At 67.4% G+C, this 57,671-nt stretch carries 51 protein-coding genes (1 of these 51 running past the window's edge); 35 read left to right on the forward strand and 16 right to left on the reverse strand.

The window, feature by feature from the left end:
• Nucleotides 1-145: 145 nt before the first annotated feature.
• Genes AC1DGD_RS17965 through AC1DGD_RS17975 form a run of 3 tightly spaced genes read right to left on the reverse strand, consistent with a single transcriptional unit; the run spans nt 146 to nt 2,458 of the window.
• Nucleotides 146-865 (reverse strand): hypothetical protein, encoded by a 720-nt coding sequence (locus AC1DGD_RS17965; protein ID WP_476857718.1) that lies wholly within the window; start codon nt 863-865, stop codon nt 146-148.
• Entirely contained in the window at nt 858-1,661 is an 804-nt protein-coding gene (locus AC1DGD_RS17970) for an alpha/beta hydrolase (protein WP_476857719.1), read from the reverse strand. Before AC1DGD_RS17970 ends, AC1DGD_RS17965 begins: the two co-directional genes overlap by 8 nt.
• On the reverse strand, nt 1,658-2,458 hold the full coding sequence (locus AC1DGD_RS17975; RefSeq protein ID WP_476857720.1) for an alpha/beta hydrolase: 801 nt from the start codon (nt 2,456-2,458) through the stop codon (nt 1,658-1,660). The genes AC1DGD_RS17970 and AC1DGD_RS17975 overlap by 4 nt, the downstream gene beginning before the upstream one ends.
• 112 nt (nt 2,459-2,570) lie before the next feature.
• Between AC1DGD_RS17975 and AC1DGD_RS17980 the strand changes: the two genes are divergently transcribed.
• Entirely contained in the window at nt 2,571-3,413 is an 843-nt protein-coding gene (locus AC1DGD_RS17980; protein WP_223916608.1) for a lysophospholipid acyltransferase family protein, read from the forward strand.
• Between the two features lie 84 nt (nt 3,414-3,497).
• A complete protein-coding gene (locus tag AC1DGD_RS17985; RefSeq protein WP_243179595.1) occupies nt 3,498-4,892 on the forward strand; it encodes a class II 3-deoxy-7-phosphoheptulonate synthase in 1,395 nt (464 codons plus the stop codon).
• A 145-nt stretch (nt 4,893-5,037) separates the two neighbouring features.
• On the opposite strand, the gene AC1DGD_RS17990 is transcribed toward AC1DGD_RS17985, so the two are convergent.
• Both AC1DGD_RS17990 and AC1DGD_RS17995 read right to left on the reverse strand, forming a co-directional pair.
• Nucleotides 5,038-7,194, reverse strand: coding sequence for a Stk1 family PASTA domain-containing Ser/Thr kinase (locus tag AC1DGD_RS17990; RefSeq protein WP_476857721.1), 2,157 nt, complete (start codon nt 7,192-7,194; stop codon nt 5,038-5,040).
• Between the two features lie 121 nt (nt 7,195-7,315).
• Entirely contained in the window at nt 7,316-8,710 is a 1,395-nt protein-coding gene (locus AC1DGD_RS17995) for a LysM peptidoglycan-binding domain-containing protein (protein WP_476857722.1), read from the reverse strand.
• A 308-nt stretch (nt 8,711-9,018) separates the two neighbouring features.
• On the opposite strand from AC1DGD_RS17995, the gene AC1DGD_RS18000 reads away from it, so the two are divergent.
• On the forward strand, nt 9,019-9,372 hold the full coding sequence (locus AC1DGD_RS18000) for an Rv2175c family DNA-binding protein (protein WP_026266238.1): 354 nt from the start codon (nt 9,019-9,021) through the stop codon (nt 9,370-9,372).
• Between the two features lie 136 nt (nt 9,373-9,508).
• Here the strand turns inward: AC1DGD_RS18000 and AC1DGD_RS18005 are convergent, their stop codons facing one another.
• On the reverse strand, nt 9,509-10,603 hold the full coding sequence (locus AC1DGD_RS18005) for a polyprenyl synthetase family protein (protein WP_476857723.1): 1,095 nt from the start codon (nt 10,601-10,603) through the stop codon (nt 9,509-9,511).
• Nucleotides 10,600-11,127 (reverse strand): RodZ family helix-turn-helix domain-containing protein, encoded by a 528-nt coding sequence (locus AC1DGD_RS18010; protein ID WP_028275890.1) that lies wholly within the window; start codon nt 11,125-11,127, stop codon nt 10,600-10,602. Before AC1DGD_RS18010 ends, AC1DGD_RS18005 begins: the two co-directional genes overlap by 4 nt.
• A 115-nt stretch (nt 11,128-11,242) precedes the next feature.
• On the opposite strand from AC1DGD_RS18010, the gene dinB reads away from it, so the two are divergent.
• The 23 genes from dinB to dnaE all read left to right on the forward strand — a co-directional run bounded on the left by dinB (nt 11,243) and on the right by dnaE (nt 39,492).
• Nucleotides 11,243-12,499 carry a DNA polymerase IV gene (dinB, locus tag AC1DGD_RS18015; RefSeq protein ID WP_476857724.1) on the forward strand — a complete coding sequence of 419 codons (1,257 nt, stop codon included), beginning with the start codon at nt 11,243-11,245 and terminating at the stop codon, nt 12,497-12,499.
• A 294-nt stretch (nt 12,500-12,793) separates the two neighbouring features.
• The gene (locus AC1DGD_RS18020; RefSeq protein ID WP_028275888.1) at nt 12,794-13,165 is read left to right on the forward strand and encodes a DUF3040 domain-containing protein; all 372 of its coding nucleotides are present in this window, start codon (nt 12,794-12,796) and stop codon (nt 13,163-13,165) included.
• Between the two features lie 435 nt (nt 13,166-13,600).
• Nucleotides 13,601-14,029: a division/cell wall cluster transcriptional repressor MraZ gene (gene mraZ / locus AC1DGD_RS18025; RefSeq protein WP_028275887.1), complete on the forward strand. Its 429-nt coding sequence runs from the start codon at nt 13,601-13,603 to the stop codon at nt 14,027-14,029.
• A 218-nt stretch (nt 14,030-14,247) separates the two neighbouring features.
• Nucleotides 14,248-15,246: a 16S rRNA (cytosine(1402)-N(4))-methyltransferase RsmH gene (gene rsmH / locus AC1DGD_RS18030; RefSeq protein ID WP_476857725.1), complete on the forward strand. Its 999-nt coding sequence runs from the start codon at nt 14,248-14,250 to the stop codon at nt 15,244-15,246.
• A complete protein-coding gene (gene ftsL, locus AC1DGD_RS18035) occupies nt 15,243-15,929 on the forward strand; it encodes a cell division protein FtsL (RefSeq protein WP_476857726.1) in 687 nt (228 codons plus the stop codon). Before rsmH ends, ftsL begins: the two co-directional genes overlap by 4 nt.
• 41 nt (nt 15,930-15,970) lie before the next feature.
• Nucleotides 15,971-17,773 (forward strand): peptidoglycan D,D-transpeptidase FtsI family protein, encoded by a 1,803-nt coding sequence (locus AC1DGD_RS18040; protein WP_476850415.1) that lies wholly within the window; start codon nt 15,971-15,973, stop codon nt 17,771-17,773.
• Nucleotides 17,774-17,953: 180 nt separating this feature from the next.
• The gene (locus AC1DGD_RS18045) at nt 17,954-19,627 is read left to right on the forward strand and encodes a UDP-N-acetylmuramoyl-L-alanyl-D-glutamate--2,6-diaminopimelate ligase (RefSeq protein ID WP_476857727.1); all 1,674 of its coding nucleotides are present in this window, start codon (nt 17,954-17,956) and stop codon (nt 19,625-19,627) included.
• A gap of 6 nt (nt 19,628-19,633) precedes the next feature.
• Nucleotides 19,634-21,211, forward strand: a complete 1,578-nt coding sequence (locus tag AC1DGD_RS18050; protein WP_476857728.1) for a UDP-N-acetylmuramoyl-tripeptide--D-alanyl-D-alanine ligase — start codon at nt 19,634-19,636, stop codon at nt 21,209-21,211.
• On the forward strand, nt 21,208-22,317 hold the full coding sequence (gene mraY, locus AC1DGD_RS18055; RefSeq protein WP_028275881.1) for a phospho-N-acetylmuramoyl-pentapeptide-transferase: 1,110 nt from the start codon (nt 21,208-21,210) through the stop codon (nt 22,315-22,317). The genes AC1DGD_RS18050 and mraY overlap by 4 nt, the downstream gene beginning before the upstream one ends.
• Nucleotides 22,299-23,900 carry a UDP-N-acetylmuramoyl-L-alanine--D-glutamate ligase gene (murD, locus tag AC1DGD_RS18060; protein WP_476857729.1) on the forward strand — a complete coding sequence of 534 codons (1,602 nt, stop codon included), beginning with the start codon at nt 22,299-22,301 and terminating at the stop codon, nt 23,898-23,900. Before mraY ends, murD begins: the two co-directional genes overlap by 19 nt.
• 2 nt (nt 23,901-23,902) lie before the next feature.
• Nucleotides 23,903-25,447: a putative lipid II flippase FtsW gene (ftsW, locus tag AC1DGD_RS18065; protein ID WP_476857730.1), complete on the forward strand. Its 1,545-nt coding sequence runs from the start codon at nt 23,903-23,905 to the stop codon at nt 25,445-25,447.
• A gap of 10 nt (nt 25,448-25,457) precedes the next feature.
• A complete protein-coding gene (locus tag AC1DGD_RS18070; RefSeq protein ID WP_476857731.1) occupies nt 25,458-26,645 on the forward strand; it encodes a UDP-N-acetylglucosamine--N-acetylmuramyl-(pentapeptide) pyrophosphoryl-undecaprenol N-acetylglucosamine transferase in 1,188 nt (395 codons plus the stop codon).
• A 4-nt stretch (nt 26,646-26,649) separates the two neighbouring features.
• Nucleotides 26,650-28,050, forward strand: a complete 1,401-nt coding sequence (murC, locus tag AC1DGD_RS18075; RefSeq protein WP_476857732.1) for a UDP-N-acetylmuramate--L-alanine ligase — start codon at nt 26,650-26,652, stop codon at nt 28,048-28,050.
• Nucleotides 28,043-28,981, forward strand: a complete 939-nt coding sequence (locus tag AC1DGD_RS18080; RefSeq protein ID WP_476857733.1) for a cell division protein FtsQ/DivIB — start codon at nt 28,043-28,045, stop codon at nt 28,979-28,981. Before murC ends, AC1DGD_RS18080 begins: the two co-directional genes overlap by 8 nt.
• Nucleotides 28,982-29,235: 254 nt before the next feature.
• On the forward strand, nt 29,236-30,453 hold the full coding sequence (gene ftsZ / locus AC1DGD_RS18085; RefSeq protein ID WP_476857734.1) for a cell division protein FtsZ: 1,218 nt from the start codon (nt 29,236-29,238) through the stop codon (nt 30,451-30,453).
• A gap of 114 nt (nt 30,454-30,567) precedes the next feature.
• Nucleotides 30,568-31,344, forward strand: a complete 777-nt coding sequence (locus AC1DGD_RS18090) for a purine nucleoside phosphorylase YfiH/LACC1 family protein (RefSeq protein WP_476857735.1) — start codon at nt 30,568-30,570, stop codon at nt 31,342-31,344.
• Complete coding sequence (locus AC1DGD_RS18095) at nt 31,337-32,155, forward strand: YggS family pyridoxal phosphate-dependent enzyme (protein ID WP_476857736.1); 819 nt, start codon at nt 31,337-31,339, stop codon at nt 32,153-32,155. The genes AC1DGD_RS18090 and AC1DGD_RS18095 overlap by 8 nt, the downstream gene beginning before the upstream one ends.
• Nucleotides 32,156-32,242: 87 nt before the next feature.
• Nucleotides 32,243-32,773 (forward strand): cell division protein SepF, encoded by a 531-nt coding sequence (locus AC1DGD_RS18100; protein WP_230008814.1) that lies wholly within the window; start codon nt 32,243-32,245, stop codon nt 32,771-32,773.
• 137 nt (nt 32,774-32,910) lie between these two features.
• Complete coding sequence (locus AC1DGD_RS18105; protein ID WP_230008815.1) at nt 32,911-33,219, forward strand: YggT family protein; 309 nt, start codon at nt 32,911-32,913, stop codon at nt 33,217-33,219.
• Between the two features lie 164 nt (nt 33,220-33,383).
• On the forward strand, nt 33,384-34,079 hold the full coding sequence (locus tag AC1DGD_RS18110) for a DivIVA domain-containing protein (RefSeq protein WP_028275874.1): 696 nt from the start codon (nt 33,384-33,386) through the stop codon (nt 34,077-34,079).
• 152 nt (nt 34,080-34,231) lie between these two features.
• Entirely contained in the window at nt 34,232-34,810 is a 579-nt protein-coding gene (gene lspA, locus AC1DGD_RS18115) for a signal peptidase II (protein ID WP_223916639.1), read from the forward strand.
• Nucleotides 34,811-34,847: 37 nt separating this feature from the next.
• A complete protein-coding gene (locus tag AC1DGD_RS18120; protein WP_028275872.1) occupies nt 34,848-35,816 on the forward strand; it encodes an RluA family pseudouridine synthase in 969 nt (322 codons plus the stop codon).
• Nucleotides 35,817-35,934: 118 nt separating this feature from the next.
• Nucleotides 35,935-39,492, forward strand: a complete 3,558-nt coding sequence (gene dnaE / locus AC1DGD_RS18125) for a DNA polymerase III subunit alpha (protein ID WP_476850425.1) — start codon at nt 35,935-35,937, stop codon at nt 39,490-39,492.
• Between the two features lie 95 nt (nt 39,493-39,587).
• Here dnaE and AC1DGD_RS18130 read toward each other — a convergent pair whose 3' ends face one another.
• The 4 genes from AC1DGD_RS18130 to AC1DGD_RS18145 form a co-directional block, all read right to left on the reverse strand.
• Entirely contained in the window at nt 39,588-40,445 is an 858-nt protein-coding gene (locus AC1DGD_RS18130; protein ID WP_476857737.1) for an anti-sigma factor, read from the reverse strand.
• Nucleotides 40,432-41,004 carry an RNA polymerase sigma factor gene (locus tag AC1DGD_RS18135; protein ID WP_476857738.1) on the reverse strand — a complete coding sequence of 191 codons (573 nt, stop codon included), beginning with the start codon at nt 41,002-41,004 and terminating at the stop codon, nt 40,432-40,434. Before AC1DGD_RS18135 ends, AC1DGD_RS18130 begins: the two co-directional genes overlap by 14 nt.
• 182 nt (nt 41,005-41,186) lie before the next feature.
• Nucleotides 41,187-41,903 (reverse strand): DUF4397 domain-containing protein, encoded by a 717-nt coding sequence (locus tag AC1DGD_RS18140; RefSeq protein ID WP_476857739.1) that lies wholly within the window; start codon nt 41,901-41,903, stop codon nt 41,187-41,189.
• Between the two features lie 140 nt (nt 41,904-42,043).
• The gene (locus tag AC1DGD_RS18145; protein WP_018772361.1) at nt 42,044-42,502 is read right to left on the reverse strand and encodes a flavin reductase family protein; all 459 of its coding nucleotides are present in this window, start codon (nt 42,500-42,502) and stop codon (nt 42,044-42,046) included.
• A gap of 195 nt (nt 42,503-42,697) precedes the next feature.
• Between AC1DGD_RS18145 and AC1DGD_RS18150 the strand changes: the two genes are divergently transcribed.
• From AC1DGD_RS18150 to nrdR, 3 genes are all read left to right on the forward strand, one after another.
• A complete protein-coding gene (locus tag AC1DGD_RS18150; protein WP_476857740.1) occupies nt 42,698-43,276 on the forward strand; it encodes a hypothetical protein in 579 nt (192 codons plus the stop codon).
• 29 nt (nt 43,277-43,305) lie between these two features.
• A complete protein-coding gene (hisD, locus tag AC1DGD_RS18155) occupies nt 43,306-44,658 on the forward strand; it encodes a histidinol dehydrogenase (protein WP_476850476.1) in 1,353 nt (450 codons plus the stop codon).
• A 103-nt stretch (nt 44,659-44,761) separates the two neighbouring features.
• A complete protein-coding gene (gene nrdR, locus AC1DGD_RS18160; protein WP_028275865.1) occupies nt 44,762-45,265 on the forward strand; it encodes a transcriptional regulator NrdR in 504 nt (167 codons plus the stop codon).
• A 196-nt stretch (nt 45,266-45,461) separates the two neighbouring features.
• Here the strand turns inward: nrdR and ppgK are convergent, their stop codons facing one another.
• Nucleotides 45,462-46,265 carry a polyphosphate--glucose phosphotransferase gene (ppgK, locus tag AC1DGD_RS18165; RefSeq protein WP_223916650.1) on the reverse strand — a complete coding sequence of 268 codons (804 nt, stop codon included), beginning with the start codon at nt 46,263-46,265 and terminating at the stop codon, nt 45,462-45,464.
• A gap of 98 nt (nt 46,266-46,363) precedes the next feature.
• A complete protein-coding gene (map, locus tag AC1DGD_RS18170) occupies nt 46,364-47,242 on the reverse strand; it encodes a type I methionyl aminopeptidase (RefSeq protein ID WP_476850429.1) in 879 nt (292 codons plus the stop codon).
• A gap of 117 nt (nt 47,243-47,359) precedes the next feature.
• Here map and AC1DGD_RS18175 point away from each other — a divergent pair, with 117 nt between their 5' ends.
• Together AC1DGD_RS18175 and AC1DGD_RS18180 are read left to right on the forward strand one after the other, a co-directional pair.
• Entirely contained in the window at nt 47,360-47,524 is a 165-nt protein-coding gene (locus AC1DGD_RS18175) for an SPOR domain-containing protein (protein WP_116767494.1), read from the forward strand.
• A gap of 144 nt (nt 47,525-47,668) precedes the next feature.
• Nucleotides 47,669-49,714, forward strand: a complete 2,046-nt coding sequence (locus AC1DGD_RS18180) for a phage holin family protein (RefSeq protein WP_476850430.1) — start codon at nt 47,669-47,671, stop codon at nt 49,712-49,714.
• 50 nt (nt 49,715-49,764) lie between these two features.
• On the opposite strand, the gene AC1DGD_RS18185 is transcribed toward AC1DGD_RS18180, so the two are convergent.
• The 3 genes from AC1DGD_RS18185 to panB form a co-directional block, all read right to left on the reverse strand.
• The gene (locus tag AC1DGD_RS18185) at nt 49,765-50,523 is read right to left on the reverse strand and encodes an MBL fold metallo-hydrolase (protein ID WP_476857741.1); all 759 of its coding nucleotides are present in this window, start codon (nt 50,521-50,523) and stop codon (nt 49,765-49,767) included.
• A gap of 23 nt (nt 50,524-50,546) precedes the next feature.
• Nucleotides 50,547-50,936 (reverse strand): SHOCT domain-containing protein, encoded by a 390-nt coding sequence (locus AC1DGD_RS18190; protein WP_028275861.1) that lies wholly within the window; start codon nt 50,934-50,936, stop codon nt 50,547-50,549.
• A 205-nt stretch (nt 50,937-51,141) separates the two neighbouring features.
• Nucleotides 51,142-52,107 carry a 3-methyl-2-oxobutanoate hydroxymethyltransferase gene (gene panB, locus AC1DGD_RS18195; protein WP_476857742.1) on the reverse strand — a complete coding sequence of 322 codons (966 nt, stop codon included), beginning with the start codon at nt 52,105-52,107 and terminating at the stop codon, nt 51,142-51,144.
• A gap of 262 nt (nt 52,108-52,369) precedes the next feature.
• On the opposite strand from panB, the gene glnA reads away from it, so the two are divergent.
• The 4 genes from glnA to AC1DGD_RS18215 all read left to right on the forward strand — a co-directional run.
• On the forward strand, nt 52,370-53,710 hold the full coding sequence (glnA, locus tag AC1DGD_RS18200; protein ID WP_028275859.1) for a type I glutamate--ammonia ligase: 1,341 nt from the start codon (nt 52,370-52,372) through the stop codon (nt 53,708-53,710).
• 9 nt (nt 53,711-53,719) lie between these two features.
• Nucleotides 53,720-56,731, forward strand: coding sequence for a bifunctional [glutamine synthetase] adenylyltransferase/[glutamine synthetase]-adenylyl-L-tyrosine phosphorylase (locus AC1DGD_RS18205; RefSeq protein ID WP_476850433.1), 3,012 nt, complete (start codon nt 53,720-53,722; stop codon nt 56,729-56,731).
• A gap of 72 nt (nt 56,732-56,803) precedes the next feature.
• The gene (locus AC1DGD_RS18210) at nt 56,804-57,220 is read left to right on the forward strand and encodes a VOC family protein (protein ID WP_026266248.1); all 417 of its coding nucleotides are present in this window, start codon (nt 56,804-56,806) and stop codon (nt 57,218-57,220) included.
• A 48-nt stretch (nt 57,221-57,268) separates the two neighbouring features.
• Nucleotides 57,269-57,671, forward strand: partial view of a GNAT family N-acetyltransferase gene (locus tag AC1DGD_RS18215; RefSeq protein ID WP_476850434.1) — the 5' portion only. The gene runs 113 nt beyond the window's last position; the window shows 403 of its 516 coding nt (coding positions 1-403); its start codon is at nt 57,269-57,271; the stop codon falls past the right edge of the window.

The raw sequence follows: 57,671 nt of genomic DNA on the forward strand, positions 1-57,671 counted from the left end.
GCATTAGCGTGAGACATTGAGGACCTCCTGGTCGCTGCAGCGGTTGTCTAAGCAACTCCACTGTGCAACCGGAGGTCCTCACCTTTAGGTCAACGACTCCAGCGAGTCATTACATTCACCGAACCAACGTCCCTGGGCAGTACAACTAGATGCGCGCCCCGTCGTCGTGCTCGTCCTTCTCGCCCGGCAGCTTCATGATCAGGAACACCACGGAGGCCGCGAACGCGGCCACCATGCCCACGATCGCCAGCGTCGGGGCTGACCGCCAGAACATCGCCGAGAACACGAGCGCAATCGGGCCGCCCACCGCTCCAATCCAGGCAAGGACGGTCATCGGATCTGCACCGGCCAGGCTGGGCGGCTCCTCCGGGACGAACACGCCATCGTCGTCGTCGGCCTCGTAGTCCCGGGGGCCGGATGCGGTGTCCGGTGCCTCACTGCTGCCCGGGGCCGGGTTCCCCGGGGCGGAGGCGAGCCGCTCCCTGGCGGAAAGTTCGATCGGCGCGACGCCGGCGAGGCCCAGCGGGTCGAAATCGCTGAACAACCTGTTCGCGCCGGTGCCAGCACCGGAGCCAGCGCCGGAGCCAGTGCCGGTGCCGCCGGCGCTGTTGGTTTCGCCGGCCGGGCCGTCAGTTCCCCCAACTGCCTCGTTCCCGCCTGCCCCGACCCCTTCCAGCCTGGCGACGAGATCCAGCCACACGGCGTCGTCATCGGCAAGCGGTTCGTCCGCGGCGGCCGGGTCCTGCGCCTCAGGGGGCGGGGTGGTGCCCGGACGCTGGAGGCCGGATGCGTCAGCGCCAGGCGACCGGGCGTCGTCGGGGTCAGGGGTCTCGGGGTCAGGGACGTCGGGGTCCGGTTTAGTCATTGGCCGTGTCCTTCCGGCTGGCGCGGGCGGCGCCCGGACCGGCTGCGGCTGCAACGGACCGGACAAATTCGGCCGTGCCACGGAAGATCTCGGGCGCGTCGTTGTCCATGGTAGCGACGTGGTAGCTGTTTTCCAGCCGGACCACCTCAAGCGGGGCGTTGGTCAACCCGCGGCGCAGGGCCTCCATGCTGGATTCGGACACCACGTGGTCCACTGTGGAACGGTAGACCCGGACCGGAGCCGTGACGCGGGGCAGCAGCCGCACGGTGTCCTTGAACATCTTGTTGAGCTCGTGCGCGGCGGCCACCGGGGTGCGCGGGTAGGCGCACTCATCCATGCCCGGTTTGAGGATGTCATTGGCGATCGCCGGGGTGCTCTTGAGGACAAACTTCAAGACGCCCGCCAGCGGGGCGCGGGGATCATCGATGACCAGGCCGGGGTTGACCACCACCACCCCCGCTACGGGGCGGGTGGCCGCGATCCGCAACGCGAGGGCGCCGCCCATGGACAGCCCCGCCACGACCACGACGTCGCATTCTTCCGCAAGCTCCAGGTAGGCCGCGTCCAAGGCAGCATGCCAGTCCTGCCACCGGGTCTTGGCCAGCTCCTGCCAGCTCGTTCCGTGCCCCGGCAGCAGGGGCAGCCGGACGGCGAACCCGGCACCGGCCAGGGACAACGCCCAGTCCCGCACACCGTGCGGGCTGCCGGTGAAGCCGTGCGAGACCACGACCCCGGTCCGGGGGATGGTTCCGGTGAACGGGCTGCTGAACGGCGAATGGTCCGGGAGGATGCTCATGGGGACTCCGAGGGGGCGCGGGGCGGCGAAATGGCGTGGGCGTGCTGCAGGAAGAAACGCACTGATTCTTCAAAGAGTAGCGGCGCATCGGCGTCCAGGGTGGCAACGTGCCCGCTCTTCGGGAGGGGAACCACCGTTAGCTCCCGGGACCCGAGCCGCCTGCGCAGCAGCGCCAGGGACGACGGCGGGACCACCGCGTCGGTGTCCGACTTGAACACCAGGGCCGGGGCGGAGACGGACGGCAGGTCCCGGAGGGTCGCGGCGAACAGCCGGCGCAACTGGTGGACGGCGGCCAGCGGCGTCAGGGAGTAGTCACCGTCGTCGGTGGTGGCCGCCGTGGAATTCTCCTCCTGGACGGGCGTGGTGGTGTGCTGGAAGTACTTGAGCAGTCCCACGATCCGGACCCTGCGGTCATAGAAGCTCAGGCCGGGGTTGACGGCGGCCACGCCGGCCACGCTGTGGCGGGCCGCGGTACGCAGGGCGATCGTGCCGCCCATGGACAGTCCCGCGACATAGCAGTCATCAGTCCGGGCGGCCAGGTCCAGGTAGGCCGTTTCAAAGCTCCTGTACCAGTCCTGCCAGCCCTGCCGGGCGAGATCCCGCCAGTGGGTGCCGTGCCCGGGCAGTAGCGGTACCGAGACGGCGAAGCCCTGGGCGGCGAGGTGGCGGGCCCACGGCAGGACGCTGAGCGGGCTGCCTGTGAAGCCGTGGCAGATGGCCACACCGGTCCGGGCGTTGGGGCCGTGGCCCGGGTAGCTGAAAGCGGCGGGCGCAGGGGGAGTGCTGCTTTCAGTCATGAGCCCATCGTGTCACCCCTAGCGCCAAAACTCACTAGAGTAAGGTGTCCATTGAAGCCTGGCCGGACCCGGTTCGGGCCGCAGGCCAGACGCCTTCCGGAGAGGTCACCGAGTGTTTTATTGGTTCATGAAGACGTTTGTCCTGGGGCCGGTGCTCAGGCTGCTGTTCCGGCCCTGGGTCAAGGGCCTTGACAACGTCCCTGCCGAGGGCGCCGCGATCCTTGCCTCGAACCACCTCTCCTTCTCGGATTCCATCTTCATGCCGGTCATGGTGCCGCGGCCGGTCGCGTTCCTGGCGAAATCCGAATACTTCACCGGCACCGGGATCAAGGGCAGGCTGACCGCAGCGTTCTTCCGGCTCACCAACCAGCTCCCCATGGACCGGTCCGGGGGCGCCGCGTCCGCGCAGTCGCTGAACGCCGGGATGGACGTGCTCAAGAAGGGTTCCCTGCTGGGCATCTACCCCGAGGGGACCCGCAGCCCCGACGGGCGCCTCTACCGCGGCAAGGTGGGGGTTGCGCGCCTTGCGCTGCAGGCCCGCGTCCCGGTCATCCCGGTGGCAATGATCGGAACGGACAAGGTCCAGCCGATCGGCAAGCGCGTGCCCAACATCCGCCGCATCGGCATGATCTTTGGCGAACCGCTCGACTTCAGCCGCTACTACGGGATGGAGGATGACCGGCTGATCCAGCGTTCAGTGACTGACGAGATCATGTACGAACTCATGCGCCTCTCCGGCCAGGAATACGTGGATGAGTACGCCGCCGTCGTGAAGCTCCGCCTGGCGGGCAAAGCGCAGGACGCGGCCCCGGACAAAACCCCTGCGGGCCCTGACGCGGTGCAGGATGCGGCCGCCGGCAATACCCCGAACGAAGCCCCAAACACGGCCCCACCGGAAACCCCGAATGAAGCCGCTGCCGGGGATGCGGGGCCGGAGGTTCCCGGCCCCTCATGAGCGGGCCGCGGGTGCCATATGACGGCAGCCGGGCTGTCAATGACAGGCAGGGCCCCCGAACCTTGATGGGGCAACTATCCTTAGATAGTGACCGAGCTATCTGAGAAACCAGTTTCCCCGCTGACCAGCACCGCCCAGAGCGGAGCCGCCAACTATCCCGGACTGGACAACTGGCGGGAGCTCCCGGCCTCGCAGCAGCCCACCTGGTCGGACCCGGCTGTGTTCGAGGCGTCTGTCAAGGAACTTTCCGTCCTCCCGCCCCTCGTGTTCGCCGGCGAAGTGGACATTCTTCGCGAACGGCTCGCCGCCGCCGCGCAGGGCAAGGCGTTCCTGCTCCAGGGCGGCGACTGCGCCGAGACCTTCGAAGCCGCGACGGCGGACAAGATCAGCGCCCGCGTCCGGACCATCCTGCAGATGGCCGTTGTCCTGACCTACGGCGCGGCCATGCCCGTCATCAAGATGGGCCGCATGGCTGGCCAGTTCGCCAAGCCCCGCTCCTCCAACGATGAAACGCGCGAGGGCGTCACCCTGCCGGCCTACCGGGGCGACATCGTCAACGGCTACGATTTCACGCCCGAGTCCCGCGCCCACGACGCCGGCCGGATGCTCAAGGCCTACCACACCTCCGCTTCGACGCTGAACCTGATCCGCGCCTTCACCCAGGGCGGTTTCGCGGACCTGCGCCTGGTGCACCAGTGGAACAAGGGCTTCACCGAGAACCCGGCCCACGCCCGCTACGAGTCCCTGGCCCGGGACATCGACCGCGCCATCAAGTTCATGGCCTCCTGCGGTGCCGACTTCGAGGCCCTGAAGCGGGTGGAATTCTACGCGAGCCACGAGGCCCTGCTGCTGGACTACGAGCGCGCCCTGACCCGCATCGACTCGCGCACGGGGCTGCCCTACGACACCTCCGCGCACTTCCTCTGGATCGGGGAGCGGACCCGCGAGCTGGACCACGCACACGTTGACTTCCTCTCCCGCGTCCGCAACCCGATCGGCGTCAAGCTCGGCCCGTCGACCAGCGGCGACGACGCCCTGCGCCTGATCGACAAGCTGGATCCGAACCGGGAGCCCGGCCGGCTCACCTTCATCACCCGCATGGGTGCGGGCAACATCCGCGAGAAGCTGCCGGCGATCGTCGAGCGCGTCACCGCCTCCGGGGCCCAGGTCCTTTGGGTCACCGACCCCATGCACGGGAACACGGTCACCTCGCCCAACGGCTACAAGACCCGCAATTTCGACGACGTCATTGACGAAGTGCGCGGATTCTTCGAAGTCCACCACGCGCTCGGCACCGTTCCCGGCGGCCTGCACGTGGAGATGACGGGGGACGACGTCGCCGAGTGCCTCGGCGGAGCCGACCCGATCGACCAGGAAGCCTTCCTGGACCGCTACGAGTCGGTCTGCGATCCGCGCCTGAACCACATGCAGTCGCTCGAGATGGCGTTCCTGGTGGCCGGAGCGCTCTCCAAGCGCTGACGCACTGATCGGCAGAATGCGTCTGGCAGAACGCATTCCGGCAGAACGTTTCCCACAGAACGCATTCTGAGAAAAAGCTCCGCCCGGCTACAGCAGCCGGGCGGAGCTTTCTTGTGTAATGGCAGAGGCCGGAGCGGGGTGCCGGTCAGACGACGGTGAGCGTGACGGTCGAGCCTTCCGGGGCCTTCGTGTCCACCGGATTCTGGTCCCGGACCGTGCCGAAGAAACCGCCGAGGATGTTATCGACCTGGACTTTGAAGCCGAGTTTCTCAAGGGCTTCCTGGGCCTCCGAGGCCTGCTTGCCGATGAAGCTGGGGACCTCGACGAGCTTCGGGCCCTTCGAGATGGTCAAGGTGACGGTGCCGCCCTTGGTCAGGTTGCCGGAGGCCGGGTCCTGCGCCAGCACCGCGCCCTCGGGGACATTCCTGTCGTTGACTGCTTCCGGGGCCACCACGGCCTTCAGGCCGGCGGCTTCCAGGGCCTTAACAGCGGCGTCCTGCGCCTGCCCGCGGACATCCGGGACCGGGATGGGCTGCGGGCCCTTCGAGACAGTCAGGCCCACGGGCGTCCCGTGCCTGACCGGGTTGCCGCTGCGCGGAGCCTGGGCAAGGACGGTTCCGGCAGGCGCCTTCTCGTCGAAGGTCTCGGTAATCGGGCCCAAAGCCATCTGGGCGCCGTTGAGCGTGGTCTTGGCCTCGTCCAGGCTCTTGCCGGCCAGTTCCGGCAGCGGGAACAGCTCCGGGCCCTTGGACACGGCCAGCGACACGGGCTGGAACTTGCGGATGACCTCCCCGGCGGTCGGCTCCGAGCCGACCACGAGCCCGGGCGAGACGTCGTCGTCGAAGACATCCTTCACGGTGGATTGGAAGCCGGCGGTGCGGAGCAGGTCCTGGGCCTCGGCAACTGTCTTGTTCGCCACCGGGGGAATCGTTCCCGGCGACCCCGGACCCATGCCGAAGAACCAGCCGGCGACGGCGGCGAGCAGCGCCGCGACGACGAGCAGGACGATCCACAGCAAGCCGCGGCGCCGGGGGTTGCCCTCGTGCAGGGTCCTGGTGGGCGTGGCGGCGGCTCGCTGGCGCGCCTTCTCCTCGTCCCGGTCCAGTTTGCGCTGGGCGCGTTTGCTGGGGGCAACCGCGCCCTCCGCCGGGCCGTCATACCCGGCGCCGTCGTAGGCCGCCTCGTCCGGGGTGGACAACGGTCCGTAGGCCGGACGTCGCGGGGCACCGGACATCACGGTGGTCGGGTTGCCGCTGGTGCGGGAAATCATCTCGGTGGGCCGGGCGAGGCTGCCGTATACCTCAGTCTGCAATTCCGTGGGCATTCCGGTGGGCGGAAGCACGTGGGCCGTTTCCTGCGCGTCCGACGCCGGACCGGTACCGCCTGGCGGCCGGGTTGGCGGTGCTGCCACGGCCGGCAGGGTGCTGCGAGCCGCCGGCGGCTGGAGGTCGAGTTCGGCGTCGCTGAGGTTGGTCCTGATGTGCCGGAGCTCGGACAACAGGGCGCTGCCGTCGACGGGGCGCTTGTCCGGGTCCCGGTCCGTGCACCACTGGACGAGTTCGTCGATCTCCGCGGCCAGCCCGGGCACCTCCAGCGAGGGCGCTGCGACGGTGGAATTGACGTGCTGGTAGGCGACCTGGATGGGCACGTCGCCTTCGAACGGCTGCCGGCCCGTGATCATTTCGTAGAGCATGATCCCGACGGAATAGATGTCGCTGCGGGCATCTGCCTGTTTGCCCAGGACAAGTTCGGGGGAGATGTAGGCGACGGTCCCGATCAGGGCGCCCGTGCTGGTGGACGTCGAGATAGCGCGTGCCAGGCCGAAGTCGCCGAGCTTGATCCGCCCGTCGTCGGCGATCAGGACGTTTTCGGGCTTGATGTCCCGGTGGATCATTCCGGCGGCGTGCGCGGCGCCGAGGCCTTCGACGACCGGATCGATCAGCGCCAGGGCCAGCCGCGGCGACAGGGCGCCCTTGTCATTGAGGACATCCCGCAGCGTGTGGCCCTTGATGAATTCCATGACCAGATAGGCGAGCCGGCCGTCCTCGCCCTGGTCCAGGACGCCCACGACGTGTGGGTGGGAGAGCCGGGCGGCAGCCTTGGCTTCGCGGCCCAGCCGATCGAGGAACTGCGGGTCGTCGGCCAGGTGGGGATGGAGCACCTTCAGCGCGACATCACGCTCAAGGCGCTGGTCCGTGGCGAGGTACACGGTGGACATCCCGCCGCGGGCAAGCCTGGATTGAACCTGGTAGCGGTTGTCCACCAGGTTCCCTACGAGAGCATCCGACACGTATTCCTGCACCTTACAATCGTAGTCGCTGGACAGAAACGGGCCCGAATCAACATGCGATCCGGGCCCGTAGCGTCACGCTCCGCCGAAAGGGAGCCTGTGCTGGAGTCTGTAGTTGGCCGAGCGGCCGGGTTTAGCCGAACAGCTGCCGGTTGGCCTTGATGGCGGCGACGTAGCCCTTGGTGTCCTCGAACATGCCGTTCTGGCTCACCGAGTACTGGCCCTGGTAGTAGCCGGCGATTGCGGTGTCCACATCCGGGCTCGTGCGGACCAACTGGCGGATGATCGCGATGCCTGCCGTGGCGTTGTCGTAGGGATCGAGCAGGTTCAGCTGGCGGCCCACCAGATCGGAGGCCCATTCGCCGGAGGATGGGATGACCTGCATGGTGCCGATCGCATTGGCCGGTGACACCGCACGCTGGTCGAAGCCGGATTCCTGGAAGGCAAAAGCCAGTGCAAGGCTGGCGTCCACGCCCATGCGCCGGGCCGTGTCCGCCACGATCGACTTCATCTGCTGGCGGGTGGGCACCGGAGAGGCATTGAGCAGCGCCTTGTTCTGGTTGGCCGAGCTGACCACCGCGGCCGGGTAGCTGAACCCGAGGAACGTGCTGGGCACGAGGGGCGTGGTGGTGGCAGGCGTGCTCGATGCCGGTGCGATGGTCGACGCGCCGGGGATGACGAGCTTCTGGCCGGGGTAGATGATGCTCGACATTGTCAGCCGGTTGGCCGACAGGACGTCCGAGAGCCTGACACCGTTGCGGGCCGCGATGCCGGAGAGGGTGTCGCCGGCCTTGATGGTGTAGGAGCCGGAACTGGCGGGCGCGGGCGCCGACGGCTTGGGTGCGGCGGCCGTCACGGGTGCGGAGGGGGCCGGCGTGCTGGAACCGCCGCCGACCTTGACCTTCTGGCCGGGATAGATCACGGAGCTCATGCCGAGCCCGTTCCACTTGAAGATCTCGGAAAGGCCAACGCCGTGGCGGGTGGCGATGGCGCTCAGGGTGTCGCCGGACTTGACGACGTACACGCTGCCGCCGCCCGAGGCGGGCGTTGTCGGCGCCGATTTCGCCGGTGCGGACGGTTTGGGCGCTGCCGGCGCCGGCGTCGAGCCCGTGAGCTTGATCTTCTGCCCCGGGTAGATGATGGTGTTCGCCTGCAGGTTGTTCAGCTTGAGCACGGCAAACGTGTCCAGGCCGTAGCGGCCGGCAATGGCACTGATGGTGTCGCCGCGGGCGATCGTGTAGACGGCCGGAGCGGCCGTCTGCGCGGGCCGCAAGGCGCTCGGCAGCGTCACCGGGACGGAGGCGGCCGGGATCACTGCCGCCTTCAGGGATGTCGCCGCGTCAGCCTTCGCCTGGGCACGCATGGCGGCCGCGAGCGTTGCCGGGACCGAGCGCACCCGCGATTCGGCTGCGGCAGGCTGGGCGATCGCCAGGGAGGAAAGCACGACGGCGGGAAGCGCCGCCGTCGTCGCCGCGATGAGCGGCAGGCTGCGCCCCGGACGGAGCTGTGGCGAACGTGAGGTTGTCATTGGAAAGATCCTCTTCTCAGCGGCAACGCTGCGGTCAGGCCGGTAGAACTGGTGTTACCAGTGTGACAAAAGTTATTTCTGTTATAAATGTGATCTATGTGAATCTCTCATGAATTGGCAATTAGCACAAGAACCGTTTGACATTCCGCAAACCCGTTTCCGGTGGAGTGTCGCCCGAAAGTCGTTCCAGGGGAGTCCCCCGGTGAAGCCGGGCGGCATTCCGGCGCGGCGGGACCGGCCATGGCCGCAGCGTGAATTCTGCGGATGCCGACTAGGCGGCGGGGCACCGGCCGTGGCAATCTTTATGCGTGAGTAATGTAGAAAGCCTCGTGGGCGAATGGCTGCCCCTGCCCGATGTCGCACAGCTTCTGAACGTATCTATCACCAAGGTCCATGCATTGCTGGACGAGCGTGCGCTGGCGGCCGTGAGAATCGGCGACCGGCGCATCCGGTCCGTGCCTGCGGCTTTCATCCAGGACGGGCATGCGGTGGAGAGCCTGAAAGGCACCATTGTTGTTCTCTCAGACGCCGGATACTCGGATGAGGAACTGATCAACTGGCTCTTTACGCCGGACGATTCCCTCCGCGGCCGGCCCATTGACGCCCTGCGGGAAGGGCGCAAGACCGAAATTCGCCGCAGGGCGCAATCACTGGCCTGGTAAAAGCAGACCGGCAGCAACTGCGCCGGCAGCATCCCCCGGACGTGCCATGACGGGCCGTGCACAGCGCAAGCGCCGTGCACGGCCCGCCGCGTTTCCAGGCACCGTTTAAAAAGGCATTGCTGCCGTGAGGGCCGGGTTAAGCGGCGCGGCTCACCGTGGCTTCTGCCAGCCTGCGGAGCGCGGTTTTGGGCAGCTCCTGAAGCGGCAGCAGGTCCAGGGCGGCGAAGGCGGCCTTGCCGAACTCCTCGATGAGCACTTCCGTGGCCTGGAGTGCGCCGCAGTCCACGATGATCCGCCGGATCTCCTCGATGTCCGCATCGCCGAGATCGGGGCTGCCCAGCTTGGCGTCGATGAACTCTGATTCGGCCGCGGAGGCCTGGTCCAGGGCGAAGGCCACCAGGACCGTGCGCTTGCCCTCACGGAGATCGTCCCCGGCAGGTTTGCCGGTGGTGACGGGGTCACCGAAGACGCCAAGGACATCGTCCCGCAGTTGGAACGCCTCACCGAGCGGCAGCGCGAACGCGGAATAGCCGCGCAGCAGCTCGTCGCCGGCGCCGGCCAGGGCGCCGCCGAGGGCGAGCGGGTGTTCGGTGGAGTATTTGGCCGACTTGAACCGGATGATGGACTGGGCCCGGCTGACGGCCCCGGCGCGGTCCCGCCGGGGCCCGGCGACCTCTTCCAGGATGTCGAGGTACTGCCCGGCCATGACTTCTGCACGCATGAGGTTGAAGATCAGCCGTGCCGGGCTGCCGGAGGCGGCACGGTGTCCGATCTCCGTGAACGATTCCTCGCTGAAGGACAGGCAGAGATCCCCGGTCAGGATCGCTGCCGCGTGGCCGAACCGCTCGCTGTCCAGCGCCCAGCCCTGGGCCTCGTGCAGTTCAATGAACCTGCGGTGGACGCTGGGTCCGCCCCGGCGGGTGTCCGAGCGGTCAATGATGTCATCGTGGATCAGGGCCGCGGCCTGGAACAGCTCCAGGGCCGAGCCGGCGGTGACCACCTCGGCGGCGCCGGCTTCTCCGCCGGCSCCGCGCCACCCCCAGTAGCACATGAGCGCCCGCAGGCGCTTTCCGCCCGTGACCAGGTTTGAGATCGAGCCCATGAGCGGATCGATGTCCTGGGAGATCGAGGCCATGATGGCCTGTCGGCTGGTCAGGAACTCGGTGAGCTTGCCGGTGACGGCGGCCACGTAATCCGCCTGCTCGAGCCGCAGCTGTTCGGCGAGACTCACTTGACGGACTCGGCAGCGACGTTCGCACCGATCGTGAACGTGGACACCCCTGTTGTCTGCATGACGGAGATGTTCACGGTTTCGTTGTCCCCGCGCAGGAAGTCCTTGGAAGGCAGGGCACCGACGGTTTCCCCGGGTACGGGCTTGAATCCCTGCGCCTGCAGCCCCTTGGCGTAGAAAGCCAGGACATCGGCGGCCGGGGCGGTGATGCTGCCGACCAGTGCCGCGGTTGCCGGCACCGTGGTTTTGTCGAAGCTGCTGGAGACGACCTGGGCTCCTGGCATCAGCGGCAGGAGTTTCTGCGGGAAGCCGGGTACGAGGGCGCCGACCGTGGCTGACGTGCCGGGCTCCGCGGAAGGGCTGGGGGGAGCCGTGGTGGAGGACTGCGCAGAGGCGTCCGGGGTCGACGCCGGCGACGCCGCCGGGCTCCCGGTGCCGGCAGGCGTGCATGCGGCCAAGGCCAATAGCGCGCCAGCCGCCGCGATGGCGGCTGCGGCACGTTTGCGCTGTCCAAATACCTTCACAGGGACTTTCCTCCTGGGGTTGAAGCGGAATCAGCCTCCAGTTTAGTCAGTCCCCGGGCATAGGATTGAAGACGTGGGGCCGGACGCAGAGAATCAGCAGGGAGCGCAGAGGAATATGCACCCCAACGGGCCCTCGAATGCGCAGCCCCAGATCCAGCCTGCCGGCAGCCTGGGCGGGGACTCACTGCTGGAACTGCGGCGCAGCAGCATCATGCACGTGGACATGGACGCCTTCTTTGTCTCCGTGGAGTTGCGCAGCCGGCCCGAGCTGAAGGGAAAGCCCGTGATTGTGGGCTACCCGGCGGACCGCTCCGTGGTGCTCTCCGCGTCCTATGAGGCCCGCGCCTTCGGCGTCAGATCGGCGATGCCCATGGTGGTGGCGGCGCGCATGTGCCCCTCGGCTGTCATCATCGAGCCCCGCCACAAGCTGTACTACGAAGTGTCCGGCCAGATCATGGCAATCTTTGGTTCCATCACCGACCTCGTCGAGCCGCTCAGCGTGGATGAGGCGTTCCTGGACGTCGGGGGAGCCATCCGGAGGCTCGGGCCGCCACGGGAGATTGGCGAACTCATCCGGGCCCGTGTGTTCCGGGAGCTGGGCATTACGGCATCAGTGGGCATCGCCGCCAGCAAGTTTGTGGCCAAGATCGCGTCCACCCGCTGCAAACCGGACGGGCTGCTGCTGATCCGGCCGGAGGAAACCGTCCCCTACCTGCACAGCCTTCCCGTCAGTGCGCTCTGGGGAGTCGGCGGCAAGACCGTGGAGGTGCTGGCCCGACGGGGCATCAGGACGGTGGCGGACGTCGCAGCGTCGCCGCTGCCCTCGCTGCGCAAGCTGCTGGGCGCATCGGGGGAGCATGTCTACCGGCTCGCCTGGGGCATCGATCCGCGGCCCGTGACGCCGGTCCGCCTGGAAAAGAGCATTGGTGCCGAGGAGACGTTCGCCACTGACACCGCGGATGACGCGCTGCTTCACAGGGAGCTGCTGCGCCTTTCGCACCGGACGGCGGAGCGCCTCCGCAGTGCCGGCATGCACGCCCGCACCGTGGCGCTCAAGCTGCGCTACGCCGACTTTTCCACTATTACCCGCAGCCGCACCGTGAGCACACCGATCGACAGCGCCCAACTCCTGTACGCGGTGGCAGTGCAGCTCCTGGAATCTGTGGGTCAGCGGCCCATGACGGTCCGGCTGGTCGGCATCCGCGCCGAGCAGCTGGAAGAGGCCGCCGATGCCCCGCTTCAGCTCAGTCTTGACCGCCGGGACGACAACTGGCGGGCCGCCGAACAAGCCCTCGATGCTGTCACCCGGAAGTTCGGCAACAAGTCCGTCCTTCCGGCCCGGCTCCTGGATTCCGGGGGCGCCCTTGAGTGAACCCGGCCGGAACCCCGTCGGGCCGCCCGTTCCCAAGGGTTCCGGCGGCGAAAGGGCCTTAAGACTGTCTTTCAGAACAGGCCGCAACAATCTATCCTTATTAATACCTAGGTTTAGGACTACTGGATCGACCGTTAGGGCGACCTGGCCAGCTAAGACCGGCGCGGGAGAGCTGATTTGACCCCCTTTTCACCAATGGCGGTGACGGGGGAACCACTTCGGAATCCCGGGCGTTAGGGAATTAGGGCAATGGCCACGTCATGCCCGGACGTTGGCAGACTTGAGGAGGTCGTGATGCCGCTCTCGGAACACGAACAGAAGTTGCTGGAGCAACTTGAGAAGCAGCTGCATGAGGACGACCCAAAGTTTGCAAGCTCAATGGGATCGGTCCCCGGACGCTCATGGTCCACCCGCCACCTTGTCATCGGCGTGCTCGCGACTCTCGCGGGCGTGCTGCTGTTATTGGTCGGGGTGTCGATGCAGAACATCTTTGTCGGGGTCCTCGGCTTTGTTGTGATGGGCGCCGGCGTCTATTTCGCCACGATGCGCAGTTCTGCGGTCGGCAAGGCCAGGGCAGCCGGCGGACGCAAGCAGGGCAAGCCCAGGAGTTCGTTCATGAGCAACCTCGAGCAGCGCTGGGACGAACGGCACGGGGGCGAGTCCTAAACCGCTCAGTGACGGCCCCGTAAAGTCCTCCACTTCCCGCCACCGGTCCGCCGGGGAGCGGCGCGAGACCCGCTTCGGCGGGTCTTTCGCCATTTAACGCGGTTATTTCCGGCGCCTTTGCTGCAGCGTTGCCGGAATTTGGCTTCGATGGCGCCGCAAAAGGGACAACCGCACCGAATTATTCGCTCCCGCGCCGGTACGCCCCGTCAATCGGTGCGGGGCGGGAGGGAAGCAGGCAAAAATCGCTCCACTTTCCCCCACCAGTCCCGATTGCCTGCAAATGCTGGGAAGAAGGGGGATAAACATCCGCAGAATTGTCTAAACATCCCGGGCGTGTCGTTGACTGTGGAGCGATGTGGAGTAATGTGGAGGACGTAAGAGGGTAGTGGCAGCACAGGGGACGTTGGACTTCCTAAAACAGACAGGCGGTGGGCCGTGTTTCTCGGCACACATTCGCCGCGTCTGGATGAAAAAGGTCGAATTATCCTCCCCGCGAAGTTCCGAGAGGAACTTGCCAGCGGGCTGGTTCTCACAAGGGGCCAGGAGCGTTGCATCTACGTCTTCAGTGAGGCGGAATTCGGCCGGGTTCACGAGCAGATGCGGGAGGCTCCAATTTCCTCCAAGCAGGCACGTGACTACATCCGTGTTTTCCTCTCTGGAGCCTCGGACGAGGTACCTGACAAGCAGGGGCGCGTGACGATTCCGCCGGCGCTCCGGGAGTATGCAGGTCTTGGCCGGGAACTCGCCGTCATTGGCGCAGGATCCCGGGCAGAGATCTGGGACGCCCAAGCCTGGAATGAGTACCTGGCCGAAAAGGAAACCGCCTTCTCGGAAACAGACGACGCCATCCCGGGGATTCTCTGAACCCCCACTGATCCACCAGCAAACAACGTTCCTTGATCGAGATCTCCAGCCGCCCATCCGGTTGTTGTCCTGGCTCACTTCCCCGGAGCCAGGCCGGCGCAGGATAGGCGCGGATGGGGATCTGGACCAAGGAACGTTGCGTAAGAGCAGTACCAAGCAACTAGCAAAGCGCAACTAGCAAAGCTCAAAACAAACAAGGCCAACGAAAGGACGAAGGCATGACGGATCCCGACCAGGCGAAGCCGACGTCCGAACGCCATGTACCGGTCCTCAAGGACCGGTGCATCAATTTGTTGGCCCCCGGCATCGAGGCCGCACGGAGCCGCGGCGAGACCCCCGTGGTGATCGACGCCACGCTCGGCATGGGCGGACACTCGGAGGCCCTCCTGCAGCGCTTCCCGGACCTTCACCTGATCGGCATCGACCGCGACGAGGAAGCCCTGGCACTGGCGGGGTCCAGGCTGGCGCCCTTCGAGAACCGGACCGACCTCGTTCACGCCGTCTACGACGAAATCCCGGACGTCCTCGAAGACCTGGGCTTCACCGAAGTCCACGGAGTGCTCATGGACCTCGGCGTATCGTCCCTCCAGCTGGACGAGCGGGAACGCGGCTTCGCCTACTCCTTCGATGCGCCCCTGGACATGCGGATGGACACCAGCCGGGGCCAGACGGCCGCCGATGTCGTCAATAACTACAGCGAAGAAGAACTCGTCCGGATCATCCGGAAGTGGGGCGAAGAGAAGTTCGCCGGCCGCATCGCGAACAGGATCGTGGCCGCGCGCGCCGAAAAGCCCTTCACCACCACCGGCGAACTGGTCGACCAGATCCGGGCCGTGGTGCCCGCCGGTGCCGCCAAATCCGGCGGCCACCCCGCGAAGCGCACTTTCCAGGCGCTCCGGATCGAGGTCAACGAGGAACTGGACGTCCTCGAGCGCGCCATCCCGGCAGCGATCGAGGCCATCGCCCTCGGCGGCCGTGTGGTGGTCATGTCCTACCACTCCCTGGAAGACAAGATCGTCAAGGGCTTCTTCCAGGCCGGATCGAAGTCGTCGGCGCCGCTCGGCTTCCCGGTCGAGCTCGAAGAGCACAAAGCCGAACTCAAAACCCTGACAAAGGGCACCGAGGTACCCACCGCCGCTGAAATCGCCGAAAACCCCCGCGCAGCTTCCGCCCGGCTGCGCGCCGTCGAACGCATCAAAGCCAGGAGAGCCGCATGAGCACCGCCGCCGTCAACAGCTACCCCGTTGCCCAGGGCGCCACTGCCCGTGCCCTGCCCGGCCTCCGCCCCGGCCTTGACCAGCCCCGCAAGGCACGCACCCCGCTGTCGGTGGTCCGCTCCGTGCCGCGCAAGCGCCGCGCACCGTTCGTGGTGCTCTGCTTCGGGCTCCTGGCGATTGCCCTCATGGCCGTGCTGGTCCTGAACATCTCCGTCTCCTCAGCCCAGTACCAGCTGGTCCAGCTCCGCAGTGAACAGACCACGCTGACCAAGCAGAACCAGGACCTCACCCAGCAGGTGCAGAACTTCGACGCCCCGCAGAACCTGGCGGCCAAGGCCACGGAGCTGGGTATGGTGGCTTCGGTCGCCAAGGGCCAGATCGACCTCTCCACCCTCAATGTCACCGGCAAGGCCAAGCCGGCCGTCAAGGGTGATGCCCCGGGCGCCGTCATCGCCGCACCGGCCGTCGCCGGGCAGCTCACGGTTGTCCCGCCGGCCACGGAGAACGAGCCTCTCGCCCAGCGCAAGGCGGCGGACACCAAGCCGGCAGACACCAAACCGGCGGACACAGACAAGGCGCCGGCAGCTGTGAAGCCCGCACCCGCACCGAGACCCGCCGCCCCCGCCGTGGAACTCCACGGCGGCTCGGTTCCCGCCCCCGCACAGAAGACGCCGGGGCAGTAACGTTCACTGACCACCAGCAAGGCAAGCAGCAAGGACTCACCGTGGCGAAGAACTCCGGCAGGGCAAGCAAGGCGAAAGCCCCAAACCCCACCCGGCGGCTCCGCGTGGGGCTTGGCATCATGCTGGCGCTCCTGCTGGTGGTCGGCGGCAAGCTGTTCATGGTCCAGGGCCTGGACATCGGGGGACTGGCTGAGGCCGCCCTCAACAACAGGCTCACGCCCACCGTGCTGCCCGCGGAGCGCGGCAGCATCCTCGATTCCTCCGGCGCGGTCCTGGCCAGCAGCGTCATCCGCTACAACGTCGTTGTGGACCAGACAGTCAACACCAAGACCGAAACCTTCCGCCGGTTCGAGACCATCAACGGCAAGGACGAGCTCGTCAAGGTCACCCGGGACCAGGGCATCTCCGAACTCGCCGCCGTGCTCGGCATGGACCGCGGCACCCTCCGCGATGCCCTGACCGGAACCCAGCGCTACTACATCGTGGCCAAGGACCTGAAACCGGACGTCGAGGACAAGGTCTCCAAGCTGCAGATTCCCGGCATCGTCACCGAAGGCACCAGCAAGAGGGTCTACCCCAACGGCTCCGTGGCCGGCGGAATTGTGGGTTTCCTCAAGGACGGCAGCACCGGACAGGCGGGCCTTGAGCAGACCCAGGACGAGGTACTCAAAGGCACACCGGGCAAGCGGCTCTTTGAAATCGGCGCCGACGGACTGCGCATCCCGGTCGGCGTGGACCAATTGACGCCGGCGGTGAACGGCAAGGACATCAAACTCACGCTGAATTCGGACCTGCAGTACTTCTCCCAACAGGCGATCCAAAGCCAGAAGGACAAGCTCAGCGCCGAGTGGGGCGTGATTGTTGTCCAGGACGTCAAGACGGGCAACATCGTGGCCATGGCCGATACCGACTCCCCGGATCCGAACGACCCCGGCAAGGTTGCCGCCGAGGACCGCGGGGTCCGGGCCGTCACCGCCGCCTACGAGCCCGGCTCGGTGGAGAAGATGATCACGGCCGCAGCTGCGATTCAGGAAGGGAAGTCCAGCCCGCTGGACAGGTTCACCATTCCACCGACCTACACAGTGGACGGCCAGACCTTCAGTGACGCGTTCGAACACGGCACCGAGCAGCGGACGCTGGCGGGCATTGTCGGCTATTCCATGAACACCGGCACAGTCATGGTGGGCCAGCGGCTGAGCAAGGAACAGCGCTATGACTGGCTGCGGAAGTTCGGCATCGGCGATGCCCCCGACATCGGTCTGCCGGCCGAATCCAAGGGCATCCTGACCCCGGCCGACCAGTGGGACGGGCGCCAGCAATACACAGTGCTCTTCGGCCAGGGCGTCGCCCAAACCACCCTCCAGACTGTCCGGGCCTACCAGAGCATCGCCAACGACGGCGTGATGCTCCAGCCCCGGCTGATCGACAGCTACATCAACCCGGACGGTGCCGAGGAAAAAGTCCCGGCCAAAGCCCCGCAGCAGGTCGTCTCCAAGGAAACCGCCAAACAGGTCCGCGACATCCTTGAGAGCGCCGTAACCGAGGGCGAGATCAAAGAGGCTGCAATCGACGGGTACCGGGTGGGCGCCAAGACCGGCACATCCGAATCGCCCTGCGACGACGGCAAATCAGGGTTCTGCGGCTATACAGCCTCCATCATCGGAATGGCGCCCATGGACGATCCGCGGTTTATTGTTGAGGTGGTCCTGCAACGGCCCAAGGGAAGCATCTTCGGAATCACCAACGGACCGGTGTTCCGTTCGGTGATGAGCCAGACGCTGCGCACATTCAACGTCCAGCCCTCCACCGGCGAACCCGCGCGGCTGCCGCAGTACGCCAAGTAGCGCCTGTTCCACCTGGCACCCGGAAGTCACCAGCCGACGCCACACCCATTGCCTGCGCGCCGGAACATTTCCGCGTGCGCAGGTCCCGATCTACCAGTGCCCGATTCATTCAGTGCCCGATTTTTTTCAGTGCCCGATTAGTTCAGTGCCCGATCCACTAGCACCACAACGGAGATCCACTTGTCAGAGCTCACCGACCCCGATGCTTCCGCGCCGTCCGGCCATGACTCCACCCAGGGCTTCCGGCCCACTGCGGTTGCCGCAGTGCCGCTGGCAGACATTGGCGCGGCAATCGGCATCGCCGTTCCCGGTGCATCCGGCTCCGTCCAGGTCACCGGGATCTCCCTGAACTCCCGGTCGGTCCGCCCGGGAGACCTGTACGTGGCCCTGCCGGGCGCCACACGGCACGGGGCCGACTTCGTGTCCCAGGCCGTCGACGCCGGCGCCGTGGCGGTCCTGACAGACGACGCCGGGGCGCGCCTGCTGGCCCTGGGCCATGACATCGCCGTTCCGGTCCTGCTGGCCCACGAGCCGCGCAGCGTGGTCGGCCAGCTGTCCGCGCTCATCTACCAGAGCAGGCCCGACGGCGCCGGGGCACCGGCCCTCTTCGGGGTGACAGGCACTAACGGCAAGACCACCACCACCTATTTCATCAATGCCCTGCTGCGGGCGCTGGGTAAGCGGACCGGGCTGATCGGGACGATTGAGATCCTGGCCGGCGGGGAGCCGATCCCGAGCCTGCTGACCACTCCCGAATCCACGGATGTGCACGCACTGTTGGCGCTCATGCGCGAACGCGGGCTCGATGCCGCCTCCATGGAGGTTTCCTCGCACGCCGTGTCCTTCCACCGTGTCGACGCCGTGGTGTTCGACGTCGCCGGCTTCACGAACCTCACCCAGGATCACCTGGACCTGCACGGGACCATGGAGGAATACTTCCAGACCAAAGCCCGGCTGTTTTCGCCGGAACGCGCCCGCGCCGCCGTCGTGACCATCGATGATGACTGGGGCCGCAAGCTTGCGGCCACCGCCGAAATCCCGGTCACGACCCTGGCCACGGCCGGGACCGACGGCGCCGGGCCGGCTGACGCCGACCGGACCACGGACCGAACCGCGGACTGGACTGTGGTCCGGACTGCTCCGCGGGGCCTCGGCTCCGACTTCGTCCTCCGGCACCGCGACGGCGCCGAGCTGCGCGTCCACACGGGCCTGCCGGGCGGCTTCAACGTCGCCAATGCCGCGCTGGCCACGGTGATGGTCCTCGCCGGCGGCCACGAGCCGGCCGCGGTGCAGGCCGCCCTCGACGCCGCGGATCCCTTCACCGTTGCCGTGCCGGGCCGGATGCAGCTCGTGTCCACGGCCCCGGCCGCCGTGGTGGACTTCGCGCACAACCCCGACGCACTGGCCCGTGCCCTCGAAGCCGTCCGGTCCCCGGAACCCGGATCCAGAGTGATCATCGTTTTCGGCGCCACCGGACAGCGGGACCAGGGCAAACGCCCCGCGATGGGTGCCATCGCGGCGCGGCTGGCGGACACCGTGATTGTCAGCGACGACGATCCCCACGACGAGGACGCGGCGGCCATCCGCGCGGACGTCCTTGCCGGGGCCCTCGCGGCCAAGGACGACGAAGGCCTGGACTGCACAGTCCTGGAGGTCTTCCCGCGCGACGCCGCCATCCTGAAGGCCGTAGAGCTCGCCGGAGCCGGGGACACCATCCTCGTGGCCGGGCGCGGTCACGAGGTCTGGCAGGAAGTCAAGGGAATCAACCTGGCACTGGATGACCGGGTGGAGCTTCGGAACGCCTTGACAGCACGGGGATTCACCGTTCTCGAAGACCACCGGATAGAGTCCTAAACCGAGATGATTGCATTTACAGCGGCGGAAATCGCCGACATAACCGACGGCCGGCTCGCCGCGGAACCGGGAATTACCCCCGCCTCCGTGGTGACCGACTCCCGCGAGGCCACGGCGGGTTCCCTCTATGTGGCCAAACCGGGGGAGAACGCCGACGGACACGACTTCGTCGGCGCAGCCTTTGACCGGGGCGCCGTATTGGCGCTCGTTGAGCGCGAAGTGGCCGACGCCGCCGGAACGGACTATCCCGCCGTCGTCGTTGAGGACACTGTCCTCGCCATGGGCGCGCTGGCCGCCGAAGCCGTCCGCCGGATCCGCACCAGCCGCGCCGCGGCCGGCGCCGCTTTCACCGTGGTCGGCATCACCGGCTCCGCCGGCAAAACCACCACGAAGGACCTGCTCGCCGGAATCTTCGCGGCCGCCGGCGCCGAAGGTGCCACAGTTGCGCCGCAAGGGTCCTACAACGGCGAGATCGGCGTGCCGCTCACAGTCTTCAAAGCCGACTTCCACACCCGCTACCTCGTCATCGAGATGGGTGCCACGGGCATCGGCCACATCCAATACCTCGCGGACATGGTCCGGCCGGAGATCGGCGTCGTCCTCGGCGTCGGCTCCGCCCACGCCGGGGAGTTCGGCGGCGTCGAGAACATCGCGGTGGCCAAGGGCGAACTCGTGGAGGCGCTCCCGGCCGGGGGCACCGCCGTGCTGAACCTGGACGACTCCCGCGTCGCCGCGATGGCCACCCGGACCCGGGCCCGCGTGCTCGGCTACACCTCACGCGCGGCCGGCACAGGCCAGGACAACACCATCCAGGCCGACGTGGCCCAGGCCAATGTGGTCAGGGCCGCGGATGTGGAACTGAACGCCGACGGCCACCCGGAATTTGAGCTCTACCTGCCCGCCGACGTGACGGACGGAAAAGCACAGCACGGACCAACCCGGCACCACGTCGCGGCCAAGCTGATCGGCGCCCATCACATGGCCAACCTCCTCGCGGCCGCGGCCGCGGCCCACGCGGCCGGCATCCCCGGGGCGAAGATCGCGGCCTCGCTCAGCGCGCAGACCGCCGCCAGCCGCTGGCGGATGGAGCGCACGGAGCGTCCCGACGGCGTGACCGTCATCAACGATGCGTACAACGCCAACCCGGAGTCCATGCGGGCAGCACTGCGGACGCTGGCCGAGCTGGGCCGCGGCCGCCGCACCTGGGCGGTCCTGGGCGCCATGCTGGAACTGGGCCCGGATTCCATCCGCGAGCACATGGCAGTCGGCACCCAGGTGGTGCGGCTGAACATCTCCCGGCTCGTCGTGGTGGGCCGGGAGGCGCGGTCGCTGTATGTCTCCGCCGTCAACGAAGGCTCCTGGGGCGACGAATGCGTTTTCGCCGAGACGGCGGACGAGGCCTACGAGCTTCTCCAAGCCGAGCTCCAGCCCGGCGACCTGGTCCTGTTCAAGTCATCGAACGGCATCGGGCTGCGCCACTTGGGGGATCGGATAGCATTACCCCCACATGCCACCCAAGACTCTCCCGAGCGACCTGCTGAGGGAACTGCCGCAACCGCCACAGAAGGGAGTGCACAGCTGTGATTGCACTGCTGATGGGCGCCGGAATGGCGCTGCTCCTCGCGTTTGTAGGCACCCCGCTGTTCATCCGGTTCCTGGTCCGCAAGGGCTACGGACAATTCATCCGGGACGACGGACCCACCTCCCACCACACCAAGCGGGGCACGCCCACAATGGGCGGCACCGTGGTGGTCGTGGCGGTCCTGGTCAGCTACGGGCTCACGCACCTGATCATGTGGATGATGAACCCGCACTCACCGGGGCCAAGCGCCTCCGGGCTTCTCCTGCTCTTCCTCATGGTGGGCATGGGGCTGGTCGGATTCCTGGATGACTTCATCAAGATCTCCAAGCAGCGCAGCCTGGGCCTGGACGCCAAGGCCAAGCTGATCCTCCAGGGCGCCGTTGGCATCATCTTTGCCGTGCTGGCGCTGAACTTCCCGAATGCGGCGGGCCTGACCCCGGCGTCCACCCAGATCTCGCTGGTGCGCGATATTCCGTGGCTCAACCTCGCGTTCGCCGGGACCGTGCTCGGCGCCATCTTGTTTGTGCTGTGGTCCAACCTGATCGTCACGGCCGCGACCAACGGCGTGAACCTCACCGACGGCCTCGACGGCCTGGCCGCGGGCGCTTCCGTCATGGTGTTCGGGGCCTACACGCTCATGGGCATCTGGCAAAGCAACCAGGCCTGCGGATCCCCGCGGCAGGCCGGCAGCGGCTGCTACTCGGTCCGCGACCCCCTGGACCTGGCCCTGCTGGCCGCCATCCTGAGCGCGGCGATGGTCGGGTTCCTGTGGTGGAACACCTCGCCCGCGAAGATCTTCATGGGCGACACCGGCTCCCTTGCCATCGGCGGCGCCGTCGCAGCCTTCGCGATCCTGTCCCGCACCGAACTGCTGCTGGCCTTCATCGGCGGGCTCTTCGTCCTCATCACGCTCTCGGTCATCATCCAGGTGGGCTACTTCAAAATCACCAAGGGCAAACGGTTCTTCAAGATGGCACCGCTCCAGCACCACTTCGAGCTCAAGGGCTGGGCCGAAGTCACGGTGGTGGTCCGGTTCTGGATCCTGTCCGGTTTGTTTGTCGCCGCCGGCCTGGGCATCTTCTACGCCGAATGGGTGGTGCTGCTGTGACCGGTCCCATCCCCGCCCCGCTCACCACCTCGCCCCGGCTGCAGGGACTCACCACCTGGGATTCCGACTGGGCCGGACTGCGCGTCGTGGTCACCGGCATCGGAGTCTCCGGCTTCGCCGCCGCCGACACCCTCATTGAACTCGGCGCCCGGGTGGTGGTGGTGGACGCCGCCACCAGCGCCAAGGCGCTGGCCCAGGCCGACACACTCCGGATCGTCGGCGCCGCGGACGTCCTGCTGGGCGAGGAAGCGGTGGAGTCCGTTCCGAAGATCGACGGGCAAAAGCCGGACCTGGTGGTCACGTCCCCGGGCTGGCGCCCGGACCAGGCACTGCTCGCCGCAGCGGCACGGGCGCACATTCCGGTGTGGGGCGACGTCGAGCTCGCCTGGCGGCTCCGCGAACGCGAGGGCCGTAAGACCGCCGACTGGCTGGCCATCACAGGCACCAACGGCAAGACCACCACGGTCGGCCTGACCGAATCCATGCTCCAGGCCGCCGGCCTGAAGGCGATCGCCGTAGGCAACGTCGGAACCCCGATCCTGGACGCCCTGCGCGATCCCGTGGACTACGACGCCTTCGCGGTGGAACTGTCCAGTTTCCAGCTGCACTGGAGCCACTCGGTGTCGCCGGTGGCCAGCGTGTGCCTCAACGTCGCTGAAGACCACGTGGACTGGCACGGCTCCTACGCCTCCTACCTGGCCGACAAGGCCAAGGTCTACGCCAACACGCAGAAGGCCTGCATCTACAACGCCGAGCAGATCGAGACCGAGCGCATGGTCGAGGACGCGGACGTGGTTGAAGGCTGCCGGGCCGTGGGATTCACCACACTGACCCCGGCCATCAGCATGCTCGGCGTCGTGGAGGGGCTGCTGGTTGACCGGGCGTTCATTGCCGAACGCAAGGACAGCGCGGCCGAACTCGCCTCGATCGCCGACCTGGGACCGGTGGCGCCGCGCCACATGGTGGCCAACGCGCTGGCAGCCGCTGCCCTGGTACGGGCCTACGGGGTGGAGCCATCGGCTGTGCGCCAGGGCCTGCTGAACTACCTTCCGGGAGACCACCGGATCCAGCTGGTGGCCCGGTATGAGGGTGTGCTGTGGATCAACGATTCCAAAGCCACCAACCCGCACGCCGCCGCCGCCTCGTTGTCCGCGTTCCAGAATGTGGTGTGGATCGCGGGAGGTTTGTCCAAGGGCGTGAATTACGACTCCCTGATCCAGGAACAGGGCAGCCGGCTCAAGGCCGTGGTCCTGATCGGCGCGGACTCCAGCGATCTGCAGGCCGCCCTGAAGCGACACGCGCCGGATGTCCCCGTGATCGGGCAGGGCAAGGGCGAGACTGAAGACGTGCAGACTGCCGGTACGGCCAAAGCCGACGCAGGCCCTTCGCCGATTTTCGGCGAGACTGTGATGGCCCAGGCCGTTGCCTCGGCGGCGCAGCTGGCCGCCTCCGGGGACACTGTGCTGCTGGCCCCGGCGGCTGCTTCCATGGACCAGTTCTCTTCCTATGCTCACCGTGGCGATGCCTTCATCGAAGCTGTCCGCGAGCTCGTGGAAGGGCAGGCTCAGACCAGCGAGGAGTAACAATGGTCAGCACGCCCACACGTACGACGGCGGCACGACCCGCCGCCGGCGGGGCCAGTAGAGGCGGGGCCACCAGTGGCACGCCCGCCGGCCGTCCGGCCCCTTCGGCGGCACGGCCAACGGCCGGCGGCCCCGCCGTCACCCCCGCGGCCCGGGTGCGTGCCTGGAGCCGCGGATTCTGGTCCGCGCTGGAAGGCACCGGCAAGTCGCGCAACGGATCCACGTACTACCTGATCCTTGGCTCCACCCTGGCGCTGACGGCGATCGGGATCATGATGGTCCTCTCGGCCTCCAGCGTGGAAGCCATCGCCGCGGGGGAGTCGCCGTACTCCGCCGCCTTCAAACAGGGCGGATTCGCCGCGATTGGCGTCTTCGCGATGCTTGTCCTCTCCCGCGTGAACGTCGTCTGGCTCAGGCGCTTCGCCTGGCCGCTCATGTTCCTGGCCATTGCGCTGCTGGGCCTGGTGCTCCTCGTGGGACGCAGCGCGCTGGGCAACCAGAACTGGATCGACGTCGGTCCGTTCACGTTCCAGCCCTCCGAAGCCGCCAAGCTCGCCCTCGCGCTCTGGATGGCCACCGTGCTTGACCGCAAGGCCAAGCTCCTCCATGAATGGCGCCACGCGCTCATTCCGGTCGTGCTCCCGGGCGCCATTGCGGTCCTGGGCCTCATCCTGGCCGGAAACGACCTCGGGACGGCCATGATCGTGATGATCATCGTGGCCGCCGCGCTGTTCTTCGCCGGCGTGCGGCTGTACCTTTTCGGGTTCGCCGGGGCGGTCCTGGCCCTTGGCGCGACGATCCTCGCCGTCACGAGCCCGAACCGGATGTGCCGCATCCTGTCATGGACGGGCCAGACCTGCGCCGACGGCTCCGACCTGAACTACCAGTCCACCAACGGCCTGTACGGGCTCGCGTCCGGCGGCTGGTTCGGCGTCGGACTGGGCCAGAGCCGGCAGAAGTACAGCTGGATCCCGGAAGCGCACAACGACTTCATTTTCGCGATCATCGGCGAGGAACTCGGACTGGTCGGCACGATCGTCGTCCTGGTCCTGTTCGCCATCCTCGGCACCGCCATCTACCGGGTGGTCGTCGCCCAGCACGATGTCTTCCACCGCGTCCTGGCCGGCACGATCATGGTCTGGCTGCTGGGCCAGGCCAGCGTCAACATGGCCGTGGTCACCGGGCTGGCACCGGTGATCGGTGTCCCACTGCCCTTCATTTCCTATGGCGGCTCGGCCCTGCTGATGTCACTGTGCGCAATCGGCGTCGTCCTGTCCCTGGCCCGGGCACAGATGGACCCCGGCATGCAGCCGAAGAAGATGCTCAGGTTCGGCCCGGCCGCCTTCGCCAATTCCGTCCGGAGGGCCCGCGCTGCCCGGGCTGCAAGGACTGCCGCCAGCCGGTCCGCCGCCAGCACGGCCTCCAGCCGGTCCGCCGCCCGCACGGCAGCCCGGCCCAAGGTCCCCGCGGGCAAGAGCCCCGCCACCAAGAACCCCACCAAGAACCCCGCCAAGAGCCCAGCCACCAAGAACCGTACGAAAGCGTAAACAGCCCTTCATGAACACCGAGTCGCCCTTGTCCGTGGTCCTTGCCGGCGGCGGAACCGCCGGCCATATCAGCCCGCTGCTGGCAATTGCCGGCGCCCTCCGGCAGTCCCGCCCCGGAGTGCAGCTCCTGGCTGTCGGGACCCCCGGCGGAATGGAAGCGCGGCTCGTCCCGGCGGCCGGCCTGGACCTTGCCACCATCAGCCGTGTCCCGCTCCCGCGCAGGCCTTCCGCGGATCTGCTCCGGCTGCCGGGCCGGATGGCCGGTGCGGTGAAGCAGGCGGGTTCCATCCTGGACGAGGCAGGCGCCGACGTCCTGGTGGGGGTCGGCGGGTACGTGTGCACACCGATGTACCTCGCTGCCCGGCGCCGGAAGATCCCGATCGTGGTCCACGAGGCCAACACCCGTCCCGGCCTGGCTAACCGCGTTGGCGCAGGCCTCGGCGCCCACGTGGCAGTGGCCTTCGCCGCGACCAAACTGGGCCGCGCCGCCCGGCACGTAGGCATGCCCATGCGCCCCGAAATTTCCGGCCTCGACCGCGCGGCCGCCCGGGCTGGTGCACGGCAGGCGCTCGGCCTGGACGCGGACCGGCCGACGCTCATCGTCACGGGCGGGTCCTCGGGCGCCCAGAGCATCAACCGGTCCCTCGCCGCGGCCGTCGGGGCCCTCGCCGACGCCGGCGTGCAGACCCTGCACATCACCGGTCGCGGCAAGTCCGTCCACGACGCCGACGGCAAACCGCTCGCCGCGCCAGGCTACCGGCAGGTGGAGTACGTCGACGGGATGGAAACCGTCTACGCCGCGGCGGACCTGCTGCTGGCCCGTGCCGGAGCCGCCACGGTCTGCGAGGTGGCCGCCGTGGGCGTGCCTGCCGTTTTCGTGCCCCTGCCCATCGGCAACGGCGAGCAGGCGTTGAACGCCGCGGGCCTGGTCGCCGCGGGCGGCGCATTGATAATCGATGACAAGGCCTTCTCCGCCGACTGGATCAGCGGGAACATCATTCCCCTGCTGCTGGACACGGACAGGCTGGCCCGGATGGCAGCCAGCTCCGAACAGCTCGGCATCCGCGACGCCGACCGGCGCATGGCCGATCTCATCCTCGGCGTCGCGTCTTCGAACGAGCGCAGCGGGAACCGGCAGCGTCCGAAACAGCAGCGTCCGAAACAGCAGGGCACGAACCAGCACGGCAGGAAGCAGTAGAGCAATGACCCAGCCCCAACACGGCACGCATGCCCTCGAATCCCTCGGCCGCGTCCACTTCATCGGCATCGGCGGCGTCGGCATGTCCGCCGTTGCCCGCATCATGGTGGCCCGCGGCATCCCGGTGAGCGGCTCCGACGCCAAGTCGCTGCCCGTCATGGCGGACCTCGCGGCCGCCGGGGCGCGGATCGCCGTCGGCTATGCTCCCGGCAACCTGGGAGACGCCCAGACGGTGGTCGCCGGCTCCGCGATCCGGCCCGACAACCCCGAGCTCGCAGCGGCCCGTGCCGCCGGACTCCCGGTGCTGCACCGCTCCGAGGCGCTGGCCGCCACGATGGCGGATGACACTGTGGTGGCAGTCGCCGGAACGCACGGCAAGTCCACCACGACCTCCATGATCACGGTGCTGCTGCAGGGCGCCGGACTGGACCCGTCCTTCGCGATCGGCGCCAACGTCCCGGCGCTCGGAGTCAATGCGGCACACGGCACGGCGGGCATCTTCGTCGCCGAGGCCGACGAATCGGACGGCTCCTTCCTGAACTACCGCCCCACGATCGCCGTGGTGACCAACGTCGAGCCGGACCACCTGGACTTCTACGGCACCGCCGAGGCCGTCTATGCCTCCTTCGACCGCTTCACGGCCCTGCTCCCGGCGGACGGCGTCCTGGTGGCGTGCGCTGACGACCCCGGGGCCAGGGCACTGGCCGAGCGCACCCGGGCCCGCGGCAACACCCGCGTGGTGCTATACGGAACCGCCGCCGACGCCGCCATCCGGCTGCACGACGCTGGACCCGGCCGGATGGGGATCTCAACGACGGCGGGCACGTTCGGCGTCGAACTGCAGGTTCCGGGCCGGCACAACGCACTCAACGCTGCCGCCGCCTTCGCCGTCGCGATCGAACTCGGCGTCGCGCCCGACACCGCCGCGGCGGCACTGGCCCACTTCTCCGGCGCCTCACGCCGTTTCGAGTTCAAGGGGGACGGCCGCGGCGTCCGCGTCTACGACGACTACGCCCACCACCCCACGGAAGTCCGCGCCGCCCTGTCCGCGGCACGTGCCGTCGCCGGGGAGCACAAGGTGCACGTGCTCTTCCAGCCGCACCTGTTTTCCCGGACCCGGGAATTTGCCCGCGAGTTCGCCGAAGCGCTCAACACCGCGGACACGGCCCTGGTCCTGGACATCTATCCTGCCCGCGAGGATCCCATTCCAGGGGTCACCAGCGGGCTGATCGCCGAGCACCTGGGCTCAGGCGGCCGCCTTGTCGGACCCGACGGGGAGGCTGTGCAGGCGCTGCTGGCGGCCGCCGGCCCCGGGGACATCGTGCTGACCGCCGGCGCCGGGGACGTCACGGCCTACGGGCCGCTGATTGTCGAGGCCCTGACGGCCGAGGCCGCCGGTGCCTAGCACCAGGCGCCCCACCTACCGTGGCGGGTCCGGCACGAGTGGGTCCGGCACCGGCGGATCCGGCTCCCGGCCGCCGTCCGCCGGGACGGGCACGGATGTCATTTCTGCGTCCAAGACCGCCGCCGACACCGCCGCGGACACCGCCGTCGGTCGGTCCCGCAATCCGCAGAACCCGCAGAACCCGCAGGCCACCCCGGACAACGGGCCCGGAAAGGTGCTGTCCTTCCCCGAGCCCAAGGGCAAGCGCCGCCGGCGGATCCTGCTCAGCACCATCGGGATCGTGGCCGTGCTGATGGCGGGCATCGTCGCGGCCGCCGTCTACTCGCCCGTGCTGGCCCTGCGCACGGTCACGGTGGAGGGTACAAAGATGCTGCACCCGGATCAGGTCCAGGCCGCCCTCGCGCCCCTTCAGGGCAAGCCGCTGCCGCAGATCAGCGAGGAGGAGGTCACAGCCCTGCTCAAGCCGCTGGTCCAGGTCAAGGACGTCACCGCGAAGGCGCTGCCGCCCGCCACCTTGCAGGTGCACGTCACCGAGCGCATTCCCGTGGCCCTGGTCAAGCAGGGCAAGACATTCCAGCTGGTGGACGTCGACGGTGTCCAGCTCAGCACCACCGCCGATGCGGCCTCGGTATCGCTGCCGGTGATCGACGGCGGCAGCGGAACGCTGCCGAAGGACCTGTTCCAGGCCATCACGGCAGTGCTGGGGGCCCTGCCGGCGGATGTGCTGGCGCGGCTCTCCAACGCCTCTGCCGCGTCGGCCGACGCCGTCGAACTCAAACTCGTCGATGGGCAGACAATCGTCTGGGGCAACGCGGGGGAGAAGGAGCTGAAGGCACGGGTCCTTTCTGCCCTCCTGAAGGTCCCGGCCGACGCCAAAAACCCGGTGAAGGTCTACGATGTCAGCGTGCCCCGGCACCCAGTCACGCGGTAGCCGGCAATCGGATCCGCCGCGTCACGGATGTCCAGCGGACGTCCAGCTGCCCGCGGGACTACTTACAGGGGCTATTTGCCCGGTAATCGCGCGACACGCGGCGCCGGTTATTGAATGTCCCCTGCATAGGAAATACCGTCACAGACATGAGTTACTTGACATAACTATAACCTTCAAGTCGAAGGTTAAGGTTCAAAGCTTCAAGCAGGACTCGATCAGTTTTCGCATTAGTACACGAACAAGGGACACGTAACGTGGCAGCTCCGCAGAATTACTTGGCCGTCATCAAGGTCGTCGGCATCGGCGGCGGTGGCGTGAACGCAGTCAACCGCATGATCGAGGTCGGTCTTCGCGGCGTCGAATTCATCGCCATCAACACCGATGCCCAGGCATTGTTGATGAGCGATGCCGACGTCAAGCTCGACGTCGGGCGTGAGCTGACCCGTGGACTCGGTGCTGGCGCGAACCCTGAAGTTGGCCGGCAGGCCGCGGAGGACCACGCCGATGAAATCGAAGAGGTCATCCGGGGCGCAGACATGGTCTTCGTCACCGCCGGCGAAGGCGGCGGAACCGGAACCGGCGGCGCCCCCGTCGTCGCCCGGATCGCACGGTCCCTTGGCGCCCTGACCATCGGCGTCGTGACGCGCCCCTTCACGTTTGAAGGCCGCCGCCGTGCCGGCTCCGCCGAGGCCGGCATCGACGCCCTGCGCGATGAAGTCGACACCCTGATCGTGATCCCGAACGACCGCCTGCTCTCCATCAGCGACCGCAACGTCTCCGTCCTGGACGCGTTCCGTTCCGCCGACCAGGTCCTGCTCTCCGGTGTCCAGGGCATCACGGACCTCATCACCACCCCCGGCCTGATCAACCTCGACTTCGCCGACGTCAAGTCCGTCATGCAGGGTGCCGGTTCCGCGCTGATGGGCATCGGTTCTGCCCGCGGCGAAGACCGCGCCGTGAAGGCCGCGGAGCTGGCCATCGCCTCCCCGCTGCTGGAAGCATCGATCGACGGCGCGCACGGCGTGCTGCTGTCCATCCAGGGCGGCTCGGACCTTGGCCTCTTCGAAATCAACGAGGCAGCCCGCCTGGTCCAGGAAGTCGCCCACCCGGAGGCCAACATCATCTTCGGCGCCGTGATCGACGACGCCCTCGGCGACGAGGCACGCGTCACCGTCATCGCCGCCGGCTTCGACGACGTCAAGGCCACCTCGCCGTCCATGGACCAGTCCCTGCCGGCCGCGCCGCAGCGTCCCGCGTCCCCCGCCCCCGCCCCGGCGCAGGCACCCGCCTCCGCCCCGGTTCAGCCGCTGCACGCCACCGTCGGCGCCTCCGGCTACGGCGGCTGGGGCCAGCAGCGTCCCTCTGCCGTACCGGCCGATTCGGGCTTCGACGTCGACCTTCCGGCCGTCGTGGAGCCGGACCTGTCCGGCCGGCACTCCGATGACCTGGATGTCCCGGACTTCCTGAAGTAAATAGTTCCGCTCCTGCATGGCACCGCCGTCCGGCGGTGCCATGCTGCTTTGCGGCGGGTTACGGTGGATTGTATGAACGCAGGTATTCCGGACATGTTGATGGCGGTGTTGTGATTGTTTTGCTGGCGGGCTGAAGTCCGGCCGGGCGTATGGGTGGCTTTCACCGACGCCGGAGCCGGGAACCTGGCACTGCATGTCGGTGATGACCCCGTGGCGGTGCGCCGCCGGCGCGCTGAGCTCGAAGCGGCCGCCGGGCTCAGCGGGCGCTCCTTCCGGTACATGAACCAGGTCCACGGCAGTGACGTCGCCACCATCGTTGGGTCCCCGGCCGCGGACTCCGCGGGTGAAGGTCCGGCCGCGCCCACGGCCGATGCCATGGTCTCCCTGACTGAGCCGCTGGCCGTCCTGGTGGCCGACTGCGTGCCGGTGGTGCTGGTCGGCGAGGATCCGGCCGGGGCGCCGGTGCTGGGCGTCGTTCACGCCGGACGGCCAGGCGTCGCCGCCGAGGTGGTGCCAGCCGCTGTGGCCCGCCTCCGGGAGCTCGGTGCGGACCGCATCAGCGCCTGGGTGGGCCCCTCGGTCTGCGGGCGCTGCTATGAAGTCCCCGGCAGCCTGCGCGCGGACGTTTCCGCGGCCGTGCCTGCCACCTGGTGCACCACCTCGACCGGCACCCCTGGTCTGGACCTGCCGGCCGGAGTGCGGAGCCAGCTGGAAGCTGCGGGCGTCGCGATCGAATACTCCGGGGGATGCACCCTCGAGGACGACACCCTCTTCTCCTACCGCCGCAACAGCCACACCGGCCGCTTCGCCGGGCTGGCGTGGACGGACGGCACCCACGGGACTGACGGCACTGACGGGACTGACGGGAAAAGGGAGTATGGCCATGACTGAACCGGCGCAGCGCCCGGACGCACACGCCGTCGAGCCCGTCACGGCGCCGGGGGAGAACCATGAGAACCGAACGGACGCGCTGGAAGGCCCCCGTCTGGCCCAGCTGGAGGCGAACCTCGCGGCCGTCCGCCGCCGGATCGACGCCGCCGTGGCCGCCGCGGGCCGGCAGGCGGCGCCGCCGAGCCTGATCGTCGTCACCAAGTTCCATCCTGCGCTGGACGTCCGGCGGCTGGCGTCGCTGGGGGTCACCGACGTCGGGGAGAACCGGGACCAGGAGGCCGCGGAAAAGGCGGCGCAGCTTCAGGACCTTGGCCTGAGCTGGCACTTCATCGGTCAACTCCAAAGCAAGAAGGCCAAATCCGTGGTGAAGTACGCCGCGTCCGTGCACTCCGTGGACCGGGAAGCCGTCGCCTCGGCCCTGGCCAAGGCGATGGCCGTCGAAGCCGACCGCACCGGCCGCCCGCCCCTGGACTGTTTCATCCAGGTCAGCCTGGCCGAGCAGGCCGGCGACGCAGCAGTGGCCCACCGCGGCGGCGCGGTGCCCGGCGAAGTCACCGCGCTGGCCGAACAGGTCGCCGGTGCCGGCGGACTGAGGCTCGCCGGCGTCATGGCCGTTGCCCCGCTCGGGGCGGACCCGGCGGCTGCCTTCGAAAAGCTGGCCGGCATTTCCGGGCGCCTGGCCGAACAATTTCCCTACGCCACGGGAATATCCGCCGGCATGAGCCAGGACCTCGAAGAGGCCGTCCGCTTCGGGGCGACACACCTGCGCATTGGCTCCGATATTCTCGGTCCGCGTCCGGCCCTGCGGTAAGTTCGACATATTGGAAGGTAATGGCGGGGATTCCAAGGCTGTCTAGTCACTAAGCGGCCCGCTTACGGACAAGATTAGGAGTCGACCATGGCTGGCGCTCTGCGCAAGACAATGATCTATCTTGGGCTCGCCGACGGCGACGAACACTACGAGTCTGAGCACCCCACACCGCACAAGGATGAGGACGAATCCATGGAGCAGGACCGCGAGGAACGACGTGCTCCGGCGCCCGTCCGCGAGGTCCCCCGGGAAGAGCCCCACGCCGCTGAAGAGGAATATCGCGCACCTGTGACACCCATCAAGCGTGCGGCATCGAGCCGCGAAGAGACCACCGGACTCCGGCAAATCACGACCATCCATCCGCGGTCGTACAACGACGCCAAGCTCATCGGCGAAAGCTTCCGCGACGGGATCCCCGTCATCATGAACGTCACCGACATGGGCGAGGCTGACGCCAAGCGCCTCGTGGACTTCTCCGCCGGTCTTGTTTTCGGCCTGCGCGGCAGCATCGAACGGGTGACGAACAAGGTCTTCCTGCTCTCGCCGTCGTACGTCGAAGTCATTGGCGACGACAAGAAGGTCAGCGAGACGCAGGCAAGTTTCTTCAACCAGAGCTAGGCCCGAATATTCGGTACTGATGCCAGGCGGGGACACCTGCCTGGCATCCGTGCGGAATTATCCGTGTTGAAATAGAAGTGACACTTTCCTTAGGACACTTCGGTATCCGGAATGAACATGGAGATATGAGTTAGCTCATGGGAATTGTTTTGGGGCTCGTCTATATCGTTCTGTTGCTTTTTTTCGTGGCATTGATCATCCGTCTGGTCTACGACTGGGTGCAGATGTTTGCCCGAAGCTGGCGGCCGCGCGGTTTGGCACTCGTGACCGCTCATGCTGTGTATTCGGTCACGGACAAGCCCCTCAAACTGCTCCGCCGGCTCATCCCGCCGCTGCGGTTGGGCGGAATGTCGCTGGACATAGGCTTCCTGCTGCTGTTCGTGGCCGTGAGCGTGGCGATGTGGATCGTCAAGGGCCTGGTGTACGCCCAGCCGATCGCGGCATAGGCCGCAGCCGCAGCCGGGCAGCGACCTGCCCGGCCCAGGCCCAAACCGAAAGTAAACTCCGGTTTGACACTGCGGTGTTGAATTAGAGGAACCAGACCATATTTAGGTACCGTAGTTTGACGGCCGGAAGGCCTACTGACTAACTAGACCAACGAGGTGACCAGATGGCTTTGACGCCAGAAGACGTTGTCAACAAGCGCTTTCAGCCGACCAAGTTCCGCGAAGGCTACGACCAGGACGAGGTTGACGACTTCCTGGACGAGATCGTCGTCGAACTTCGGCGCCTGAACCAGGAGAACGACGAGCTGCGCAAGAAGCTCGCCGAATCCGGCGCCGGCACGCCTGCCAGCTCCGCAGCCGCCGCACCCGTGGTGGAAAAGGTCCCGGCACCCGTCAAGGCCGAGAAGGAAGACACCGCCAAGGCCGAGGCCGAGGCCAAGGCAAAGGCGGCCGCAGAAGCCGCCAAGAAGAAGGAAGCCGAGCAGGCCGCCAAGGCCGCCCAGGTTGTCGAGCCGGCGCGCAGCGCCGCCACCCCGGCGTCGGAGTCCGCCGCCGGCCTGCTCGCCATGGCGCAGCAGATGCACGACAAGCACGTCGCCGACGGCGAGCAGCAGCGGGACAAAATCATCGCTGAAGCTCAGATCGAGGCCAGCAGCCTCGTCAACGATGCGCAGGAAAAGTCCCGCAAGATCCTCGGTGCCCTCGAGCAGCAGCGCTCCGTCCTGGAACGCAAGGTCGAGCAGCTTCGCGGCTTCGAGCGCGACTACCGCTCACGCCTGAAGGCCTACATCGAAGGCCAGCTCCGCGACCTGGACGCCCGCGGCTCCGTCGCGGCCCCCGAGGTTGGCGAAGCCAGCTAGGGCAAAAAGCAAGTATTCTGAAAGCCGGTGGCTGAGGATTCCTCGGCCGCCGGCTTTTCCCTTTTCCCGCAACGTGCCGGCACCGGCCCAGGTGCCCGGCACTTGCCGGTACCTGAACCCGGTCCCCGCACTGGCTCCCGATCGAAAGCCCTATGACTGACGCACCATCACCAGACGCCATGCAGCCTGTCGAGGCGGCACAGCCCGTGCGCGCCCGGCCGCGGCGGGCAAAGCTGTTTGTCCTGTTCGCTGCCTTCGCGGTCTTCGCCTACGTGTTCGACCAGCTCACCAAGCTCTGGGTCACGACCACCATGACCGAGGGTGAGCGGATCCCCGTGCTTCCCCCGCTGCTGCACTGGTTCTACATCCGCAACTCGGGGGCGGCGTTCTCGATCGGCGAGAACGTCACCTGGGTGTTCACGATCATCATGGCGGCCGTGTCTGTCGCGATCCTGCTGCAGCTGCGCAAGCTCGGTTCGCTCTGGTGGGCCCTGGCGCTGGGGCTGCTGCTCGGCGGCGCACTCGGCAACCTGACGGACCGGCTGTTCCGCGAGCCGTCCTTCGCGATGGGCCATGTGGTGGACTTCATCCAGCTGCCAAACTTCGCGATCTTCAACATCGCCGACTCCGCCGTCGTCTCCGCCGTCGTGATCATTTGCCTGCTCACGCTCCGCGGAATCTCCCTGGACGGCTCGCGCCATACGAAGGATACGGTGGCCAACGATGTCTGACACTGCCTCAGGAAACGCCGCTGATATGGCGGCCGATATGGCGGCCGATATGGCCGCCGAAGCCGGCACCGCACCCGCCGGGCACCACCGCTTCACCGTCACGGAGGACCTCGCCGGTTCCCGTGTGGACGCCGGACTGGCCCGGCTGATGGACATCTCCCGCTCGCAGGCCGCAGTCCTGATCGCCGAAGGCAACGTCACCAGCAACGCAGGGAAGGTCGGAAAGTCCCTCAAACTCACCCTGGGCACCGTGCTTGAGGTCGTGGTGCCGGACCGCAGGGACCCCCTGGAAATCGTGGAGGAAGTAGTGGACGACCTGTTGATCCTGCTGGACGATGACGAATTTGTAGTCATCGACAAACCGGTCGGTGTCGCCGCCCACCCTTCGCCAGGCTGGGTGGGACCCACGGTGGTGGGTGGCCTCGCCGGGCTCGGCTACCGGATTTCGACGTCGGGCGCCCCGGAGCGCGCGGGCATCGTCCATCGGCTCGATGTCGGCACTTCCGGCGTCATGGTGGTGGCCAAGACCGAAAATGCCTACACCGTGCTCAAGCGCGCCTTCAAGGAGCGCACCGTGGACAAGGTCTACCACGCCGTCGTCCAGGGCCTTCCCGATCCGCTGGCGGGCACCATCGACGCGCCCATCGGCCGGCACCCGGGCCATGACTGGCGGTTTGCCGTGACCGAGGACGGCCGTGATTCGGTGACGCACTATGAGGTCCTGGAAGCTTTCGGGAAGGCCTCACTCGTGGAGGTGCACCTCGAAACGGGCCGCACCCACCAGATCCGCGTGCATTTCTCGGCCCTGCGCCACCCCTGCGCCGGTGACCTCACCTACGGCGCGGACCCGAGGCTGGCCGCCACCCTCGGCCTCACCCGGCAGTGGCTGCACGCCCGGGAACTGTCCTTCGACCACCCGCGGACAGGGGAGCGGGTTACCGTCGCCAGCGAGTACCCGCAGGACCTGCAGTACGCGCTGACGGTCCTGGAGTCCGGAAACGCCTGAGCCGCACGGCACGGGCGGCCTGAATCCACGGGGTTCTGCCGGGCCGCCCGTTGCCGCCGTTCGGTGCCCATCGCCGTGGCTGCACGCCGCCGTCGTGGCACGGCACTAGAATGGTGCGGTGACTTCCAGCAACGACTCGTTTGTCCATCTCCACAACCACACCGAGTACTCGATGCTGGACGGTGCCGCCCGGCTCGGTGAGCTGTTCGACGAAACCGAACGGCTCGGCATGCCGGCCCTCGCCACGACGGACCACGGCTACCTGTTCGGCGCCTTCGACTTCTGGAAGCGCGCAACAGACCAGGGCATCAGACCCATCATCGGCGTCGAAGCCTATGTGACTCCCGGGACCGCCCGCACGGACAAGACCCGTGTGCGCTGGGGCGAGGAGCACCAGCGCAAGGACGACATTTCCGGCGGCGGCTCGTACACGCACATGACCCTGCTCAGCTACAACAACGTGGGCATGCGGAACCTTTTCCGGGCCTCCTCGATCGCCTCGCTGGACTCGGTCTTCGGCAAATGGCCCCGGCTGGACCGTGAGCTGCTGAACACCTACTCGGAAGGGCTCATCGCCACCACCGGCTGCCCGTCCGGCGAGGTCCAGACCCGGCTGCGGCTCGGCCAGTACCGCGAAGCCCTGGAGGCCGCGGCGGAGTTCCGCGACATCTTCGGGGCGGAGAACTACTTCTGTGAGCTCATGGACCACGGCCTGGACATCGAGCGGCGCGTCACAGGTGACCTCCTGCGCCTGGCCAAGGACCTGAACCTGCCGCTGGTGGCCACCAACGACCTGCACTACACGCACGAGCATGACGCCAAGGCGCATGAGGCCCTGCTGGCCATCCAGTCCGGTTCCACCCTCCTGGAGCCGACCTACGACAACGGCGGCTCGCGCTTCGCCTTCTCCGGCAGCGGCTACTACCTGAAGTCACCGCAGGAAATGCGCGAACTGTTCCGCGACCACCCCGAGGCGTGCGACAACACGCTCCTGATCGCCGAACGCTGCGAAGTTTCCTTCAACACCGGCGCCAACTACATGCCCCGGTTCCCCTGCCCGGAGGGGGAGGACGAAACGTCGTGGCTGGTCAAGGAGGTCGACAAGGGACTCCGCTACCGCTATCCCCAGGGCATCCCGGACAAGGTCCGCAAGCAGGCCGACTATGAGCTCGAAGTCATCACCTCGATGGGCTTCCCGGGCTACTTCCTAGTCGTCGCCGATTTCATCAACTGGGCCAAGAACAACGGCATCCGGGTCGGTCCCGGGCGCGGCTCCGGCGCCGGCTCCATGGTGGCCTACGCGATGCGCATCACCGACCTGGACCCGCTGCACCACGGCCTGATCTTCGAGCGCTTCCTCAACCCGGACCGCGTCTCCATGCCTGACTTCGACGTCGACTTCGATGACCGGCGACGTTCCGAAGTGATCGACTACGTCACGCGCAAATACGGCGACGAGCGCGTGGCGATGATCGTCACCTACGGCACCATCAAGACCAAGCAGGCCCTCAAAGACTCCTCGCGCGTGCTGGGCTACCCGTTCAGCATGGGCGAGACGCTGACCAAGGCGCTCCCGCCGGCCGTGATGGCCAAGGACATCCCGCTGGCCGACATCCAGAACAAGGACTCCAAGCGCTACAGCGAGGCCGGCGACTTCCGCCAGCTCATCAGCACCGACCCGGAGGCCGCCAAGGTCTTCGAGACGGCGCTGGGCATCGAGGGCCTGAAGCGGCAATGGGGCGTGCACGCCGCCGGCGTCATCATGTCCTCGGACCCCATCATCGACGTGATCCCGATCATGCGCCGTTTCCAGGACGGCCAGGTCATCACCCAGTTCGACTACCCGACGTCCGAAGGCCTCGGCCTGATCAAGATGGACTTCCTCGGGCTGCGAAACCTGACGATCATTTCCGATGCCCTGGAAAACATCAAAATGAACCGCGGCATCGAGCTCGACCTCGAGACGCTCGAGTTGGATGACACGGCGTCCTACGAACTGCTTGCCCGCGGAGACACACTGGGCGTCTTCCAGCTCGACGGCGGTCCCATGCGGTCCTTGCTCAAGCTGATGAAGCCTGACAACTTCGAGGACATCTCCGCCGTGCTGGCCCTCTACCGGCCCGGACCCATGGGCGCCAACGCGCACACCGACTACGCGCTGCGCAAGAACAAGATCCAGGAAGTCATCCCGATCCACCCGGAGCTCGAGGAACCGCTGTCCGAAATCCTCGGCGGGACCTACGGGCTGATCGTGTACCAGGAGCAGGTCATGGCCGTGGCGCAGAAGCTCGCCGGCTATACCCTGGGCCAGGCCGATATCCTGCGCCGCGCCATGGGCAAGAAGAAGAAGTCCGAGCTGGACAAGCAGTTCGCCGGCTTCTCCCAGGGTATGCAGGACAACGGCTATTCCATGGCCGCGGTCAAGACCCTCTGGGACATCCTGCTGCCGTTCTCCGACTACGCCTTCAACAAGGCGCACTCGGCCGCCTACGGCGTGATCTCCTACTGGACCGCGTACCTGAAGGCGCACTACGCGCCGGAGTACATGGCTGCCCTGCTGACCTCAGTGGGCGACGACAAGGACAAGTCGGCGATCTACCTCAACGAATGCCGGCGCATGGGCATCACGGTGCTGCCGCCCGACGTCAACGAGTCAGCCCTCAACTTCACCCCTGTGGGCACCGACATCCGCTTCGGCATGGGCGCCATCCGCAACGTCGGCGTGAACGCCGTCGAAGCCATGGTGGCGGCGCGCGAAAAAGAAGGCGCCTACACCTCCTTCAAGGACTACCTCCTGAAGGTCCCGGCAGTGGTCTGCAACAAGCGCACCATCGAATCCCTGATCAAGGCCGGCGCCTTCGACTCGCTCGGCCACCCCCGGCGGGCCCTGGCCATGATCCATGAAGAAGCGATCGACTCCGTCATCACCCTCAAGCGCAACGAGGCGATCGGCCAGTTCGACCTCTTCGCCGGCTTTGAGGACCAGGAGCCCGAGGCGTCGCTCAGCACCGAGATCCCGGACCTGCCGGAATGGGAGAAGAAGGACAAACTGGCGTTCGAGCGCGACATGCTCGGCCTCTACGTCTCCGACCACCCGCTGCAAGGACTGGAAGGGCTCCTGAGCCAGCACGCCGACCGGTCGATCACCTCGATCATCGCCGAAGACGGCCCGCCGGACGGCTCGATCGTGACCATCGCCGGCATGATCACCTCGCTCAGCCGACGGATCGCCAAGGCCAGCGGCAACGCCTACGCCCGGGCCGAAATCGAGGACCTCGCCGGTTCCATGGAGGTCATGTTCTTCGGCCAGGTCTACGGCCCCATCGCCTCGGTGCTCGCGGAGGACCTGATCGTGGTGGTCAAGGGCCGGCTGCAGCGGCGCGACGACGGCGCCGTCACCTTGAACTGCATGGAACTCTCCGTGCCGGACCTCAGTGACAGCCAGAACGGGCCTGTGGTGATCACCATGGCCACGCACAAGGCCACCGAGGCCGTGGTCACCGAGCTGGGCGACGTGCTGCGCACCCACCGCGGAAATTCGGAGGTCCGCCTGCACCTGCAGGGCGACACCCGGGTGGAGGTCATGGGCCTGCCGGTGCACCTGCGCGTCAACCCGAGCCCGTCACTGTTCGGCGATCTGAAGGTGCTGCTCGGCCCGACCTGTTTGGATAACTGACATGCAGGGGGTTGCTGGCGGCCAGGCAAGGCTGAGCGATCCAGGGCACCCTGAGTATCGCCGCCCCGCGAGGGTTCACGCACAGCATCCGAGGATCATGTTTTCGGGTTGAGCGTTCCCCGGGCGATGCTGTCGGCGGAGTGGGCCGGGTTCCCGTTGTATGGCTGGTTGGAGACGTCCACGATGGGGTACTGGGCCAGATCAATGCCGTCCGGGATGGTGAAGATGCCGGATTCATTGTCGAGGACACCCAGGCTGACCATTCTGGACAGGTCGGCAGAGCCGACCCACACTCCCCGGAATCCGGTGATGTGGTCGTTGGAGAGCCGGATGATCAGGTGCCGGGTTCCATCGGGGAGTTGCTCCACCCGGGCGTCTCCGCTCCCGGTATGTGCGGGCAGCGGAGTCAGGGACGTTTGGGCGACGACTGTCGAAGCGGGACCCGACTGGGTGGAGGTGGGTGTGGGAGTGCCGGTGTGTCCGAGAACTCCGGCAGCGGTCCATCCGGCGGCCGTGCCAAGAACGATTCCGGCCGCAGCCGCGATAACCCACAGACCGGGACGGCCATGCCTGTCTTTGGCGCGGGGCCGCAGTGGTATCGGTGCCGGCTTTGTGCCGCCGCCGTGGTTCGGGCGCGCCTCCGCCGCGGCAGGTTTCTCCGGTGCGGCTGGTTTCTCCGGGGCAGGGTGCCCTGAGCTGGGCTGGCTCAAGGGATCCGTTGCGAGGGCCGGCGAGAGGCCGAGGGCCCGATGGATGGCGGCCCAGTTCTGGCTGCCGGGTTGCTCGAGTTCGATGCCTGCGGTGTCGAGGGTGGCAACGTGCACGGCATGTTGCAGGCCTCGGAGGGTTTCGCTGCACGTGGGGCAGCTGGCGAGGTGGTCGGCGTCGGCGTCCGTGCCCAGGGGCTCACCAAGGGCCAGCAGACTAAGAAGTTCGGCGTCAAGGTGTTCCATGTTCCACCTCCAGGCGGGTGCGTAAGCGGGTGAGGCTGCGCCGGATGTGGCTTTTGACAGTACCGAGCGGCAAGTTGAGGCGCGACGAGATCTGGTCGTGAGTCAGGTCTTCATAGAACGCCAGCCGCATTATTGCTTGCTGTGGATCCCCTAAATGCTCCAGTTCTTCGTCCAACGTCAGGCGGTCGGCGACCTCTTCTACGTCCCCGGCGTCCGGGCGGGAAGCGGGGTCAACGACCAAGAGAGTGGCTGCTTGTTCGAGATGGCGCTGGCGGGAGCGAGCGGACAAGGCGTCGGAGATTGCATTGCGGGCGATCCCGATCAGCCATGCCGGCAGCCGCGCCGCCTCCGGGCGAAATGTGGTCCGTGATTTCCAGGCCCGAATGAAGACCTCCTGGGTGACGTCGTCGGCAGCGGCACGCTCTCCCAAGGATCTTAGCGCCAGCGTGTAGACGAGCGGACTGAACCGTCGGTACGCCTCCGCGAGGACGTGTTCGTCGCCGCCGGCAAATGCGTGGTCGAGACCGGAGTCCCAATCGTGCGATGCGGCAGCCTCCATCAGGTGCTCCTTTGAGCGGCAGTGGCCCCTGTTGCACCACATTATGCCGCTCGCGCGGGGACTCCGCCATGGTCGAACTGGGTCAGCCTTCCGGGCTGTCACTGTGTGCGTGCCGGTGGGGCCGCGGTTGATGCGACCCCACCGGGCGAGAAAACAGGATGCCTGCTGGAGCTCCGGTTGGCTTACTCGTGGTGGCCTTTGTGTCCGCGCGATGAGGAGTCCACTACCTGTACGGCGGCCCCAAGGTTGTTGTCGGCGAGGCTTCCCCAGGCGTAGACGATGGTGTTTTTCCCCGCAGTGACCTTGACGTCGGCCGGGCCGATTAGCGGGGCAGTGGTTCCCTCGGCTGCGACCGAGGCCGGGACGGTTCCGGCCTTGAGAGTGAGGGTCTTTTGATGCCGGTTGGTGAGTCCCTCAATGACCGCGTTGCCACCGGCCAGGACATCGACGGCGGGCGCCGCAGCGACGTGCCGGACGGTCAGCTTGCCCTTTCCATCCGGGCTGGCGGAGGTGTCATTGGTGAAAAGGGTGGCCGTGGGCGTCCCGTCAGCGGCCAGATGTGCGACCGCTGTGTAGTCCCGACCTTCTTCGAGGTCCACTGTGACCGGGCCTATCACGGGGTGGTCGGCGCTGGTGGCGCCGGCGCCGGTGATGGCGACCTTGTGGTCTCCGTCGGGGACGTTCAACGGCCCGGCCAATGTGCCCGGTTTGAAGTTGTCCAGGGCGAGTTTGCCGTCGACCCAGACATCGACGGTAAGGCCCGGAACGCCGTGGAGGACGGACAGTTTTGCCGTTCCCTCGTCGCGGTGATGCCAGGTCCCGGCCTGGGCCGGGGCGGCCAGGGCCAGTGCTGCCAGCAGCGTCATTGCTCCGGTGGCTGCAGAGAGTGTCTTGCGCATTTCCAACTCCTCATCGGGGCCCACATGGGGGCGGTGGTTGTGCTTACACCCTTAATACCGGCCGAAGGCCGTCGCCGGATGCACCACCGGGGAAGTTTTAATGTGCCGTGTTAATTTGCCGTGGCCCGTAGAGGCGTCTGTCAGATCTCGTAGTCGAGCGGAACGGGCTGGCTGTAGGCCCCAGAGTGGTAGAGCAGGGGAACACCGTCGTCGCCGACCTGGCCCTCCACCACCTCGACCACCACGACCGCGTTGTTCTCGAAGGAGAGCCGCATCTGGACCTTGCCGATCAGCCAGCCGCTGACTCCCTTGAGCACGGGCACCTCGTGGGGTCCGAGCTCCCAGTGGTCGCCGTCGAACCGGTTGCCGGCCCGGGCGAAACGGTCGGCGAGCTCCTGGTTTTCCAGCCCGAGCATGTGCACGCCAATGTAGGTCGTGTTCGCCACGGCCGGCCACGAGCTGGAGGTCCTGGCCATGTTGAACGTAAAGCGCGGCGGCTTGGCGGACAGAGAGGCCACTGAGGTCGCCGTGAATCCGAACGGGACGCCGTTGTGATTGGCCGTGATGATGGCCACGCCCGCCGCGTGCCGGCGGAACATTTCCCTGAATGTTCCCTCGAAAATACCTTCATCTGTGGCCACTGCGATCCAACTCCCTGCTGCACGTGCGTGTCGTACTTCTACTCTGCCAGCGTATTGCGCAGGGGAATCGAGTGCGGCATTTTCTTTACGTCTCCCGTCATGTGCTGCCGGCCGGCGTCATGCGCCGCGGGAATCCTTGTTACGGTTTGTTGCATGACACAGTCCGCAGTCGACGGCCCCGTCCACCACGCCGGGGAGCCCGCACAGCCCGAGCGGCGTCCCGAGGGGCAGCCCGGTGCCGGGGGGACATGGCGGAAGACCGCGGTCATCGCGGCCGCCGGCATCCCGGTGGGGCTGCTTTGGTGGCTTCTGGCGCCGTCAGGCCTGAATCTCCTGACCGGAAACCCTGACCTCGCCGCCGGCACCAACACCGCCACCTGGCTGCCCCGTGACCTTGTGCTGGCGGGGCTGTGCCTGCTCGCAGGGTGCATTGCCGGGTCGTTCGTCGCCGGCAACAAGCACCAGCAGCCCGGCCCCGGCACTGTTGTCCTCGTGGTCCTCGCCGGCGCTGCCGGTGCGCTCATCGCGTGGGGAACCGGTGTGCTCAGCGCCCAATGGTGGGGAGCGCCGGCAGATACTTCGGCCAGCGCCAGCGTCGCCTTCTCCCTGCGCTCCTATGCGGTCCTCGCCATCTGGCCGGCAGCGATCGCCCTGGCCATCTTCCTGAACAGCCTCTTCCCGGGCAACGGCGGCAAACCCCGCCGCGGCGGGGCACGTAAAATGATCGGGTGAGCCTAACTCCTGACAGCCCCGTGACCCCGATGACCGCCGCCCTTAACTTCCGCACGGTGGACGTGCGCGGTGCGCACCTGTCTCTCGCCGGACTCCGCGCAGCCGTGCCCCGGGCACAGTCCGGGACGATGGCCGACGCCGAGGGCAAGGTCCTGGATATCATCTCCGCCGTCCGCGCGCGGGGCTTCGGCGCACTGCGGGAGCTGGCGCTGGCTTTCGACGGCGTCGAGCAGACGCATCCCCGCGTCCCGGCCGAGGCGCTGCGTGCAGCCCTCGAGAACCTGGATCCCGCCGTCCGCGCGGCCCTGGAGGAGTCCATCAAGCGGGCCCGCGCCTTCGCCGACGCCCAGCGCCCGGCGAACATCGACGTCGAACTCGGCGAGGGCGCCGTCGTCAGCCAGAACTGGGTGCCGGTGGCGCGCGTGGGGCTCTATGTCCCCGGCGGCCTGGCGGTCTACCCGTCCTCGGTGATCATGAACGTGGTCCCGGCCCTGGCCGCCGGCGTCGAATCGATTGCCCTGGCCTCGCCGCCGCAAAAGAACTTCGGCGGCCTCCCGCACCCCACGATCCTGGCTGCGGCCTGCCTGCTGGGCATCGAGGAGGTCTACGCGATCGGCGGGGCGCAGGCTATTGCGGCCTTCGCCTACGGCATCCCGTCCGACGCGTCCGACGCCGGCCACCTCCCCGGGATCGACCCCGTGGATGTCGTCACCGGTCCGGGCAATATCTTCGTGGCCACCGCCAAGCGCCTGGTTAAAGGGGTTGTCGGGATCGATTCCGAGGCCGGCACCACGGAGATCGCGATCCTCGCGGACGCCACCGCCAGTCCTGCCCTCGTGGCCGCGGACCTCATCAGCCAGGCCGAGCACGACCCTAAGGCTGCATCGGTGCTGTTCACCGACTCCGAGGCCCTCGCCGCAGAGGTCCGCGTGGAGCTTGAGCGGCAGGCCGCTGCCACCAAGCACTCCAGCCGCGTCCGCGAGGCGCTCTCGGGCCCGCAGTCCGGGGTGGTGCTGGTCGAGGACCTGGAGCAGGGCATAGCCGCCTGCGACGCGTACGCCGCGGAACACCTTGAGATCATGACCGCCGACGCCGCCCGGGTGGCCGGCCGGATCCGCAGCGCCGGTGCGATCTTCGTGGGGGACTACAGCCCCGTGAGCCTGGGGGACTATTGCGCCGGCTCCAACCACGTGCTGCCTACCAGCGGCACCGCGGCCTTCTCCTCCGGACTGAACGTGACCACGTTCCTGCGCGCCATCCAGGTCATCAACTACAGCCGGGCCGCGTTGGAGCAGGTCAGCGGCCATATCGTCAGCCTCTCCGGCGCGGAGGACCTGCCGGCGCATGGCGAGGCCGTCACGGTGCGGTTCGCCGCCCGGTAGTTCAGGACCCAGACCACTACATGTAGTAATTACAGGCTTGTTATTCAGCTACATCTAGTCGTAAACTGAGGTCACAGCGGATTGCGACAGGGGAGGAACCGACATGTATTGCCCGTTCTGCCGGAACCCTGATTCGCGCGTAGTGGACAGTCGGATCGCCGACGACGGCTCCGCCATCCGGCGCCGCCGGCAGTGCCCCGAATGCGGCCGCCGGTTCACCACCGTGGAAACCACGAGCCTGACCGTCATCAAGCGCTCCGGGGTCGGCGAGCCGTTCAGCCGCAGCAAGGTCATCAACGGCGTGCGCAAGGCCTGCCAGGGCCGCCCGGTCACCGAAGACGATCTCGCCTTGCTGGCGCAGGAAGTCGAGGAGGCGATCCGGGGCTCCGGCGCCGCCGAAATCGAGGCCCACGAAGTCGGGCTGGCGATCCTGGAGCCGCTGCAGCGTCTCGACGAGGTCGCCTACCTGCGGTTCGCCAGCGTCTACCAGGCCTTCGAATCGCTCGAGGACTTCGAATCGGCGATTTCCCTGCTTCGCCATGAGGCAGAGACCAAGGGCCGGGACGGCAAGAGCCCGGACAAGCGGCCGCTGCAGGCGCCGTCGTAAATGTCCTGATTGTCCTGGCGACTGCGTCCCAGGATCCACCACAGACTCCGGTGGTGGCAGCGGAGGGGAAGCCGCAGCCACCACCGGCTCCACCTCACCGCTCCACAAAGAGATTGAGCTATCCCTCCGGGTCGTTCCCAGCGTTCAGAACGACCCGGAGTGATAGCTCAATTGGTTTTCATCCCGCGATGGGCCTTTATTTTGCCAGCTTGTGCTTGAGGGCAATCTCGATGGCCGCGCCCACGATCCCGGCGTCGTTCTTCAGCTCGGCCGGGACGATCGGCGTGCGCAGCTTCATGTGCGGCAGGTACTCGTCCGCACGCTTGGAGATGCCGCCGCCCACGATGAAGAGCTCGGGGGAAAACAGGAATTCCACGTGGGAGAAGTAGCGCTGCAGCAGGACGCTGTACTGTTCCCAGCTGAGGCCCTCGCGCTCACGGGCCACGGCCGAGGCCTTGGTCTCGGCGTCGAAGCCGTCAATCTCCAGGTGACCGAGTTCGGCGTTGGGAACCAGCTTGCCGTCGAAGATGAACGCCGAGCCGATGCCGGTGCCAAGGGTGATCACCAGCACCGTGCCGGCGACTCCCTCGCCGGCACCGAAGCGGGCCTCGGCGAGTCCCGCGGCGTCGGCGTCATTGATGACCTCCACCGGGCGGCCGAGACGCGCCGTGAGCATGGCGTCGATGTCGGCTTCCAGCCACGACTTGTCCACATTCGCGGCCGAATGGACCACGCCGTGCTGGATGATGCCGGGGAAGGTCACGCCCACGGGGCTGCTGGCGTCGGGGGCATCGGAACGGGCAGAGAGCTCGGCGACAACCTGCGCGACGACTTCGGCCACGGACTCAGGGGTGGAGGGCTGCGGCGTCGGGAAGCGCACGCGGTCACCGATCAGCTTCCCCTTCTTCAGGTCCACGATCCCGCCCTTGATTCCGGTCCCACCGATGTCAATGCCGATCAGGGGGGCGTTCTTCTTCGACTTTTCGTCCTTCTTGGCCAATGTCGTTCCGTTCGTGGCAGGGGCGGGCTGTAGTGACCGGGCAGGGCCGGTGGTGAGAGAGCGGGGTGGTTACGGGAACTAGCGTGTGGAGCAGGCGGTCAGGGCAGCGTGAGGACCTCGGCACCGGACTCCGTCACGAGCAGGGTGTGCTCGAACTGGGCGGTGCGCTTGCGGTCGCGGGTCACGACGGTCCAGTCATCGGCCCACATGTCCCAGTCAACGGTGCCCAGGGTCAGCATTGGCTCGATCGTGAACACCATACCGGTTTCCATGGTGGTGTTGTATGCCGGGGCCGCGTCATAGTGCGGAATGATCAGCCCGGTGTGGAAGGCTTCGCCAACTCCGTGCCCGGTAAAGTCGCGGACCACGCCGTAGCCGAAGCGCTTTGCGTAGGACTCGATGGTCCGGCCGATCACGTTGATTTCGCGTCCGGGAGCCACGGCCCGGATGGCGCGGGTCAGCGATTCCCGGGTGCGCTCGACGAGGAGGCGGGATTCCTCGTCGACGTCGCCGACCAGGAAGGTGTAGTTGGTGTCGCCATGGACGCCGCCGATGAAGGCCGTGATGTCGATGTTGAGGATGTCGCCGTCCCGGACCACCGTGCTGTCCGGGATCCCGTGGCAGATGACCTCGTTGAGGGACGAACACAGGGACTTCGGAAAGCCCCGGTATCCGAGGGTGGAGGGGTACGCGTTGTGGTCCAGCAGGAACTCATGGCCCACCCGGTCCAGCTGGTCGGTGGTGACGCCGGGTTCGATGTGCCTGCCGACCTCCACTATGGCCTGGGCGGCGATCTTGGAGGCGATCCGGATCTTCTCGATGGTCTCCGCCGACTTGACCTCGGACCCTGTGAACTTCGCAGGAGCCGGCTTGCCCACATATTCCGGACGCGGGATGGACGGCGGCACGGGAAGCTGCGGGCTCACTGTCCCCTGGACCAGCGTGCCGATGGGTGCAGTTGAGGCTAGAGAAGGCATAGATTGATCATATAAGCCCCCGGGCTCGCCCCGGAAAATCCAGCCCGGAAAATACAGCCCGCAAAATACACGCCGGAAAAGACACCCGGACACGCTCCGGGCCATGAAGGAGCCCCGATGCCCGAATACTGGTACAACGTCAACACCCACGAGATCGAGGAAGACGCGATGTCCGACTGGAGCCAGCTGATCGGACCGTACAAGACCCGTGAGGAAGCCGAACACGCCCTGGAAAAGGTCAAGGCGCGCAATGAGGCTTGGGACAAGGGCGAGGACGACTAGCCCGTACGGACCTGCTGCGCCCGCGGGAACGTCCCCCGGCGATCGCGGACCGGACACCGCGCAGGCTGACTGATTTTTCCCGGACCGTGATTCTCACCCTGTGAGGGTGGGTGCGAGCCGGTTGCCGACAGCCATACTGGGAAAATGCCGACGCGCGTTGCCCGCACCCGCGGCGCCCGAATATCAGACCTCGCCAGGCTGGCCCTTGCCTGGGCTGCCTCGACTGTAGCCCTCATTATCACCGGCGCCCTGCTTCCGGGGTTCTCTGCGGCCAGCTGGTGGTCATACGCCGCCGTGGCGGCGGCGGCCGGCCTCGTCGGCTTGGTCCTGCGCCCCGTGCTGGTGGAGATCTCGGCCAGGGTGGGCTGGGTGGCAGTACTTCTTACCGCCCTGGTGGGGCAGGCCCTGATCATGTACGTCGCCATCCGTCTGGTGCCCGGCATCGAGTCGACGCCGTTGACAGCCCTCGCCGCTACCTGGGTCAGTGCCGTGGTGGGCACGCTCATTTCGTGGGCCACCACAGCCGGAACCGATGACGGCCTCATCACGTCGCTGGCAGGACGGGCACGCCGGCAGGAAACGGTGACCGATCCGGAGGTGGACGGTGTCCTGTTCGTCCAGCTCGACGGGGTCCCCTTCCCGGTGCTGCAGTGGGCTATCCAGTCCGGGGGAGTGCCCCATCTCCGCCGCTGGCTGGCCTCGGGGGATTATCAGTTCCGTGAATGGACTCCCCAGCTGCCTTGCACGACACCGGCGAGCCAGATGGGCATTCTGCACGGCACGGTCGCCGGGATCCCGGCCTTCCGGTGGTATGACCGTGAGCTCCAACGCGTCCTGGTGGCCAACCGTCCGGCAGACGCCCGGGTGATCGAGGACAGGCACAGCACCGGCCAGGGACTGCTCTGCGACGACGGCGTCTCCATCTCGAACCTGTTCACCGGTGACGCGCCCCGCTCGTTTTTGACGATGAGCCGGGTAGAGGTCCGGCGCGGCTCGACCCAAACCCGCCGGGCGTTCGCCTGGTTTTTTGCCACCCCGAACGGCTTCATGCGCAGCTTTACGCGGACCGTCGCCGAGATCTTCAAGGAGCGTTGGCAGGCCCGGAGACAGGTCAAACGTGACCTCAATCCGCGGGTGCGGCGGGACTGGACCTTCGCCCTGCTGCGGGCAGTCACCAACGGTCTGCTGCGGGACCTGAACACGGCGCTGGTGGCAGAGGAGCTGCGTCGCGGCACGAAGTGCATCTATGTCGACTACGTTGACTACGACGAGATCGCCCACCACGCAGGCATGTTCCGCCCCGAGTCGCTTGCAGCCCTGGATGGCTTGGACCGCACGCTCGGTGCCTTGGCCGAACTCGCCGGGTCCGCTCCCCGCCGCTACCGGCTGGTGGTGCTCTCGGACCACGGCCAGTCCCAGGGCACGCCGTTCGCGGACCGGTATGGCCAGGCGCTTGGTGATCTGTGCGCGGAACTGATGCAGGAACACGTTCAGAACGTGGACGCGTCCGTCGAGGGGCTCGGGCGCGCGGACTCCATCGCCGGCGACGTTGCCTCCGGCGGATTGTCCGGGAAGCTCGCCGGCCGTGCCGACGAGGTACTGACCAAGGCACAAGAGACGCCGGCACAGCAGACTTCCGGCCCAGGCGGCGCGGAGGATCCGGTGGTCGTGTTGGGCTCGGGCAACCTGGGCCTGGTGTACCTGCGCGGTGACCGGCGCCTGAGTCTCCAAGCCCTCGAGCATCGGTGGCCTGCCCTGGTCCCTGGCCTGGCGGGCCATCCCGGCGTCGGGTTCGTGGCCGGCATCGATGAGGAGGGCGGGGCGTGGGCGATCGGAAGCGGCGGGCGCGTCAATATCACCAGCGGGGCAGTGGAGGGCACCGACCCGCTGGCTGGTTTCGGGCCGCATGCGGCGCGGGTGCTGAATCTCGCGCTGATGCAACCCGAGGCGCCGGATCTCTATGTCAACAGCGCGGTGGATCCCGTGACCGGCGACGTTGCAGCGTTCGAAGGCCTCGTGGGATCCCACGGGGGACTGGGGGGTTGGCAGGACCGCGCCGTGCTGATGGGCCCGGCCGATCTCATGGCGGGGCTGCCCGAGCGGATCGAGGGTGCCGGGGAACTCCACCGGGTGCTGGTGGCGATGCTTGAGTCCTGTGGCCAGCGCGCCACGACGGCGTCCCGCGGCTGAGCGACCAACCGGGGGATTTCCCGGGGCGGGTCCAATTCGAGGCCCTGGGCTTACGAGGGCGCGACCCAGGTCTCGCCGGGAGCGAGGACGACTGCCGTGCAGCCGGGAGCCTGTTCCGCCACGGCAGTGGCGAACCGGTGGCCGGGCCGCTCGAGCCAGCTCCGGGCAAAGCAGGTGACGAACGGAGGGTGCAGCGTCCCCCAGTGCACCGGCAGAGCGAACCTTGCGCCGCTCATCGCGACAGCCCGTGCGGCGGTCTCCGGAGTCAGGTGCCCCGCCGAGAGCCTCGGTCCCCACCCCCAGACCGGCACCAGGGCGACATCGATCGGCCCTCCGGCCATGGCGGGGAGCGCGGCCATCTCCGGGAACAAGCCCGTGTCACCCGCGATCCACACGATGCCCGACTGGCCGCGGACGAGCTGGCCATTGGCGTCGTTGGGCCGGTGCGGCATTGGCCGGCTGCGATGTTCGGCCGGCACCTGGCGAATCTGGACGCCGCTGCCTACCGGGGTCCAGCCGTCGCCCAAGGAAACTGTGTGCGCCAACTTTCGGCGACGCAGCCAGGCCACGTTCGCCGGCGCGCTCATCAGCGGTGCCCCGCGCAGCATGCGCAGGGAGCGCAACTCGGCGTGGTCGTGGTGCAGGTGAGAGAGGAGCACCGCGTCCGGTCGGTCCCACGAGACCGGGTCCGGACGCGGTGCCAGGCGTCGGAGCAACCCGGCATGGGAACGGAGTAGCGGATCGGTGAGGATCCGAACCCCGTCGAGATCCAGAACCACCGTGGAGTGACCAAGCCAGGTGATTCTCATGTCGGGCGTAGCCCATTTTCGTGTCAGGCCAAGGCCTTTGCCTTGAGGGAATCAAACTCGGTCTGGTTGATGGCTCCGGAATCAAGCAGCGCCCTGGCATCGGCGATCTGGCCGGCCGGGCTGGCCGTCGAGCCTGCGGCCTGCTTGATGTACTCCTGCTGGGCAGCCTGCTGCTGGGCCAGCATCTTCATCTGACGATCGGTCATGCTCCGGCCCCGGGCGATCAGGTAGATGAGGGCGCCGAGCCAGGGAACGAAGATCAGCAGGATAACCCAACCGGCCTTGGCCCAGCCGCTGAGCTCGTGGTCGCTGAACAAGTCCATCAGGCAGCGGAACCACACCATCAGCGCAGCGATCCAGATGAAGAACCAGAAACTCCAGAGCAGAACGTCCCAGAAGCTATTCGTGTCCATCGATACTCCTCGAATCGTGTCCGCCGGAGCCTGACCTTACGCTTAGCGCATGAAACCGTCGGGGCCGGCGGAACATCTTGAGGTCCTAATGCAGACCTTATTGGTCAGCCTGCCCGCACCTGAGGCGCAACGCATCGCCCGTGAAGGATGAGGTCTTGCAAAAGAGTCTCCGGATCCGGAAGGTCAGGGGCCCGCTGGAGCGGAACTAGAAGGAGTGTTCCGGGCCGGGGAACTGGCCTGAGCGCACGTCGTCGCCGTAGGCTTTTGCGGCGTCACTGAGGGACGTGCGGAGGTCGGCGTATTGTTTGACGAATTTCGCCATCTTTCCGCCGCGCAAACCGGCCATGTCCTGCCACACCAGGACCTGTCCGGTGGTGGCGCTGCCGGCGCCGATGCCGACCGTGGGGACGTCGACGGCGGCATCCACGGCGGCTGCCGTGGCGGCCGGGACCATTTCCATGAGCACGCTGAACGCGCCGGCGTCGGCCAGCGCGACGGCGTCGTCGATCAACCGGTGGGCGTCATCGCCGCGGCCCTGGACGCGGTAGCCGCCGAGGGAGTGTTCGCTCTGCGGGGTGAAACCGATGTGCGCCATGACGGGGATGCCGGCCTGGACCATGGCGCGGACGGTCTCGGCGTAGAACTTTCCGCCTTCAATCTTGACGGCGTGGGCCAGGCCCTCTTTCAGGAACCGGACGCCGGTGGCAACCGCCTGCTGGGCCGAGACCTCGTAGCTGCCGAACGGCAGGTCAGCGACCACCAGGGCCCGCCGTGCGGAGCGGGCGACGGCGCGGCACAGCGGAAGGAGCTCGTCCACCGTCACGGGAAGGCTGGTTTCGTTGCCGAAGACGTTGTTGGAGGCCGAATCGCCGACCAGGAGCACCTCGATGCCTGCCTGGTCAAAGATTTCTGCGGTGTACTGGTCATACGCGGTGAGCATGGCGAAGCGCTCACCGTTGGCCTTGGCCGCCTGGAGATGATGCGTGCGGATCCTGGCCACCGGTTTCCGGGCCGCCTCCGCAGCCCCGCCGGTGCCGCCGTCGGCAGTCCCGCCTGTGCCACTGGCCGACGTGCCCGAAGAGGCGGCCGCTGAAGCCGCTGCCGGGCCGCTGCCGTAGGGGGCCGCAAGTTCTGCGGGCGTGCTGGAATCGGAGCTGTTACTTGAGGCCATGCCACGAGCGTAGTGCGAGACGAAGTGCCGCAGCTACCGCGGGTTGCCCCCGCCCGGCGTGAATCACGTCACACGGGCGGCCTGTGAGGCGGCGCAATGCCCCCTCCCGCCGCGAATTCGTCCGGCTTTGTGTTAACGGTGTGTTACGCGGGGGTCCGGCTTCAGCAATCGGTGGCAATGCTTAGTAAAGTGAACCGTGAGCAGCCGCGGGGCCCATGAATGCCGGGCCCGGGGCGGATGGAAGAACCGGAAAGAGGCCAGTATGGACCGCCAGCAAGAGTTTGTCCTGCGGACGATCGAAGAGCGCGACGTGCGGTTTGTGCGCCTGTGGTTCACCGACGTCGTGGGATCGCTCAAGTCCGTGGCGCTGGCCCCGGCCGAGGTGGAAGGCGCCTTCGAGGAAGGACTCGGATTCGACGGTTCCTCGATCGAAGGCCTGGCCCGCGTCTTCGAATCCGACATGCTGGCCCAGCCGGATCCGGCCACGTTCCAGATCCTGCCGTGGCGCGGCGAGACCGAGGCCACATCGCGGATGTTCTGCGACATCCTGACGCCCGACGGCGAACCTTCCGCCGCGGACCCGCGCAACGTCCTCAAGCGCACCCTGGCCAAGGCCGCGGACATGGGCTTCACCTGCTACACCCACCCCGAGATCGAGTTCTACCTGCTCAAGTCCCAGGAGCCGGGCCCGGACGGATCACCCATCCCCGTGGACGAGGGCGGCTACTTCGACCACGTCCCGGGCGGCGTGGCCCAGGACTTCCGCCGGACCGCCGTGACCATGCTCGAATCGGTGGGCATCTCGGTGGAATTCAGCCACCACGAGGCAGGCCCGGGCCAGAACGAAATCGACCTGCGCTACGCCGACGCCCTGCAGACCGCGGATAACATCATGACGTTCCGCACGGTCATCAAGGAAGTCGCGCTGCAGCAGGGCACCTATGCCACCTTCATGCCCAAGCCCTTCACCGCCCACCCGGGTTCCGGCATGCACACCCACTTTTCCCTCTTCGAAGGGGACACCAACGCCTTCTACGAGGCCGGTTCCGAGTTCCAGCTTTCCGAGACGGCGCGCCAGTTCATCGCCGGCATCCTCAAGCACGCCCCCGAATTCACGGCCGTGACCAACCAGTTCGTCAACTCCTACAAGCGGCTCTGGGGCGGGGGAGAGGCACCGAGCTACCTGAGCTGGGGCCACAACAACCGCTCCGCCCTGGTCCGCGTCCCGCTGTACAAGCCCGGCAAGGGCCAGTCCGCGCGGATCGAATACCGTGGCATCGACTCCGCCGCTAACCCCTACCTGGCCTACGCCGTGCTGCTCGGTGCCGGCCTCAAGGGCATCGAGGAGGGCTACCAGCTCCCCGCGGCGGCCGAGGACGACATCTGGTCGCTGAGCTCGGCGGAACGCCGCGCCATGGGACACGACCCGCTGCCGGCCAGCCTGCACGACGCCATCCGGACCATGGAGGATTCCGAGCTCATGCCGCAGATCCTCGGCGAGCAGGTGTTCGAGCACTTCCTGCGCAACAAGCGTGCAGAATGGCAGGACTACCGCCTTCAGGTGACGCCCTACGAACTGCAGCGCAATCTCGGCATTCTGTAGGTTGCCCCGATGAGCCTGGCACGACGCCTCATTGCCGCCGGCTTCAGCGATCTCGACAAGGGCGAGCGGTTCCTGGCGGCCCGGGAACTGGAGGGACTCGACCAGGATGCCCTCTTTGCGGGGCTGCAGCTGGCGGCCAACCCCGACACGGCCCTGCAGTCCCTGGTCCGGCTGATCGAGAAGCACCCGGAGCTGCGCAAGCTTGCCGTCGCAGACCCGGAAAGCAGCGAGCCGCTGTACCGGGTCCTGGGGGCCTCCGAGGCGCTGGGCGAGTTCCTCATCCGCCACCCCGAACACCTCGATGCCTTCGACGTCCGGGTCAGTCCGGAACCGATGCCCGCGGACGCCGTGGCCCTGCGGACGCGGCTGCTGCAGTCGGTGCGGGCCGATCCCAAGTCTGCCCGGCCGGTGGCGGCCCTCAGCGGTCAGGAAGCCTACGCGGCCCTGCGCACCGCCTACCGGCGCGGGCTCGTGGAGCTCGCCATCAAGGACCTGTGCGCGGCCGATCCGCTGGACTTCATGCCGGCCGCGGGTGCGGAACTGGCGGATCTCGCCGGGGCTGCGCTCGAGGCGGCCCTCGCCGTCTCCCGGGCCGAGGCGGCGGAGAAGTTCGACGCCGCGGAGGTGGCCGACGTCGGCCTCGCCGTGATCGGCATGGGCAAGTGCGGTGCCCGCGAACTGAACTACATCTCCGACGTCGACGTGATCTACGTGATCGAGTCCGGCGCGCTGGAGGAGACCCGGGCCACGACCATCGGCACCGTCCTGGCCTCCGGGGTATCGCGCGCGATCATGTCCACGAGCCGCGAACCCGGGCTGTGGGAAGTCGATGCGAACCTCCGGCCCGAGGGAAAGTCGGGGCCGCTGGTCCGGACCCTCGCCTCGCACGAGAGCTATTACGCGCGCTGGGCCGAGAGCTGGGAATTCCAGGCCCTCCTGAAGGCCCGGACCATCGCCGGCGACACCGTCCTGGGGGCCCGCTACGAGGCAGCCCTGACGCCCCTGATCTGGTCTTCGGCCGGCCGGGAGGGCTTTGTCGAATCCGTCCGCGCCATGCGCCGCCGCGTCACCGAGCATATTCCGGCCGATGAGGAACAGCGGCAGATCAAGCTGGGCCGCGGCGGGCTGCGCGACGTCGAATTCACCGTCCAGCTGCTGCAGCTCGTGCACGGCAAGTCGGATGAATCCTTGCGCTGCCGGGACACCACGTCGGCCATCGCCGCGCTCTCCGCCGGCGGGTATATCGGCCGTTCCGACGCCGCGGAGTTCGACCGCGACTACCGCTACCTGCGGCTGCTCGAACACCGGATCCAGCTGTTCCAGCTGCGCCGGACGCACCTCATGCCGGTGAACGAAGCGTCTTTGCGTTCCCTCGCCAAGGCGGTCCTGGGACCGTTCTCCGCCGAGCGGCCCAAGCCGGACGCCCTGGTCGCCGCATGGCGAAAAACCAAGCGCTCCGTGCGGGAACTCCACGAACGAATCTTCTACCGCCCCCTGCTCAATACCGTCGCCACTCTGAGCAGCGAAGAGGCACGCCTGACCCCGGAAGCCGCCCAGGGCCGCCTCGCCGCCCTCGGTTACCTCGATCCCCCCGGCGCCATGCGGCACATCGAGGCCCTAACCGCCGGCGTGAGCCGGCGCGCGGCACTCCAGCGCCAGCTCCTGCCCATCCTGCTGGACTGGCTCGCCGACGGCGTGGACCCCGACGCCGGTCTGCTCGCCTTCCGGCGAGTCAGCGAGGCCCTCGGCACAACGCACTGGTACCTGGGCATGCTCCGGGATTCGACGGCCGCGGCCGAGCGGCTCTGCCACGTGCTCGCCAACTCCCGGCTGATCGCGGACCTGCTGGAGGTTTCGCCCGAATCAGTGGCGTGGCTGGGCACGGACAAGGAACTGGTGCCGCTCAGCTTCGAATCCCAATGGCTTGAAATCACCTCGAAGATGTCCCGGCACGCGGACCCGGAGAGCGCCATGCGGCTGATCCGGCTGATCCGGCGCCGGGAAATCCTCCGGGTCGCCATCGCGGACAGCGCCGGACTGCTGGACCAGGACCAGGTGGGGGAAGCCCTCGCCGACACGGACCGGGCCGCCGTGCTGGGGGCCCTGCGCGTGGCGGAGACAATCATCACCGCCGGGGAACCGCTGAAGACCCACGTGCTGGTGGTTGCGATGGGCCGTCAGGGCGGCCGGGAGATCGGCTACGGCTCGGACGCCGACGTCATGTATGTCCACCGCGGACTCCCCGGCGTGCCTGAAGAGGAGGCTCAGGCTCAGGCCCTGCAGATCGTGGGCAAGCTCTCCAGCCTGCTGACCCAGCCGCTCAAACCGGCGATCCTGGCCGAGCGGGTACTCGCGGTGGACGCGGACCTGCGCCCCGAGGGCAAGAGCGGGCCCATGGTGCGGTCCCTGGAGTCCTATGCCGAGTACTACCGCCGGTGGTCCCTGGTCTGGGAGTCCCAGGCGTTGCTGCGGGCGCGCCCCATGGCCGGCGACGACGCCCTGGCCGAGGATTTCGTGGCGCTGATCGACACCATCCGGTACCCCGGGTCTTTGTCTGACCAGGACATCCGGGAGGTGCGGCGGGTCAAGGCCAGGGTCGAGGCGGAGCGCCTGCCGCGCGGCGCCGATCCCGCCCGTCACCTGAAGCTTGGCCGGGGCGGGTTGAGTGACGTCGAGTGGCTGGCCCAGCTGCTCCAGCTCCGGCACGCCGGCCGGCATCCGGAGCTGCGGACCACGTCCACGGTGGACGCGCTCGAGGCGGCCGCGGCCCTGGACCTGATGGACGCGGGGGACACCGTCATCCTCCTCCGGGCCTGGCGTCTGGCGAGCCGGATCCGTTCGGCCAACGTCATCTGGACCGGCCGGCCCTCGGACCTGCTGCCCTCGTCCCGCCGCGACCTTGAGGCGGTGGCCCGCTGGTGCGGCTACGGACAAGGCAACGCCGCGGCGCTGGAGGAGGACTACCTGCGGTTGAGCCGGCGCGCCCGGGCGGTCTTCGAGCGGGTCTTCTACGGCCAATAGCGCCCGGCGGCGGCCTGCCGGCTGCTGACAGGGCCTACTGACACATGCTGCGGGCGGTGCTACCTTGGGCCAATGGCCAGGCAACTTTTTGTGAACCTTCCCGTCCGGAATCTGGATAAGACCGTTGAATTCTTCACGGCGCTGGGATTTTCCTTCAACCCCGACTTCACCGATGAGAACGCCACCTGCATGATCGTCAACGACGGCGCGTACGTGATGCTGCTCGTCGAGTCCTACTTCAAGACCTTCACCTCGAAGTCCGTCGCCGCTACGGCCGGCACCGCCGAGGTCATCATGTCCTTCTCGCTGGAGAGCCGCGAAGCCGTGGACGAGGTCATCCGCACCGCCCTGACCTCCGGGGGCACGGCATCGGAGGAGGCCCAGGACTACGGTTTCATGTACACGCACAGCTTCCAGGACCCGGACGGGCACCTCTGGGAAGTCTTCTGGATGGATCCGGCCGGACCGCCCAAGGACGCTGCGCTGTAGCCCCTTTCCGCTAGGGGCGGGCGCAGCCGGCGCGGGTACGCTGTCTACATGTCTGGACATGTATGGCTGCTGCCTTTGAAGAATCTCGACGACGACGCCCGGGCCATCAAGCTTGGGGAGATCGCGCTGCTGGAGCTCGGCGCAGGGCAGCAGAAGTTCGTGGGGGACCCGCTGCGGATGATGCTGATCGGGCTCGAGGAAGAGTCCCGGCACCCGTTCGCCGTGGATGTGAACGGGGCCGCCGTGGGAGTCCTGACGCTCCAGGCTGGGGCGGCGACCCTCGCGGGCTGGCCAGAGGACCACACGGCCTGGCTCCTGCGCGGCTTCCTGATCGACCGGCGGCAGCAGGGCAAGGGCCTCGGCACCCTCGCCGCTGAGGCCGCCGTGCGGGAGGCCGCCAAACTGACGGCGGACCTCGGCAGCGGCCAGGCCGGCGTCGTACTCTCCGTCA

It is taken from the genome of Arthrobacter sp. 05T45, from assembly GCF_056395875.1.

Excerpts from the sequence above, each read along its gene's own strand:
- AC1DGD_RS17975 (WP_476857720.1), bottom strand. The coding sequence starts at position 2,458 with ATGACTGAAAGCAGCACTCCCCCTGCGCCCGCCGCTTTCAGCTACCCG.
- AC1DGD_RS18105 (WP_230008815.1), top strand. The coding sequence starts at position 32,911 with ATGGGAATTGTTTTGGGGCTCGTCTATATCGTTCTGTTGCTTTTTTTC.
- map (WP_476850429.1), bottom strand. The coding sequence starts at position 47,242 with ATGCCTTCTCTAGCCTCAACTGCACCCATCGGCACGCTGGTCCAGGGG.
- AC1DGD_RS18150 (WP_476857740.1), top strand. The coding sequence starts at position 42,698 with ATGACACAGTCCGCAGTCGACGGCCCCGTCCACCACGCCGGGGAGCCC.
- AC1DGD_RS18020 (WP_028275888.1), top strand. The coding sequence starts at position 12,794 with ATGCCGCTCTCGGAACACGAACAGAAGTTGCTGGAGCAACTTGAGAAG.
- AC1DGD_RS17965 (WP_476857718.1), bottom strand. The coding sequence starts at position 865 with ATGACTAAACCGGACCCCGACGTCCCTGACCCCGAGACCCCTGACCCC.
- dinB (WP_476857724.1), top strand. The coding sequence starts at position 11,243 with ATGCACCCCAACGGGCCCTCGAATGCGCAGCCCCAGATCCAGCCTGCC.
- AC1DGD_RS18130 (WP_476857737.1), bottom strand. The coding sequence starts at position 40,445 with ATGGAACACCTTGACGCCGAACTTCTTAGTCTGCTGGCCCTTGGTGAG.
- lspA (WP_223916639.1), top strand. The coding sequence starts at position 34,232 with ATGACTGACGCACCATCACCAGACGCCATGCAGCCTGTCGAGGCGGCA.
- AC1DGD_RS18100 (WP_230008814.1), top strand. The coding sequence starts at position 32,243 with ATGGCTGGCGCTCTGCGCAAGACAATGATCTATCTTGGGCTCGCCGAC.
- glnA (WP_028275859.1), top strand. The coding sequence starts at position 52,370 with ATGGACCGCCAGCAAGAGTTTGTCCTGCGGACGATCGAAGAGCGCGAC.
- ftsL (WP_476857726.1), top strand. The coding sequence starts at position 15,243 with ATGAGCACCGCCGCCGTCAACAGCTACCCCGTTGCCCAGGGCGCCACT.
- AC1DGD_RS18140 (WP_476857739.1), bottom strand. The coding sequence starts at position 41,903 with ATGCGCAAGACACTCTCTGCAGCCACCGGAGCAATGACGCTGCTGGCA.
- AC1DGD_RS18050 (WP_476857728.1), top strand. The coding sequence starts at position 19,634 with ATGATTGCATTTACAGCGGCGGAAATCGCCGACATAACCGACGGCCGG.
- AC1DGD_RS18145 (WP_018772361.1), bottom strand. The coding sequence starts at position 42,502 with ATGTTCCGCCGGCACGCGGCGGGCGTGGCCATCATCACGGCCAATCAC.
- AC1DGD_RS18070 (WP_476857731.1), top strand. The coding sequence starts at position 25,458 with ATGAACACCGAGTCGCCCTTGTCCGTGGTCCTTGCCGGCGGCGGAACC.
- rsmH (WP_476857725.1), top strand. The coding sequence starts at position 14,248 with ATGACGGATCCCGACCAGGCGAAGCCGACGTCCGAACGCCATGTACCG.
- AC1DGD_RS18205 (WP_476850433.1), top strand. The coding sequence starts at position 53,720 with ATGAGCCTGGCACGACGCCTCATTGCCGCCGGCTTCAGCGATCTCGAC.
- AC1DGD_RS18180 (WP_476850430.1), top strand. The coding sequence starts at position 47,669 with ATGCCGACGCGCGTTGCCCGCACCCGCGGCGCCCGAATATCAGACCTC.
- AC1DGD_RS18135 (WP_476857738.1), bottom strand. The coding sequence starts at position 41,004 with ATGGAGGCTGCCGCATCGCACGATTGGGACTCCGGTCTCGACCACGCA.
- murD (WP_476857729.1), top strand. The coding sequence starts at position 22,299 with ATGGGTGGTGCTGCTGTGACCGGTCCCATCCCCGCCCCGCTCACCACC.
- AC1DGD_RS18175 (WP_116767494.1), top strand. The coding sequence starts at position 47,360 with ATGCCCGAATACTGGTACAACGTCAACACCCACGAGATCGAGGAAGAC.
- AC1DGD_RS18190 (WP_028275861.1), bottom strand. The coding sequence starts at position 50,936 with ATGGACACGAATAGCTTCTGGGACGTTCTGCTCTGGAGTTTCTGGTTC.
- AC1DGD_RS18095 (WP_476857736.1), top strand. The coding sequence starts at position 31,337 with ATGACTGAACCGGCGCAGCGCCCGGACGCACACGCCGTCGAGCCCGTC.
- AC1DGD_RS17970 (WP_476857719.1), bottom strand. The coding sequence starts at position 1,661 with ATGAGCATCCTCCCGGACCATTCGCCGTTCAGCAGCCCGTTCACCGGA.
- nrdR (WP_028275865.1), top strand. The coding sequence starts at position 44,762 with ATGTATTGCCCGTTCTGCCGGAACCCTGATTCGCGCGTAGTGGACAGT.
- AC1DGD_RS18120 (WP_028275872.1), top strand. The coding sequence starts at position 34,848 with ATGGCGGCCGATATGGCCGCCGAAGCCGGCACCGCACCCGCCGGGCAC.
- AC1DGD_RS18210 (WP_026266248.1), top strand. The coding sequence starts at position 56,804 with ATGGCCAGGCAACTTTTTGTGAACCTTCCCGTCCGGAATCTGGATAAG.
- murC (WP_476857732.1), top strand. The coding sequence starts at position 26,650 with ATGACCCAGCCCCAACACGGCACGCATGCCCTCGAATCCCTCGGCCGC.
- ftsW (WP_476857730.1), top strand. The coding sequence starts at position 23,903 with ATGGTCAGCACGCCCACACGTACGACGGCGGCACGACCCGCCGCCGGC.
- AC1DGD_RS18110 (WP_028275874.1), top strand. The coding sequence starts at position 33,384 with ATGGCTTTGACGCCAGAAGACGTTGTCAACAAGCGCTTTCAGCCGACC.
- AC1DGD_RS18185 (WP_476857741.1), bottom strand. The coding sequence starts at position 50,523 with ATGAGAATCACCTGGCTTGGTCACTCCACGGTGGTTCTGGATCTCGAC.
- hisD (WP_476850476.1), top strand. The coding sequence starts at position 43,306 with ATGACCGCCGCCCTTAACTTCCGCACGGTGGACGTGCGCGGTGCGCAC.
- panB (WP_476857742.1), bottom strand. The coding sequence starts at position 52,107 with ATGGCCTCAAGTAACAGCTCCGATTCCAGCACGCCCGCAGAACTTGCG.
- AC1DGD_RS17995 (WP_476857722.1), bottom strand. The coding sequence starts at position 8,710 with ATGACAACCTCACGTTCGCCACAGCTCCGTCCGGGGCGCAGCCTGCCG.